The organism is Limnobacter sp. G6BE5S (genome assembly GCF_058448965.1).
Genome location: NZ_JBZFLM010000007.1, coordinates 1 through 56,525 on the forward strand (window position 1 = coordinate 1; position 56,525 = coordinate 56,525).

Below are 56,525 nucleotides of genomic sequence, written 5' to 3' on the forward strand. Positions count from 1 at the left end.
ATTTGGGCTTGCATGCGCTCGGCAATGGCCAGGCCTGCTGCGTCGTCTTTGGCGCTGTTTACACGAAGGCCTGAGGACAGGCGGGCAATCGCGTTATTCAAACCCATGCCTGAACCAGACAGGTTCTTTTGGGCGGTCAGTGAGGCTACGTTGGTGTTGATTCCTAGCATGATATTTCTCCAAGCAATTTGTTGATTTCAAGTTGGCTGCGTCATCTTGTGCGCCGCCTTATGACCTGTTATCGATGCCTGGAAATGAAACTTTAGGCTTTCCCGTGCAAATAAAAAATATTGTTTTGGTGCCCTTAAGTTCGCTGCTCAGTTGTCGTAATGAGACATTTTTTGCTGCAAAACAATCGTCCTTTTCCCTCAAGTTTTTTGCAAAGGTGTCCGTTAACCTCTACAAGCACTTAACAATCGGGGGGCCCACCACAAGGGGCAGCACGAAGTGGGGGCCAATCGAATGGGGGGATCCCCCCAAACTGTGATTCTTCCTTTGAGCCTATTGAGCGACATTGTGATCATGTAAGGCAGTTCCCTACATCTCGAATTCCAGCTCGGTGACTCAATGTTTGGAAGTTGGATGATTCAGGTAATCGGGCTAGAAGCCGAAGATACGTATGAGGGAATTGTCGCTGCGATCAATAAAGCAGCACAAATTGAGGATGCAGTACAACAGAGATTGAATTGGAGGATGTTCAAAATGAAAAGTACACGTCTGTTAGATGAAATTCGCGAAACCAACCTGTCTTATTTGTTGCTGGCTCAGCAACTGATTCGCGAAGACCGCGCCGAAGCAACCTTCCGTTTGGGCATTTCCGACGAAGTGGCGGAATTGATCGACCAGTTGACCACCGCTCAGGTGTTGCGCATTGCCTCAAGCAATATGTTGATGTGTCGCTTCCGTTTTGATGACGAAGTGGTGTGGAACTTGTTGACCAGTCACACCAAAGACCGCAGCGTTTCTGGCATGCATGCAGCAATCATCATGTCCGGCAAAGCGGTCAACGCAACGGCCTAATCAATAACAAAGCACGTATTCAGGATGTAACAACAAAAACTCAGGCATCCACAATTGACATCAGACAGGGGTCAAAAAAATCATGGCTAAAGTTAAATCAATCATCGACGAAGCAGCACAAATCCAATTGGCCACCGAGCTGATTCGCCTTGATGCGCGTTTGCAAGTTCTCGAATCTGAAACGCAGTTGTCCCGCGAACGCTTGCTGAAGCTTTACAAAGAACTCAAGCACAAGTCGCCCCCCAAAGGCATGCTGCCATTTTCAACCGACTGGTTCATGACCTGGCAGCCCAACATTCATTCCTCGCTGTTCGTCAATATCTATCAAACGCTCATCAAGAGCACGGATATTGAAGACATCGAAGCAATCATCAAAGCCTACAGAATGTACCTGGAGCAAATTACTCAATTGGGTTTGCCCGAAGTACTTTCGCTGACACGTGCGTGGCGCCTGATCAAATTTTTCGATGCAGGTATGTTGACCACTACCGAGTGCAAAGACTGCGAAGGCCGTTTTGTAGTACACACTTATGAGCTCGTGAATGACTATGTGTGCGGCCTGTGCCACATGCCTTCACGTGCTGGAAAAACCCGCCAGTCAGCAGCCGACCGTTTCTTCAACGAAGAAGCCAGTATCGAAGCCTGAGTTTGCAAAGCCCAAGGGAGAAGGGCTTTTTCGTTTACCCCCGCTGCACCAAAAGGTCCGGTTGCATCCTCCCACCCTCTGTCTCTTCCGGGTCTGCAGTGGGGGTTTCTAATTCTTCGAATGACCAGCCAATGTTGCTGGTCATTTTTGTTTAACCCCCCTCCAAAATGGCTATCACCAAGGATTGTGAAATCTTGACCATGCCTTGAAATCGCCCCTAAAAGCCACTTTATTCGGACAAAAGATTTTACAAATTCTGCCGACAATACCTATACAGAAAAACCATTCATCGACAGAGAACTTCAGCCAATGTTAGTAGCAATCGGATTCGTGATCGTGATTTTCTCCGTGTTAGGCGGCTTTGCCTTCATGGGGGGGCACTTGGTAACCCTGTGGCAGCCAGTTGAAATTCTGATTATCGGTGGCGGTGCCATTGGCGCGATGATTGTCAGCAACACCCCCAGCATTCTGAAGGCAACTGGCAAGGCCATTGGCGGCGCATTCAAACCCAGTGCAATCACCAAGGCTTTTTACATGTCCTTGATGGCGTTGATGTATGAAATCCTGACCAAGGTACGCAAAGAAGGCCTGATGTCGATTGAAGGCGATGTGGAAGAACCCGAACAAAGCCCCTTGTTTCAGAAATACCCCGAGGTGCTGGCCGATCACCACATTGTTGAATTCCTGACTGATTACCTTCGCCTGATGGTGAGTGGCAACCTGAACCCCATGGAAATTGAAAACCTGATGGATGGCGAGCTTGAAACTCACCACCAGGAAGCGCACACCCCTCAATCTGCCGTACAGCAAATGGCCGACGGTTTGCCTGCATTCGGTATCGTGGCGGCGGTCATGGGTGTTGTGCACGTCATGGGCTCAGTGGGGCAGGTGAGCAATGCTGAATTGGGTGTAATGATTGCGGCGGCGCTGGTGGGTACCTTCCTGGGTATTTTGTTGGCGTACGGTTTTGTGGGCCCGCTGGCCAGCATTATCAATCACAAAATTGCTGAATCATCCAAGCCCTTCGAATGCGTGAAAACCACCTTGCTGGCAAGTTTGAATGGTTACTCGCCTGCGCTGGCTGTTGAGTTTGGCCGGAAGGTTCTTTATTCCACCGAGCGCCCAACTTTCATTGAACTGGAAGAGCACGTGAAGAGCACCAAGGGCAAATAAGCATCATGGCGAAGTCTGACGAAGAACGTCCAATCATTGTAGTCAAGAAGATCAAGAAGGGAGGCCATGGTCACCATGGCGGCGCCTGGAAGATTGCGTATGCCGACTTCGTCACCGCGATGATGGCCTTTTTCCTGCTGATGTGGCTGCTGGGTTCTACCTCGGAAGGTGACTTGAAAGGCATCTCTGATTACTTCAAATCACCCTTGAAGGTGGCACTGGTTGGGGGTCCCGGCTCAGGCACTGCCACAAGTGTAATAGATGCGGGTGGTACCGATTTGTCGCGCTCTGTTGGGCAAATTAAAAGTGGAAGTGCCGACAAAGCAACGAATCCGTCCACCTCTACGGCGTCGAGCGAAGCCTTTGAAAAGGCAGAGGCCAAGCGCTTGCTGGAATTAAAGGGGGAAATAGAGGGCCTAATCGACGCATCGGATTTGATGAAACAGTTTAAAAATCAAATCATGCTCGACATTACACCTGAAGGTTTGAGAATTCAGATTGTGGATGAGCGAAACCGCCCCATGTTTGATTCGGGCAGTGCAGTGTTGAAAGATTACATGAAAGACATTTTGAGAAGTTTGACCAAGTTGTTGAACCAGGTGCCCAACAAGCTGACCTTGTCAGGCCACACCGACGCAACGCCTTATGCCCTTGGCAACAAGGGTTACAGCAATTGGGAGCTTTCTGCAGACCGGGCCAACGCCAGTCGTCGCGAAATGACGATGGCAGGTATGCCGGACAACAAAATGTTGCGTGTGGTGGGTTTGGCCTCCTCAGTGTCGCTGAATGAGAAAGACCCCTACGCGGCAGTGAACAGAAGAATTGCGATTGTTGTCATGAACAAACGCGCAGAAGAAGCCGTGCGAGCGTTGGCCAATCTGGACGAGGGGCAAGACCCTGGTCTGATCGAGCTACCGCCCGTACCCAAAGTTGAAGGTTTACCGTTTCCAAAGAACGGAACCAGTACGAATTGAAAGAAACAGACTATTTGTCAGGAGCAATATGATGCAAAACGATTATCGCTTGATGAACATGATTGACGAGAAGGCAAGACTGGCAGGCTCCAACAAAATGGAGTTGTTGCTGTTCTCCCTGGGCTCTACCGAGGTGTTCGGTATCAACGTGTTCAAGGTGCGCGAAGTGTGCGAAACCTTGCCGATCACGCGAACCCCCAACATGCCCGCTGGCGTGGAAGGCATCATTTCACTGCGCGGCAGTATCTTGCCTGTGATTGACCTGGCGCAATGTTTGCGCATGGACAATGGTTCAACCCGAACCAAGCTGATCATCACTGAGTTTTCATCCCACACCCAAGCCTTTTTGGTGCAAGACGTGGACCGGATTGTGCGGGTGGATTGGGAGCAGGTGAAGTCTCCTCAAAGCATTGGTCAATCGCAAAGCGCCATGATCACCGCACTGACCGAATTGCCCGATGGCAAGCTGGTGTCGATTCTGGACGTTGAGCAAATTCTGGGCGAAGTGATCGGCGAAGGCGATGTGCCCAACATGGACAGCATGCGCCCGGATCATCCTTACCCCGTGTTCTTTGCCGATGACTCGAACATGGCACGCAAGAAAATTACTGAAGTGCTCGAAAAGCTCCACCTGCCTTACCAAAGCGCCATCAATGGTCGCGAGGCCTGGGAAAAGCTGCGCAATATTGCCAGCCGTGCCGAGCAAGAAAACAAAGACATTCGCGATGTGGTTTCTCTCATCCTCGTGGATGCCGAAATGCCTGAAATGGACGGCTATGTGTTGACACGTCACATCAAGGAAGATGTTCGCTTCAAGGGAATCCCTGTGGTGATGCACTCCTCATTGTCGTCTGTTGCAAACAAGAAGTTGGGCCAGCAAGTCGGCGTGGATGCCTATGTAGGCAAGTTCCACCCTGAAGAGCTGGCACAGATGGTTACCTCAATGCTTCACCCAGCGTAAGGAGCAAGCATGAACCCCGAAGATTTAAGAATCCTGATTGTTGACGACTTCTCGACCATGCGTCGAATTGTTCGCAACCTGCTCAAGGAAATTGGCTACAACAATGCCGATGAAGCGGAAGACGGTGCAGTGGCTTTGGCCAAACTGAAAGCCGGCAACTTCAACTTCGTTGTCAGCGATTTGAACATGCCCAATATGAACGGCTTTGAGTTGCTGCAAAACATTCGTGCCGATGCAGAACTCAAGCATTTACCGGTTTTGCTGGTGACTGCCGAAGCCAAGAAAGAGGACATTGTCACCGCCGCCCAAATGGGTGCGAATGGCTACATTGTCAAGCCGTTTACCAAGGCAACCCTTGAAGAAAAGCTGGGCAAGATCGTCGCGAAGATGTCTGTCTAATTACGAAGAATCAGAAATGGAGAGGTCGCAACGATGAGCCCAGATAATCTGAAAAGTGGTGATAACGACGATTTGGAAGCGTTGTTTGATGAGATTGCAGAACAACGTGTGTGGGATGGTGAGCCATCAGCAGAACCCCAGGCGGCCGTGAGTACTGACATCAAAGTTCAGGCCCAGGCGAGTTTCGCTGCCGCTGACGAAGAACCTCACGATGTGTTTCGCCGTGTGGGTTCGCTCACCCGCAACTTGCACGACGCGTTGCGCGAACTGGGCTACGACAAAAGCGTTGAACATGCAGTCAATGCCTTGCCTGATGCGCGCGCCCGCTTGAATTACATTGCTGACCTGACAGGCAAAGCCGCCGAGAAGGTGCTGGCCGCAGTCGAGGCTTCGCAAAAACTGAATGACGATGTGTCTGCCCGCGCCGCCGAGCTCGACAAGCAATGGGATCGCCTCTACAACAACGAGATGAGTCTGGAAGAGTTCAAGTCGCATGCCCGCGAAAACCGCGAATTCATCAAAGAGATTAGCCAGTGCAGCGGGCAACTGGGTGGTCACCTGACCGACATCATGATGGCGCAAGACTTCCATGACCTCACTGGTCAAGTGGTCAACCGAATTGGCAATATGGCGCAAGGTCTTGAAGAACAGCTGGTGCAGTTGTTGCTCGACACCACACCACCCGACCAGCGCAAGCAGGTTGAAGAAACATTCCTCAATGGTCCGGCCATCAATGCAGAAGGTCGTGCCGATGTGTGCAGCAATCAAAGTCAGGTCGATGACCTGCTGGAAAGCCTCGGCTTCTAACAACAAACAACAGCCGGGCTGACGTGGGAGAAAATAAATGAGCGCATTCAGTGATGTCGAACTGCTACAGGACTTCTTGACCGAGGCAGGCGACTTGTTGGAAGACGTGGACAGCAAACTGGTCGAACTGGAGCAAAGCCCAGAAGACGCCGACCTGTTGGCCACCGTGTTCCGCGGCTTCCACACCATCAAGGGTGGGGCCGGTTTTCTGGAAGCCACGCACTTGGTTGAGTTGTGTCACAAAACAGAAAACCTGTTCGATTTATTGCGTTCCAAAAAACTGGTGCTGGATGCTGAAATGATGGACTCCATCATGGCAGCCACTGGCGAGGTGCACCGCATGTTTGGTGAAATGCGCAACGGCCATCAGCCCGGTGCAGCACCTCAAGAATTGCTGGACGCCTTGGTTGCTGCAATTGAAGGACGCACTGTGGCAGCTGCCGCGGCCCCTGTTGTAGAAGTTGCCACGGCGGCGCCTGCGGCAAAGCCGAACAAAACACTCAATGATCTCGCGGAAATTTCCGAGGATGATCTGGATTGGGCGGGCTTGTACGAGGCGGTGGTAGGTGTACCACCACGCGAACTTGAACAGGCAGCACTGAGCAGTGACATGGCCACCGAGGCAATTGCCAGGCAGGCCGCTGCCGCAGTGCGCCCCAAAGCACCTGCACCGAAAGCCAAAGCCGCGCAGCCTGCAGCGGCCGTACAAAAAGAAAATACCATTCGCGTGGACACAGCGCGTTTTGATCAAATCCTGAACCTCAGCGGTGAAATCGGATTGACCAAAAACCGCTTGAACTGTTTGTTCCAGGCCTTCGCCTCGGGTGCCAGCAGTGATGAATTGATCAAGTCGCTTGACACGGTGGTCGGGCAACTCGACATGCTGGTTTCTGATTTGCAGTCGGCCGTGATGAAAGCGCGCATGCAGCCAGTGGGCCGCGTGTTCCAGAAGTACAGTCGCCTTGCTCGTGATGTTTCACGACAGTTGGGCAAAGACGTTGAACTGGTGATTGAAGGCGCAGAAACCGAGGTGGACAAGTCCATTCTCGAAGAGTTGAACGACCCCTTGATTCACTTGGTGCGCAATGCTGTCGACCATGGCATTGAAACCATTGCAGACCGTACCGCATACGGTAAAAACCCGAAAGGGATTGTGAATCTTTCTGCCCGTCAAACTGGTGATCACATCGTGATTGAAATTCAGGACGACGGCCGCGGCATGCGTCCTGAAATCATTCGCGAAAAAGCGGTTGAAAAAGGTTTGATCAGTGCCGAAGAAGCAGGGCAGTTGAGTGTGCAGGAAAGCCTGCAACTGATCTTCTTGCCCGGGTTCTCAACCAAAGATCAAATCTCGGATATTTCAGGCCGTGGTGTTGGCATGGATGTGGTGAAAACCAATATTCAACGCCTCAATGGTCGCATTGAAATTCAATCCGAACCCGGACAGGGCTCTACCATCACCATTTTGCTGCCACTGACTTTGGCAATTTTGCCCGTGTTGATGTTGAAGCTTGAAGAGCAAATCTATTCACTGCCTTTGTCTTGTGTCCGGGAAATTATTCCGATCGAAGAAGACAAAGTGCAATACGTGGGCGGCAAGCCCACCATGGTGGTTCGCGGAGAAGTCATTCCATTGCTCGATCTGGCCACCTTGATTGGTCGCGAAAGTGCGCCCACGCCAAAAGTGGGTGTGTTGACCATCAGTGGAAACAAGTCTTGCATTCTCGCGGTTGATTCCCTGGTGGGGCAGGACGAAGTCATGATCAAACCACTGGACGGCGTCAAGCCCAAAGGTGTTGCCGGGGCGACATTGTCCGGTGAGGGTTTGCTGGTTCTGGTGCTTGAACTTCGAGAGTTGATCGAGGGCAAACTGTAACTTGAACTAGCACGGTTTTCCATGTTTCCTAACCCATATGGTTGACTCGTTTTGCTTCGATAATTAATACATCGGCGCAAGTTGCCAATGACATTTACACACACACCTCGCAGACCAAGCGGGGGGCAAGGAGTTGACCTTATGAGTTCACTGTATCGCTCGATTGAGAAAGGTTTTTTCTACACGCTCAGTCGAAAATTGTTTGGTAACGTGGCTGGCATATCCGCTGTTGTTTTAATCGGATACCTGGTGATTTACAGCTGGGCCATGGACAAACTTGCCCCAGAACAAATCAGTGATTTCCGCCTCATTCTTAGTGGAGCCCTTGGGTTTACCTTGTTGGCCTGTGCAGGTGCATTTGTGTACCTGCGCCACCTGATTGTGCGCCCTGTGCATTTGCTGAGCGAGCGCATGGACCAACTTGCAAACGGCGAAGGTGACTTGTCGGTGAATTTACCCACGGTCACCGAAGATGAACTGCGCGGTTTGGCCGAGAACTACAATGCTTTCATGGTGCGTTTGCGTGACCTGATTCACGAGATTCGCCGAATGACAGCACAAGTGTCCATGGAATCAGTGCGCGTGTCTGGCAGCTTGAAAGACGCCAGCCGCACGGCTGACAAACAAGGCAACATTACTTCCGAAATTTTTCAGGCAGCCGACATGGCCTCCAGTGCGATGGAAAACGTGGCCAACAGTGCCAGTTATTTGTCGCGTGCCACGGAGGAACATCTGGAAACAGTCAACTCCTCGTACCGCGAATTGCTGACTGTGGCCGATGAAATGAACTCAGCCTCGGGCAGTTTGAACAGCTTTGGACACACGGTTGAAAAACTGGCAGAAACCGGCAAGGGCATCGAAAACATCGTCAAGTTGATCAATGACATTTCAGATCAAACCAATTTGCTCGCCCTGAATGCTGCAATTGAAGCAGCTCGTGCTGGTGAGCAAGGTCGCGGATTTGCGGTGGTTGCGGACGAAGTGCGTGGCCTGGCCGAGCGCGTAAAGTCTGCCACAGGTGAAATTCGTGGCAATATTTCTTCCATGCTTCGACTTGTTGGCGAAACTCAGCAAGAAACCCGGGAAATCAATCAAAGCATTTTGAAAGGCCAGGAAACGGTCAGCAACTCATCGGCCAAGTTCTCTGGCATGGTGCACAGTTTTGAAGAAATGAGCACGCAGATCAACGATGTCACCCAGCAGGTGCAGTCGGTCAAGCAAATCAATATGGAAGTGTCGGGCAAGGCCTCTGAAATACGTGAAACAGCCCAGTCTGTCATCAATCAAACCAGCGAATCTGAAAAATCAAGCTCTGAACTGGCTTCAGCCACAGACCGAATCAAGGAGCTGGTGGCTCGATTCAAAATTGGCAAAGGGGCTTACGAGCAAATTATCGAGCAGGCCGTTCTGGTGCGAGAACAGTGCAAAAACATTCTGATTCAAGCGCTGGACAACGGACATGACATTTTCGATGAAGCCTACAAGCCAGTACCCAACTCGAACCCGCAAAAGTACAGTACCCGTTACGACAGGGCTGTAGAGCGTGAATTGCAGAGTGTGTACGATCAATTGGTGGCCAATGTGCCTGGCTCCGTGTTCTCTCTGTGTGTGGATAGAAAGGGTTATGCGCCAACCCACAACAGCAAATACTCGCGCCCCTTGACGGGTGACCTGAAAACCGATTTGGTTGAAAGTCGCGACAAACGCATGTTCAGCGACCCCGTTGGCTTGCGTGCTGCGCAAAACCTGTCGCCCTGGTTGCTGCAAACTTATCGTCGCGATACCGGCGAGGTTCTCAATGATTTGTCTTTGCCCATTGAAATCAATGGTCGCCACTGGGGTGGTCTGCGTTTGGGCTTCAGCCCTGAGCTGTTGATCAAAGACTAAGGATCAGTATTAAAAAACGGATAGGGGTCCGTTTCTCACCGCGCTTAGGCGCGGTTTTTTTTTGCCCAGTCGTTCAGGGGTGTTTCGCAGGTGTTCAATATCTCGATCAACCTCTCAGTGCTGTTCTCGAAGTGCGAAATACTTTTAACACCTGACTGTCGGCAGGTCACTTCAAGTTCCTCTGCCAGGCTTCGGCAGTCTTCAAAACCGATGGCAGCACTTGCGCCCTTCACATTGTGTGCCGCATCGCCCAAAGCGCTCAGGTCTTGCCTGTCGCATGCGGTTTGCAGTTTTCCAATGTAATTCGGGCATTCCTTGATGAATACCTTGATCAGCATGGCCAGAAGGTCGGTGTCGTTGTCGATGCGCTCTAGCGCCTCGCGGGGGTCGTAATGCATGTGTTTGGTCTTGAATCCAGAAGAATCCCATGTTACCCGCTCAAATCGGGGTTTTGAATTGTACGTATCCTTTTCATAATAAGAACATTCCAACACTTCAGGTGCTGCTTTGGCAGAAGAAACCGATCAGGAAAAAGACTTACCCGCGTCGGAACAGAAGATCCGTAAAGCGCGGGAAGAGGGCAACCTTCCCCGTTCCAAAGAACTGGGCGGGGGCGTTGTGCTGCTCGCGGGCGTCGGTTTGCTTTACACCATGGGTGGCGAGTTGGTCAGCCAAAGTGAAAAGTTGATGCGCCAAGGATTGGTTCTAGACCGTGCCCAGGCATTTGATACCAAACACATGGGCTTGAAATGGGTGTCCATGTTGCAGGAAAGCCTGTTTATTCTTGTTCCCCTTTTTCTCGTGGTGGTAGTGGCTGCGATTGCATCCAATGTTGCAGTGGGTGGCTTTAACTGGTCAACCAAACCGCTTGAGCCCAAGCTTTCAAAATTGAATCCCATCAAAGGCTTGAAAAACATTTTTTCAGTGAACGGGTTGGCGGAGTTGGTGAAAGCCATTCTAAAAACCGTGGTGTTGGGTGGCGTGGGTTACTTGTTGTTGATGCAGGATTTGGGTGAGTTCACCCAGCTTTCAGCCATGCCGCTTGAGCATGGCATGGCGGAGACCGCGCGAATCACCATCAAGGACGCATTGATCCTTGCGATTGCATTTTTACTCATTGTTTCAATCGACGTGCCTTACCAGTTGTGGCGTTACTACAAGGGTTTGCGCATGAACATGGAAGAACTCAAGCGCGAGTCCAAAGAGTCGGACGGTGACCCGCACCTGAAAGGCAAGATCAAGAGCATGCAGCGCGAAGCAGCACGCCGCCGAATGATGGCTTCTGTTCCGAATGCCGACGTGATCGTGACCAACCCGACGCACTATTCAGTTGCCTTGAAGTACGACAAGGATGGCAAAGGTGCGCCGCGGGTGGTGGCCAAAGGCATTGGCCCGCTGGCCTTGAAAATTCGTGAAGTGGCCAAAGAGAACAAGGTGCCCATGGTTGAGGCTCCCCCATTGGCCCGTGCTTTGTATTCCAATGTAGAACTTGAGCAGGAAATTCCGGGTGCTTTGTACACGGCGGTGGCCAAGTTGCTGGCGTATGTGTATGCGCTTGCGGAAGGCAAAGGCCACATGGTGGAAGTGCCGGGAGAAGCGGATATTCCGGAAGGCATGGATCCCGGGCCGGCGGCTTGATGATCACCGCAGAGGTTTCTTGCCAACTCGGCATGGGTTACTTGTTCCGCACTGAAAACCGCTTGATCCCTTTTTGAATTTATTCTTGCTCACCTCGCTCGGCAAAAGGGCGGGCCGAGTCTCGGTGTCGGCGTGACGCCGAACGCTGCGACTAAACTCAAACGGGGCGGTTTTCTTGAAGTGCGTCCCAAGCAATCCCACTGCCGAGTTGGCTTAAACCTACCGTGCGCGTCCACTTGCAGGTTCCGCTCTAAGTCACCGGCGCCAGAGTCTCTCCACCACCGCGCATCTCGTCGCTGGCTCAAAAGCCCAATCGGCGGCGGTGTTTCGATCGCCTCGCCTTCAAGAAAACCTGCCCGTTTGAATTCACCCGCCACGGTCGGCCAAAGGCCGACACCGAGACTCGGCCCGCCCTTTTGCCGAGCGAGGTGAGTCAGGGTGAATTTCAAAAAGGGAAATACAGGTTTTCAGGCGAGAGATTGAAACTCAAGCCGATCGGGCAGTTAACGAGCGGTCGAGAAAGTGGAACCCAATCCACAATAAGGCGGTAAATCGCCTTCAATTCCTCCGTTGAGAAAAGCTAAAGTTTTCCATAATTGAACCGTTAACAACTTGATGGGCGGAATTGTGGCCACCACCGCATTCTCACTGGACTTTATAAAGGCAAGCTTGACTGGCGACAAGGTTAAAACCCTGGGCGCGCCAATCTTCATCATCATGATCCTGGTCATGATGATTTTGCCCGTACCGCCTTTCGCCCTTGATCTGTTTTTTACTTTCAACATTGCGCTCAGCCTCATGGTGCTGGTCGCAGCGCTTTACACCACCCGTCCCCTTGATTTTGCAGCCTTCCCCACCATTCTGTTGGTGACCACATTGCTGCGCCTGAGTCTGAACGTGGCATCAACGCGCGTGGTGCTCATGCACGGCCATGAAGGCCCCGATGCTGCCGGCAAGGTGATTGAGGCTTTCGGCCACTTTCTGGTTGGCGGCAACCTGGCTGTGGGTATTGTCGTGTTTGTAATCCTGATGTTGATCAACTTCGTGGTAATCACCAAGGGTGCTGGTCGTATTGCTGAAGTGTCTGCCCGTTTTACCCTGGATGCCATGCCCGGCAAACAAATGGCGATTGATGCCGACTTGAATGCTGGTTTGATTGCAGAAGACGAGGCCCGCAAGCGCCGCGCTGAAGTCAGCCAAGAGGCAGAGTTTTTTGGTTCCATGGACGGTGCCAGCAAATTCGTTCGTGGCGACGCCATGGCCGGTATCATGATTTTGATCATCAACATCATTGGTGGTTTTGCGGTGGGTGTTGCACAACACGACATGACTTTTGCTGATGCTGGCACCAACTACGTGTTGCTGGCCATTGGTGATGGTCTGGTTGCTCAGGTTCCCGCACTCGTTATTTCAATTGCAGCCGGTTTGGTGGTTGCCCGCGTAGGGCAGGGCCAGGACATTGGCACCCAATTGGCCAGTCAACTGCTCAAGTCTCCACAGGCCGTGGGTATCACCGCTGGCATTATGGCTCTGTTGGGTATTATTCCCGGCATGCCCAGTTTTGCATTCTTGCTGCTGGCGGCCGGGTTTGGATACCTGTCGTATCATCTCGCGCAAAAAGGCGTGGTTCAAAAAGTGGTTGCAACCACCGACGACCAAGCCAAAATCAAGGCTGCTACAACGGAAGCCCAGGAAGCCACTTGGGACGACCTGGTGCCCATCGACACCATTGCACTTGAAGTGGGTTATCGCTTGATCGCCCTGGTGGACAACAAACAAGACGGCGATTTGCTCAAGCGAATCAAAGCCATTCGCAAAAAGTTTGCGCAGGAAATCGGTTTTCTGCCACCGGCCGTGCATTTGCGCGACAACCTTGAACTGCGTCCCTCGGTGTATCGTATTTTGTTGAAAGGCGTGTGCATGGGCGAGGGCGAAGTGTTCCCGAACCAACACCTGGCCATCAACCCAGGCCGTGTCACCATGCAGTTGCCCGGTCCACAAACCACCGACCCCGCATTTGGTTTGCCTGCCGTGTGGATTTCCGACGATCAGAAAGAAAAGGCCAACGCTGCCGGTTACACCGTGGTGGATGCCTCCACAGTGGTGGCCACGCACTTGTCGCATATTTTGCAAACATCGGCTGCCCAACTGTTGGGCCGCACTGAAACCCAACAGTTGCTGGACCATTGCGCAAAAACGTCTTCGAAAGTGGTGGAAGACCTCACACCGAAATTGCTGGATGTTGCAGTGATTCAGAAAGTGCTTCAAAACCTGCTGGACGAAAGCGTACACATTCGCGACTTGCGCACTATTTTTGAAACCCTGCTTGAAAACGGCGTTCGCACCAAAAACCCGCTGGAACTCACCGCAGCTGTGCGCGTTTCGCTGGGTCGCGCAATTGTTCAAGCCCTTGCGGGCACCACCGACGATTTGAACGTATTGGTGATGGAACCCAAGCTGGAACAGATGATTACACATGCCCATTCAGCCGCCGGGCAAGACCAAGTGGGCATTGACCCCAACCTGGCTGAAAACCTGGCTCGCCAAACCGCCGACGCAGCCGGGCGCCAAGAGCAGTTGGGCCAAAGCCCTGTGTTGCTGGTGCCTGATGCCCTGCGCTTGTCCATGGCCCGATTGTTAAAGCGTGCAGCCCCCAATCTGCGGGTGTTGTCGCACAGTGAAATTCCTGAAAACCGTACTATCCGCGTTGCGCAAGTCGTAGGAGCGAAAGCATGAAGCTGAAAAAATTCACAGCCCCCACCACAAGAGAGGCCTTGCAAAAGCTGCGCGCTGAACTGGGTGAAGACGCCATCATTCTGTCCACCAAGCAAACAGCTGCGGGAACGGAAGTGCTGGCAGCTTCTTCGGAAGACCTCGACACCGTGACCGAGAAGCCTGCGGCGTCCTCAGCACCTGTGTCCTGGACCAAGACTGAGCGCACTCAATTTGCCGCGCAAGAAGCCACGCGTCAGCCCACACCTGCAGAGAAAATTGCGCAGCAAGTGGCAGCGCAGCGCGATGTGTTGATTAACCGTGCGCCTGCTGTTACCCATCAAATTCCAGGTGCCATGCCTGCACCGGACATGATTTCCGATGTGGCCAAACGCCGCTCGCAAGCCGCCAGCGATGCCATGGTCAACGAGCAAAATGCAGTGCTGGAAGAAATCAAGCAAATGCGCCAGTTGCTGAAAGATCAAATGACCATGATCACCTGGCGCGATGCCCTGGAGAAGAACCCCCAGCGTGGCGAATTGTGGAACCAGTTAACCCAATCGGGATTCTCTCCCCTGTTTGCACGCACCGTGGTTGAAAAACTGCCTGCAGACCTGACTGATAGCCAGGTGCAAGACTGGGTGATGAATGTCATCAAGAAAAACCTGAACGTGGTGCCTGCCGACAAAGACATTGTTGAAACTGGCGGTACTTTCGCCTTGGTTGGCCCCACCGGCGTGGGCAAAACCACCACCACAGCCAAGCTGGCTGCACGTTGCGTGGTGAAGTACGGCGCCGATTCGCTGGGCTTGATTACCACCGACAGCTACCGGATTGGTGCCCAGGATCAACTGCGCATTTACGGCAAAATTCTGGGTGTTCAGGTTTACACCGCACAAACCCATTCAGACCTTGCCCAGCTGCGCAACACCATGCAACGCAAGCGCCTTATTTTGATCGACACCGTGGGCATGGGTCAGCGTGACTCACGCGTGGCAGAACAAACAAAAATTCTGACCGACAGCCATGTAAAACGCGTTTTGCTACTCAATGCCACCAGCCAACCAGAGACCCTGGATGACGTTGTTCGTCATTACAAGAGCACTGGTCTGAATGGCGCAATTTTGTCCAAACTCGACGAAGCCATCAAAATCGGTGGTGTGCTGGATGTGGTCATGCGTCACAAACTGGCCTTGCATTACATTGCCACCGGCCAGCGCGTACCTGAAGACTTGTTCCCCGCTGATCCTCGCGTGTTGGTGCACCGCGCCATGCGTGCGCGCAGCAGCCAGGCGTTTCAAGCCTCGAGCGAAGAATTGAAATGGAAAATGGCCCAAGTCTCTACGACTGGAATTTAAAGTTTCATGGTCAACTAGAACACATGGATCAAGCTAAAACACTTCGACACCTGTTGGGCCGCAAAGCCGCCACCATTCATCCGATTCTCGGCGACATGGCCAGTGATTATGCGGCCTGCCTGGCCCGATTCGTATTGGAGCAGCAGGCAAGGCAAGAACGTGCCGCGGTGTTGTTTGATGGCTCGGTTGCGGGGCTGCCCCAGTTGCTGCCACCCCATGGTCGGCCCGATCTGATCGAATTTTTCAATGGCAAGCTGAATCTGGAAGACCAGGTCATCGAGCTTGCGCAATCCCAATACCTGGTGGTGGCCCGAATTGGCCTGGAAGCCCTGACCAAAAAACCGGCCCAAGCTGTGGCTTTGCTGGGCAAGCTTCACCGCATGCCCGTGAGCTGCGATCGCTTTTATGCCACTTTGCCCTACGAGGCCGTTGAACTGGCCAAGGCGTTTTCCCCGCAAGACGACTGGTATTGGGTCGTACAACCCACTGCAAGATCGGTTACGCGTGCTTTTCAGGCCATTCGTTCTTCCAAAGGGGTAGACGAAAATATTCACCATCGTGTTATTGTTGCGGGTGTAAGAAGCACAGATGAAGCCGATCACGTGTTTGCAAATTTGCTGGAAAGCACTTCGAGCTTTCTGGTCAATCCGCTGCAGTACGCGGGGCATTTGCCAGCTTTGCCCTCGGGCAAGGCCTTGAACCAGGTCGGTCGGGAGATGATTGCGGCAGGTCGCCGAATTGCAAGAGCCATTTGCTCTTTCGACGAACACGCACTGGCGTAATAACAAGACAGGAAGCACAGACTCCATGTACACAGCCCAGGGCACTTTAGACAAATCAAAGCAGGTGGACCAGTACATTCCGTTGGTTCGCAGGTTGGCCCATCACCTCATCGCCAAATTGCCGGCGTCTGTGCAAATCGACGACCTGATTCAGGCCGGTCTGATTGGCCTGATGGACGCCATTACGCGTTTTGAGGAAGGTCAGGGCGCTCAGTTTGAAACCTATGCCAGCCAGCGAATTCGTGGCTCCATGCTCGATGAATTGCGCGCGGCCGACTGGATGCCCCGTGGCGTGCGCCAGGCGCAACGAAAAATTGAAACTGCAACCCTGAAAGCCGAGCAAAAGCTTGGGCGTTCGGCCAATGAGAAAGAGATCGCCGAGGTCATGGGCGTTAGCCTGGATGAATACCAGGACATGCTGTTTGACTCGCGTGGCGCTTCTCTGGTGTTCTACGACGACTACGCAGATGATGGCGACGGCGAAGGTTACCTTGACCGACAAATTGGTGGTGATGAAGAAGCCAACCCGCTTGAAATGCTGGGTGATCAACGTTTTCGTGAAAATCTGATTCAAGCCATTGAAGACCTGCCGGAACGTGAAAAAATGCTCATGGGACTGTATTATGAGCAAGAGTTAAACTTCCGTGAAATCGCCGCTGTGCTCGGAGTCACTGAATCCCGTGTGTGCCAATTGCACACACAGGCGGTCAGTCGCCTCAAAGCCAAGCTTCGCGAACACTAAGCACACATGGCAGATCCCAAAGCCCAGGGAAAACCGAGAACATTCGAGCAGTCTCGCACCAGGGTCAACCGCTCCCTGATTTTAGTCATCCTCACTGGCGTTGGTCCTTTGACCCTGGCTGCTTTTTACATGGCGGCCACCACCTCTGATCCCGGCAACTGGAAGTTAACCATTCTGCTCACCCTGGCACTGGGTGTACTGGGTGCCTGGTTCATGGGCAACAAGCTCATGTCCGGCTTGCTGGAAATTATCCAGTCTTCCGTTCAATCTGAAAGCCAGTTGCGTCGCCTCATGGAATTGTCAGGTGACTGGTATTGGCATCAAAACTCCGCCCACACCATTGTGCGAATCATTTATCGGGGCAGGGATCAAAACAGCAACTCCCGCAGTGGCTTCAAGCTGCCATTCGACGGCCTGGCCCGTTGGGATGTCGAAGGTTTGAAGTGCATCGATCCACGCTACAACTGGGACACATTCAAAGAACTGCTTGACAGCCACCAACCCTTTGATCGGGTGTGTTTTGAATACTGGCCCCAAGATGCAGAGCGTATTATTTTCGAATCCACCGGTCGTCCCTTGTACAACGCCAAAGGCGATTTTATGGGCTACATGGGGGTGTCTTCCGATCGAACGCAGAAACGCCTGAATGAACAATTGCTCTCCTTGCAGCGTTCCCTGTTGCAAGGTGTGTTGCTTTCTGCGCCCATTCCTGAACTGGCGGCTTCATACGCACGGGGCCTGAAAAACTGCCTCACCGTGCACGCCGAAGTGGTGCTGGGCTTTCGGGACAAATCGGAGCACAACTACTGGCGAGTTCGTGGTACACACCCAGACCTGCGTATGCCGCTGGAAAAGGGGCAAGCATTTTGGGACAATGCGGAACAGTTGTGCGAGCCCCTGGAAGGTCACGATCAACACGGCTTGGTGTGGATCGCCAAAATGAAACCCGAGCATTATTTCGAGGACAATTGGGTCAGTGAACTGGGAGTTACTTCGGTGTGGTTTGCCTTGCGCAAAGCAGTCGAGCCCAATCAGCCAGAGTACTGGATCATGGTGGCCCAGAAAGGTGTCGAGAACACCGGCCATGATGATGTGTTGCGTGTGCTCACCGCCATTCGACTGTTGGGTCTGTGTGTTGAGCGCCGTGTCTTTGAAGATGATTTGCAGGGCCTGAACGGTACGCTTGAGCAACGAATCAACGACCGAACCGCTGAACTTACCCGCAGCAATTCCGAGCTGGAGGCGTTCACTTACACCGTGTCGCATGACCTGCGCGCGCCATTGCGTGCCATTGACGGTTTCTCCAGCATCTTGAAAGAAGACTTCGCAGAAGGCTTGCCCGAAGATGCCCGTGGATTGCTTGATCGAATCAGCAACAATGCGCGCCAAATGGGTGGTTTGATCGATGGCCTGCTCGACTTTTCTCGCTTGTTGCGAACCGATGTTGCGCGTGTGCGGGTTGATCAACATCAACTGCTCGATCAAATTCTGGATCAACTCGACGCCAAACGTAAAAATGTGGTCGAAGTGTGCGAACTGCCAGTGGTCTACGCCGACCCGGTGTTGCTAAAACAGGTGTGGATGAACTTGATCGACAACGCCTTGAAGTTCAGCAGCAAGGCAGAACAGCCCAAAGTGACCGTTGAATGCGAGAAACTGGGGCGTTTTTACAGCTTCAGTGTCCGGGACAATGGTGCGGGCTTCGACATGAAATACGCAGACAAGCTGTTCAATGTGTTTGAGCGTTTGCACCACAGAAAAGATTTTGATGGCACCGGAGTGGGCCTGGCCATTGTGAAACGAATTATTGAACGTCATGGTGGTGAAATCAGCGCCAGGGGTGAGTTGGGGCAGGGTGCCTGCTTTACATTCACACTGCCTGAACAAGCCGACCTGAACGACTAGAAGGATTTTTGCCATGGCTGATGTAGTACTGGTTGATGACAATTCCAATGACGCCGATCTCGCCCTGCGGGTGGTGCGTAAAACATCATCAAGCTCCACCACGGTGCTGCTCGAAGATGGCGAGAGAGCCATCGAATATTTCAAGCAGTTGATGGAGGATCATCCCAAAGACAGCGCTGCCTTGAATTTGCCAAAACTGGTGTTGCTGGATTTGAAGCTGCCCAAGCTGGACGGTTTGGAAGTATTGAAATTCCTGCGCTCTCACGATGTCTTTAAAACCATGCCAATCGTGGTGCTTTCTTCCTCGCGAGAAATCAGCGATGTGAAGCGGTCTTATGAATTGGGAGTGAACAGCTTTGCAGTCAAACCAGTGCAATTTGATCAGTACCTGACCCGAATTTCTGCACTGGTGTCTTATTGGCTAACGATTAACGAATTACCGCGCGGGGCATAGCGCCACCCGTTAAGGCTGACTGGCTCATACCGCCCTTGGGGCCATATGTGTCGCTGGCTGTTGGCATTTGTTCGGCCACAGCGGCGGCTGTCAAAATTGAAATTCTTTCCTGCAAGCCTGCCAACTGTTCTGTAACCAGCTCACCGTTTGTGTTGTTCAAACGTTGTGCATGGCTCAGCGTAGTGCGAAGGGTGGAGTAAGTGCCCAATAGGCGGGGTTCGTGTGCTGCAAGCACATCGGTCCACAAGGCAATGCCATCCATATTGGGTTGAAAGCCTTCCGCCTTGGCCATTTGTACATTGGCTAAATAACGTTTTTCCAGCTCCAGCATCATGGCTTCTTTGCGAAGGGCCAGGCTGTTCAGTTCACTGGTTTGCAGTTTTACCAGGCACGCCTGCTCTTCAAGCAAGATATCAACCAGCGCCATGGCCATGTCACATTCATAGGCCAGGTTTCGGTACAAGTTTTTTGCTGCGTCAGCGTGCGACATAATGTTCTATCCTCAGTTTGAGCTCCGAGGCACCTGGACAAAAATTACTTTTGACCAAGCAACTCGCGAGCACTTTCAATCACCTTGGCTGCAACAGCCTCGGCGTTGACCTTAAATTCACCATTGCTGATGGCCTCTTTGATCTCGGCCACTTTTTCAGCATTGAACGGAGCACCAGCGGCACTTAGTTCACTGGATTGCCCGGACAGCTTTGCTACCGCGCCTTCCGAACTGGCTTTTTCAGTGGAACCAACCGATGCTGACTTGCTGCCACCTTGTGGCTTGGTCAGTTTGTCAATCGGGTTGCTTCCCGGGTTTATTCTATTAATACTCATGATGTCCTCCGCGTTGGGCAGAGCCTAAGTGGGTTTCGTATGTTTTCTTAACGGCTCGATTCCACCTAACTTTAACGAATTCTCGAAAGAATTCCTACTTTTTGAGGATCACCCTTACAAACTAACCTCGACCAAAAGCGCATCACGCGCCACACCGTGAAGTATTTTGCCCTGCGCGGTTTTGATTTTTACCACCTCGCCCAGCTCGGCTTCGCCCATGGCCACGGCAGTACCGCCTATGGCAAAGCCCGGGCCTTTCATCATCACTTTGACCGTGTCGCCGTTTTTCACCAAGGCCTGACCACGCAAATGGTCGTACTTGAGCAAGGTGCCGGGCCACAATTGTCGCGCAGCAGTTTTGTTGTTTAAATGTGCAAGGTCACTGACCCAGCCATGGCTAAGCTGACTTAAATCCATGGTTCTGAACTCAACATCATTTATGCCAAGTACTTGACCAGACTGCACTGTGCCTTTAACCACCAGCACGGGTGCCCACACTTTCACATCCACACCCAAAAAAAACGGTGCTGTGTCTGAACCTACACATTGCACGCGCACATAGGTGCGTCCCCACATTTTGTTGCCTGCCGAATTGGCAAACAGTGCAGCAGGGCATTGCAGGCTGCCAATGCGTTCATCGGCTTTCACAAACTTCACATCGACACTTGCGCCGGGTGGCAGCAATGCGGGGTCCACCAATTCACTTAAGCGGGTCTCTGTCACCCAGCGCGAGCTGTCCGCCTGCGCCAAGCCGGTCTGCAGTAGCGCAAGGGCCAGCAGTGCTTGAAATGTGGTTTTAAAAAAAGTGTGAAATTTCATTCAAGTTCTGGGCGTTGCTGCCGTAAAAGTCACTGTAAGAAATAATTTCTGCCTCGATGACAACATCCTAGGCGGGAGCTTGCTGCACCCTAAGCAGAAAAAGAGCACCCTTTCCCCCCTTTATCTTCACTTTGATTTGACAGCATCAATTCAATAATCCATTCATCCGTCCGTGTATGAAGGATTCAACGATGTTGGACAAACTTACTGATGCAATGCAGTTCTCTGCCGAGGCCCTGAAACTCAGAGCGCGTCGGCAAGAGGTATTGACGTCTAACATTTCCAACGTAGACACCCCCAATTACAAAGCAGTCGATTTCGACTTTAAAAGCGCGCTGAAGGCAGCCACTGGCGACAAGGGTTCCATGGGTGCACCAGCGAATCCAGGTTTGGGCAATGGCGCTGGCGCATTGGCTGTGACCCACCAGGGCCACATTACTGGCAAAGGCAACGCGGGCATGACCACTTCCGAGATGTTGCAGTTTCGCCGTGGCAACAATGCCGCCATTGACGGCAACTCGGTCGACATTGACCGCGAGCGTGCTGCATTTGCAGAAAACACCGTGAAGTACGAAGCCGCCCTGCGCACCATCAATGGAAGAATTTCTTCCTTGAAGCAGGCCATGGGCTCGGGCAACCAATAAGGCTTAAGGAAACAACATGTCGCTATTTAATTCTTTCAAGTTAGCCGGTGGTGCCATGCAGGCACAGACCACGCGCCTGAACACGGTGGCCAGTAATCTGGCCAACGTAGACACAGCGGCTTCCAGTCCGGAAACGGCCTATCAGGCCCGCAAGGTTGTATTTGAAGCCGTGCTTCAAAAGGCAGCGCCGGGCAAGGCAGCCCTGGCCGACAACGTACAGGTCAAAGACATCGTTGAGGACAAAACCGAAGCGAAGAAGATGTTTGATCCCAAACACCCGATGGCAGATCAGGATGGCTACGTGTACATGCCGAATGTGAATGCAGTGGAAGAAATGGTGGACATGCTGGCTGCTTCCCGCAGCTACCAGACCAATGCTGAAGTCATGAACACCGCCAAACAGTTGATGTTGAAAACCTTGAACATGGGCAACCAGTAAGGAGCAATGAAAAATGACGATTGATGTAACTTCCGCACTGGGTAACAACAGCGGCGCCACAGCAGCCAAAAAGAGAGTCGATGAGAACAGCCCTGAAGCGATTCAGGAACGTTTCATGTCCTTGTTGGTGGCCCAGTTGAAAAACCAGGACCCACTGGCCCCGATGGACAACGCGCAGGTCACCAGCCAAATGGCGCAATTGAACACGGTCACCGGCATCAACAAACTGAACACCACCATGGAAGGTGTGTCCGCTTCGCTGAATGCAAATCAAACCATCCAGGCCACCAGCATGCTGGGCCGCGCGGTGCTCACCGAGGGCAGCGACCTGACCTTGGTCGATGGCAACGCCGTGGGCTCCATGGAGTTGAATCAAAGCGTCGACATTCTGCGTGTGAATGTGCTGGATGCAGGTGCCAATGTGGTTCGCACCATTGACCTGGGCCCACAGTCCAAAGGCACGCACCAGTTTGAGTGGGACGGCAAAAGCAACGATGGAAGCACCCTGCCAGTCGGAAATTACAAGTTCGAGATTGAAGCAAAAGCAGCAGGCAAAGACGCCAGCGTGACACCTCTGACCCTGTCTGTGGTTCAGGGCGTGCGCAATGCCGGCGCGGAAGGCACCAAACTTTTAACCAGCAATGGCGGCGAAGTCAGCTTCGCAGACATCAAGCAGGTTTTCTAATTTAAAGATTTTTCAAGGAGTCAAGCATGGCTTTTTCAGCAGGTGGTAGTTTCCAGCAGGGTTTGAGTGGTCTGAACGCAGCACAGCGCGGTTTGGAAGTCATTGCAAACAACGTATCCAACGCCAGCGTGGTGGGTTTTAAAGGATCCGAGGCAGAGTTCTCTGATGTATTCGCCCGTGCGTTCAACGGCGCGCGTTCCACCAATGGCATTGGTCTGGGTACCAGCCTTGCTGCGGTTACGCAAAACTTCAAACAGGGCAACATTAACGTCACCGGCAATCCTTTGGATCTGGCCATCAGCGGTACTGGTTTTTTCAAGGTACAGGCTGGCAATGGCGACAACATTTACACTCGCAACGGCCAATTCACGCTGAACAATGCGGGCCTGATTGTGAACTCCCGCGGCGACAAGTTGCAGGGTTTCCCGGTTGATGCCGCCACTGGCCGTCCATCCGATGTGGCTCAGGACATTCTGGTTCCACGCGGCAGCATTCCTCCCGCTGCAACACGTTCAGGTCGTCTTGAATTAAACCTGGATGCACGTGCTCCAGCCATCGATCCTGCTTTGGTGTTTGACCCTGCAAACCTGAATACCTTCAACAACTCAACATCGATGACGGTGTATGACGAGTTGGGCGGTGCACACATCATGGCCGTGTACATGCGCAAGGAAGCGTCGAACGATTGGTCAGTATTTGCCACAGTCGATGGCACTCAAGTGGACGTAGGTACCGCCCCCGTGGCAGTAACTGCTGCGCCAGCGCAATCCACTTCAGCCAACCTGCAATATGGCGTCGATGGTTTGCTGACTACACCCAACACCGGCAACCTGACTGTGGACATGTCGCGTTTCGTGACCGCGAGCGGCGTGCCGTTTTCTTCCACTGGCACTGCACCCAACCAGTTCACTTTCAATATGAGCAACACCACGCAGTACGGCAGCTCATTTGTGGTGCAAAACCTGGGTCAAGACGGTTTTGAGTCTTCTCCATTTGCGGGCTTTGATGTGGGCGCCAACGGCATGCTGACCATCAGCTATGCAAACGGCCAGTTGGTAAACCATGCGCAGATCGGTTTGTATCGGTTCCCGAATCCGGAAGGTTTGCAGCCAGTGGGTTCAAACGGCTGGTTGGCCACCAACTCGTCTGGTCCCGAACTGGTGTCGCTGAGTGAAGACACTGCCTTCGGCATTATTCAGTCGGGCGCTTTGGAAGAGTCGAACATTGATTTGACAGCTGAACTGGTTGCGATGATTTCCGCACAGCGGGTTTATCAGGCCAACTCACAGACCATCAAAACACAAGACTCGATTTTCCAGACCATTACCAACCTTCGTTAATGTGAACTGAAGCGGGATTGCACACATGGACAAACTGATTTTCCTGGCCGCCCAAGCAGCCAAAGGCACAATGTCTCGCCAAGAGAACATTGCCAACAACCTGGCCAACGTGAACACGCCCGGGTTTCGGCAACAACTCATGGCGTTTCAAAGTGCGCCGGTCACCGGCGAGGGCAGTGGTTCCCGAAGCTTTGCGGTGGAAACCAGCATTGGCTTCGATACCACGCCAGGACAAATCCAGTCCACGGGTCGGGAAATGGATGTGGCCATTCAAGGCGAGGGCTGGTTTGCAGTCAACGACGCCAAAGGCAACGAGGCCTACACCCGCAACGGTTCCTTTCAACTGGATGGCCAAGGCAACCTGGTGACCCAGGAAGGTTATTCAGTGATCGGCAGCAATGGCCCGATCAATGTGCCGCCAGATCATCGCTTGTCGTTTGAAGGCGATGGTTCGGTGTCTGCGATTCCGCTGGGCGGCGACACCAATGTGGTTCAACTGGGCCGCCTGAAACTGGTGAATATCCCCGAAGGTGAAATCAACCGGGGCGACGACGGCCTGTTCCGCGCCGCCAACGGTGACCCCGCGGAAGCCGATTTGAATGTGCGTGTTGCAGGCGGCTTCATTGAAAGCAGCAACGTGAATGCAGTGGACATGATGGTGCAAATGATCACCGCAGCCCGCCAGTATGAAACCCAAATGAAAATGATCAGCACGGCCAAAGAAAACGGCCAGGCCGCCAACAGCCTGTTTGGCATGAACTAAGGAGAAACCCACCATGATGCGTTCTTTGTGGATTGCAAAAACAGGTCTGGATGCCCAGCAAACCCAGCTTGATGTTATTTCCAACAACCTGGCCAACACAGCCACCAACGGCTTTAAACGCTCGCGCGCTGTGTTCGAAGATTTGTTGTATCAAACACTGCGCCAGCCCGGTGCACAAACCACCGAGCAAACTCAAGTGCCTTCTGGCCTGCAAATTGGTACTGGTGTAAAGCCGGTTTCAACGGTGCGTAATTTTGCGCAGGGTAACTTGCAGCAAACCGGCAACACGCTTGATGTCGCCATCAATGGCCAAGGTTTCTTTCAAGTGCAAATGCCCGATGGCACCACCAGCTACACCCGCGACGGCAGCATTCAGATTGACGCCAACGGCACCCTGGTCACATCCAACGGCTATCCTGTTCTTGGGCCAGTCACCATTCCCCAAGGCGTGCAGGAAATTTCCATTTCTCAGGATGGTGTGGTGTCTGCCGTGGTGCAGGGCCAGGTACAACCTCAAGAACTAGGTCAAATTCAGTTGGCCAGTTTTGTGAACCCGGCCGGTTTGTTCAGCATGGGCCAAAACCTGTATTCAGAAACAGCCGCTTCTGGCGCGCCCACACAAGCTGTGGCGGGTACCAACGGCGTGGGTTTCATCTCCCAGGGTTTCGTGGAAACATCGAACGTGAATGTGGTGGAAGAACTGGTGGGTTTGATTCAGGCTCAGCGCGCTTACGAAATCAATTCCAAGGCAATCTCCACATCTGACCAGATGTTACAGCGCTTATCTCAGCTTTGATTTTTAAAACCTCAGTCACACTGAACGTGTTCTGATGGAGTGTATGGCATGAAAAGTTTGGTTCTAATCGGTTTAACGGCAGTGTTCTCGATAACTTTAGGGGCTTGTTCAACTTTCGCACCGAAAGTTGACATGCCCGAGAAAACAACCGTGCCGCAACTGGTGCAGCAGCCGGACCAACTGGCCATGGCTGCCCCCACGGGTAGCCTGTACAGCCCGGCCACCTATCGCCCCTTGTTTGAAGACCAGCGCGCCCGGTTTTTGGGTGACACACTGACCATTCAAATTATTGAACAGATCAACGCCGCGCAAACCAACTCCATGAGCGCTTCCCGCAGCGACTCTGCCAGCATTGATATTCCCTTGATTCAAGGCTTCTTTGGTAGCCGTGACTTGCGTGCAATCAACGGCAGTGCCAGCAGCGACAAAGACTTTTCTGGCGAAGGCTCCAGCCGCGCCGCCAATACACTGACTGGTTCCATCACAGTGACCGTGGCCAGCGTGCTGCCCAACGGCAACTTGCAAGTGGTAGGCGAAAAACAGATTGGTACCAATCGTGAAGTGGAATACCTGAAATTCAGCGGCGTTGTGAATCCCATTACCATTTTGCCCGGCAATGTGGTGCCCAGCACCAAGGTCGCCGACGCACGCATTGAATACCGCGGGAAAGGTGCCTTGGACTCTGCCACAGCCATGGGCTGGTTGAGCCGCTTTTTCCTGACCGTGTTGCCTTTCTGAACTGGACCTCACCATGAAACGCATTTCCTTGCCGGAATTGAAAGACCGAATTATCAAAGGCGTTGTGCTTGCCTTGACCGCCGCTGCGGTCATGGCGTTTGGCACACAAGCTGACGCACAAACCCGAATTCGCGACCTGGTCACCGTGTCTGGCGTGCGCTCCAACCCGGTGTATGGCTACGGCATTGTGATCGGCCTGGATGGCACCGGCGACCAAACCACACAAACACCATTTACCAGCCAAAGCATTGTCTCCATGCTGCAGCAGTCTGGCATCACCTTGCCACCGGGTGCCAATTTGCAATTGAAGAACGTCGCTTCGGTCATGGTCACCGCCAATCTGCCTGCTTTTGCGCAACCCGGCCAGGCCATCGATGTCACTGTGTCCTCCATCGGCAATGCCAAAAGTCTGCGTGGCGGCATGTTGTTGATGACCCCATTGAAAGGTGCAGACGGTCAGGTATACGCACTGGCCCAAGGCCAATTGATTGTGGGTGGTGCAGGTGCTTCTGCAGGTGGTTCCAAAACAGTGATCAACCACTTGTCAGTAGGCCGTATTCCGGCTGGTGCCTTGGTTGAACGTGAAGTGGCTTCGCCCTTCCTGCTGGGAGAAACCCTGCAGCTGGAATTGACGACAACCGATTTTTCCAACGCCATTCGCGTGGCCGAGGCAATTAACAACAACATGGGCCCGAACGTGGCCCAAGCGCTCGACGGCCGCACCATCAAGGTTCGTGCACCCTCCAATCCCAACGACCGCGTGGCGTTTTTGTCGCGTGTTCAGGAACTGAGCATCAACAAAGCCATGGGCAGTGCCAAGGTCATTGTGAATGCACGCACGGGTTCGGTGGTCATGAATCAGGCCGTGATGCTGGAAAGCTGCGCCGTGGCACATGGCAACCTCACCGTCAAAATTACTTCTACCCCGGTTATCTCGCAACCCGCGCCATTTGGTCAGGGCGAAACGGTGGTTACTGAGGTGGCCGATATTCAAATTTCCGAAGCCGGTGGCGAGTTGATTGAGATCAAGGGGGCCGCCCAGTTGTCCGATGTGGTCAAAGCCTTGAATGCCTTGGGCGCTACGCCCAGCGACCTGATCTCGATTTTGCAGGCCATGCAAACCGCTGGCAGCCTGAAAGCTGAACTTGAGGTGATCTAAATGACGCCATTGTCGAACAAGCAGGTTGATACCCAGCAAATGCTGTCGATGGATTCCCGTAGCCTGGAAGGCTTGAAACGCGGTGCGCGCTCCGAACGGGGCAGCGAGGAGTTCAATGCAGCAGTTGACAAGGTGGCCGTGCAGTTCGAATCCATTTTTCTGCAGATGGCCTTGAAAAGCATGCGCGATGCCACACCCGAGGGCGGTTTGTTCACCGATTCCAGCACCAAAACCTATCAGGGCATGTACGACCAGGAACTGGTTCAGAAACTGTCGGGCAAGGGTTTGGGCCTTGCTGGCGAAATTGCACGGCAGTTAAAAGCCGGTGCAGGCGTGGGTGGCGAGCAAACCATTTTCCCGCCAGGGCAGATCAAGAAAGACTTCCCCTCAACTTTCCCGAAAACTGACCGTTAAGTCGTTCAAGACACCAAAGGATCCTGAATCATGTCTAACTCGGTTTACGGAATTGCGCTCAGCGGCCTGAATGCGGCCCGGGCAGGGCTATCCACCACCTCGCACAACATTGCGAACAGCAACACCGTTGGTTTTAATCGCCAGCAGGTGATTCAACAGTCGCGCCCCTCCACGGGCAGCGACATTGGCTATATTGGCCAGGGCGTTGACATTGCCTCCGTGCAGCGGGTGTATTCCGATTTCATCAATGCACAGGAACAGAAAGCCACATCCGATGCGGCTTTTTACAATGCCAAGGCGCAGCAAATTGCCCGTGTCGACGCCATGATCGCCGACGATGCGTCGGGCTTGTCCAGTGCCCTGAGTATTTTCTTTGGTGCCGCGCAAACCCTATCGACCAATCCGGCCGATCTGGCCGCGCGTCAGAACTACTTGTCCTCGGCTGGAACCCTGACTTCGCGATTCAACGGTTTGAATACGGTGATGGACGAATTGCGCAGTGCCACCAACCTGAAAGTTCGTGACACTGTGGAGCAGCTGAACAACGCCACCTCGCAAATTGCGGCGTTGAACAATCAAATCGTGACCGCCTTGAACCAAACCTCCAATGGTGGCCCACCCAATGATTTGATGGATCGCCGGGACCAATTGATCTTGCGGCTGTCCGAGCAGGTACAAGTGACGCGCGTGGATGTGGCCGACGGCTCAACCAATCTGTTTCTGGCCAATGGCCAGTCTTTGGTTGTAGGTACGACCCAATTCAAGGTTCAAACACAGGTTGATCCTCAAGACCCACAAAATTTGCTGGTTGGAATGACAACCAAAGTCAACGGTCAGGATCGACTTCTTGCCTTTGATTCCAAAAGTTTAGGCAACGGTGCGTTGTCAGGTTTCCTGAGCTTTCGTGAAAATGAACTGACCGAATACCAGAACACAATCAGCTTGCTGGCCGCGCGGATTGGTCAAGCAGTCAATGACGTCCAAACCACCGGTGTAGACCTGGACAACAACCCAGGCAGCGCCCTGTTCAGTTTCGGCAACAGCGGTAATTTTGTAACTGACATTTCCCGCGTTGTGCCCAATATCAACAACAGCACAGCCAACCCCACGCAAATCACCATGCGTGGTCTTGATTTGTCCAAGCTTGGGCCCGCCGAATACGAAGTTCAAATTGTGGGCAGCCAGCCCCGTTATCGCGAGATGGGCTCAAATGGTCCGTTTGTTCCTGCCGCATTGGTGACTGACCCAGGCGGTGATTACTATGAAATTCGCGACCCCGCAGGTGCACCATTGCTCAGCTTCCAGTTGAGCAATGCCACGCCGCAAGAAGGCGATCGTTTTGTGCTGATGCCTGTGCGTGAAGCAGCCTTGAACATGCGCACTGCGCTCAATCGGCCTTCTGAAGTGGCAGCGTCTTCCGCCGTCAACCCAAGCATCGGTAACAACGAAAATATTTTGAAGGTCGCTGCGTTGCAGACTGCACGCACCCTGTCTCAGTCCAATAACTCAGCGGGCGTTTCCATTTCGGACGGGTTCAACCAATTGGTCAGCCGCGTGGGCAATAAAACCCGTGAATTCAATCTGGCTGCGGAGTCACGCGAGACCGTGTTGAACCAGGTGGCCGATTCACGCGATGCCTTACAGGGCGTCAACATGGATGAAGAAGCGGCCAACCTGATCAAGTTTCAACAGGCTTACCAGGCTTCCGGGCGAGTTATTTCACTGTCCAAAGAATTGTTTGATCAAATCCTCAGCATGTTCTGATCGGGTTTCAAGGAAAAATTATGGCAATCGGCAGAATCAGCACCAACCAGTACTTCAAGCTCAGCACTGAACGCATGAGCAAGCAACAAACTGAACTGGTGAAATTACAGGGGCAACTGGCAACAGGGCAGCGGGTGCTGAAACCCTCGGATGACCCTTTGGCCATGTCAGTGGCTTTGGGTGCCAAAGCGGGTGTGAAAACCATCGACAGCTATCAAAGCAACATCACCTACGTGAACAACCAGTTGGGTCAAATGGATGTGGCCTTGCAATCAGCTTCCGACATCATGGTGTCCATCAAGGAAGCATTTTTGCAGGCAGGAAATGCAACATTAAGCCGTGCCGATCGGGAAATTATTGCGCAAGACATTGAAGGCCGCATGGAAGAGTTGCGCGGTATTGCCAACCGCACAGACGCCAACGGTTACTACATGTTTTCAGGTACGTTTCAGGACCGTGAGCCTTTCCAGGCACCGACTGGCGGCGTAACCGGCACGTTTTTGGAAACCACCACGGCAGCTGCTGGTGAAGCAGTGATTGGCCGAGAAATTCAAGTCGCCAGCGGCCGTTTTGTAAACCTGAGCATTACAGGCCAGGACGCCTTTGTAGACCCGAATACGAATGAAGATGCCTTTGCGATTCTTCGCGATGCGGTGGCTTTGTTGCGCAATCCTTCTTACCCCAATGGTCAGGAGGGTGCCACGCCTCAAGATACTTACTTGAAAGCGTTCAATGACAAGGGTGCGCAGCTCGACGACATTTTTGACCAGGTACAAATTTCCCGCACCAAAGTGGGTGTTCGCCTGCGTGAGGTTGAAACCCTGCAACAGATTAACCAGGCTGCCCAGTTGGAGCTTGAACGCGTTGCTGGTGAGGCGGTGGGGCTTGATTATGCCAAGGCCATCAGTGAGCTGTCTCAGGGCCAATTGCAGCTTCAGGCTGCGCAGCAAAGCTTTGCGAGTACCTCGCAGCTGACCTTGTTCAACTTTATTGGTTGAACTTGAAAGGTCGCAGCTGCGGTTTCTTGCTGGTTTCTTGCCACCTCGGCGTGGGTGACCTTTGATCTGAACTTGAAGGGTCACCGCTGCCCGAAAACTTGGCATATCGGCTTGTCCGCTTGAGCCTGCACTAAGCCAAGCCCTCCAAAAGTAACGGTCGGGTCTTGGCTTTCGCGCAAAGGCGCGATCGCTTGTCTCGGCACGCCAAGCCGGCAAGTTTTCTGACTGGTCATCGTGCGACCACTTGCAAGTTCAGCTCAGTGTCACCGGCGCCAGCGTCTCTCCACCACCGCGCAGCTCACCGTAGGGTTCACAGCCCAATCGGCGGCGGTGTTTCGATCGCCTCGCCTTCGAGAAAACCTGCCCTTGCGTGCCGAGCAGGGCCGGTGTCGCCCGGCATGGGCGACAGAGAACGAGCCCGACCCGCTTTTTAGGAGGGTCGTTCTCAGGCATCGTAAGGCTCAGCAAGGGAGTTACAGGTTTTCAGGCGAGAGATCGGAACCCAAGCCGATCGGGCTGTGAACAAGCGGTCGAGCGAACAACAACCCAAGCCGATCGGGCTAAACAAACCAGCGGCCGAGCAAGCTTAAATCAGTCCGTTCTCCAACGCATAGCGCGTCAGTTCACCATTGGTTTTCATGCGCATTTTCTCAAGAATCCGTGCCCGATAAACGCTCACGGTCTTGGGGCTAAGCGACAGCTCATCCGCAATTTCACTCAGCTTCTTGCCTGCAGCAATCATCCGAATGGTCTGGAACTCACGATCGCTGAGGGTCGCATGCAAAGGTTTGTCTGAATCTTCAGTCAAGTGGCTGGCCAGCGATTCAGCCAGTTCAGGGGTAATGTACTTGCGGCCAGCGGCAATCACCTGAATGGCATCCACCAGTTTTTCTGGTGCTGTGTTTTTGGTCAGGTATCCCGATGCGCCCGCTTTCAGGCAGCGCACGGCGTACTGGTCCTCCGGGTGCATCGACAACATCAGGATTTTCAGGGCGGGGTATTTGTCTTTCAGAATTTTTACAATGTCCACGCCATTTTTCCCCGGCATGGAAATATCCAGAATGGCCAGGTCAACGGCATGCCCGTTCATGGCCTTCATGATTTCTGAATACTCACCCGCTTGCGCCACCACCTGCACAAATCCTGTGTCATCCAGCAATTGCTTCAGGCTTCCCCGAAGCAATGCATGGTCATCTGCCAGCAGCACCTTAATCATTTCCCGCCTCACCTGTCTGAATGCTTCTTGGTATGGAAACCATGACCGTTGTCCCGGCCCCCAGGGACCCACTGACATCGACCCAACCCTCGAAGGCTGCAACCCGTTCTTGCATGCCACGCAAGCCGAACGATGTTTCTTTTAATTTATCAGTATTCTCGATTCCGCGACCATTGTCACGGATCTCCAGTGTTAATTCACTTTCTGTAACAAACAATTCCACGTCAACCTTTGTGGCCTGCGCGTGTTTCACGATATTGGTGAGTGCTTCCTGCAAAATCCTGAACAGGGCTGTGCTTTGCTCGCTGTCCAGGTCCAGTTCATCCACGTTGCACTGAAACAGGCCTTCGATCTGCGTGCGCTTCTGGAAATCGTTCATTTGCCACTCAAGGGCAGGGATCAGGCCATAGTCCAGAATACCTGGTCGCAAATCCTTGGCAATCCGCTGGCTGCTAGCCAGCAAGTGCTCAATCAACTCCAGCATGTCGGCGAGCTTTTCCTGCGCAGCGGGGTCACCAGGTGAATTCTTGTTAAGCCATGCCACATCGGCTTTCAATTTGGTCAGGGATCCGCCCATGTCATCGTGAATTTCACGGGCAATTGCACCACGCTCCTGCTCGCGTCGTTTCTCGAATTCGGTGGTGACGAGTCGCAATTCACTTTGTGCGTTCAGCAGGCGTTCTTCAGCCTGTTTTCGATCCGAAATATCGAGCAACACGCCATCCCAAACGAACACGTTTCCGCGTTGTTTGGCCACTGCATTCATGTAAACCCAGCGTGATTCCCGTTTGCCGTAATTCTTGATCCGACCTTCCCAACTCACGGCCACACCGGGTTTCGGAGGGTCCATCAATTGCTCAAAGAGGGCCGCTGCATCGGTGGGTTCAAACTGTTCGAAAAAGTAATGCGGGTTCTCAAGAAACAGGCGGGGAGGCACGCCAAACAAGCGAACCACACCCTCGCTGACAAAAGGAACCGTGGGGCGGGGCATCGAAGGCCCCGACTGCATTTGAAAAATAATGCCAGGAATATTCTCTGCAATGGCAGCAAACCGCCGTTCGGATTCACGCTGGGCCATTTCAGCTGCAGCAAGGCTGCGCCGTTCATTCGCAGCCCTTAGCGAACGCTCAATGGCGGGCACCAAGCGGGCCATTTTGTCTTTCATCAGGTAATCGTCGGCACCGGCACGCATGGCCTCCACAGCCACGTGTTCACCGATACTGCCCGAAACAATAATGAAAGGAATTTCCAGTCCTGAGTCGCGCACCACGCGTAAGGCTTCCTCGGAACCAAAGCCTGGCAAATTGTGGTCAGAAATCACCACCTGCCATTCCTCGTGTTCCAGGCACTTTCTCAGGTCTTCTATGCGGTCTACTCGCGTTGCTGTGTACTTCAAGCCGCCCTGTTTCAGGCGGTAGCACATCAGCTCGAAATCCGAATCATTGTCTTCCACCACCAGAACTTTCAGTCCACCATCTGAAAAGTTGCTGATGTCCAACAATGAAGGGGGTAGTCCTTTCGATTCACTCATTGTCTGTTCGCTTGTTGTTGGTTTTTATTGTTGTGTGCAGGATCAAAGCGAGAGATAACGCCCTTTCGAGGTTTTAATCCTTGCATTATTTTATTCATCTTATCGGAACATATCAGGGTATAGAACTCATTCACGTCGGGGCACCTCCCAAATTGTGTTAACCCCGCGACAAAGGCCCTGATGAACCGACCACCCGTAAAGTTTGAATTCTCCAAGTCCACACACACCAGCGACATGGTTGCAGGTGCCAGGCAAGCCGCAGTTGCTGTGAACCGCAGTTTGTTGAGCGACGACAATGCCGATCGTGAGTTTGAATTCAACGACAAGGATTTTGCCCGTGTACGCGCACTCATTCTGAAGATTGCGGGCATTTCATTGGCACCCAGCAAACAAAGCATGGTGTACAGCCGCCTGGCCCGACGCTTGCGTGCTTGCAATCACAACCGATTCTCCACGTATCTGGATGCGCTTGAATCCAATTCAGGCAATCCGGAATGGGAGCACTTCACCAATTCGCTGACAACCAACCTGACCTCGTTTTATCGCGAGGCTCATCACTTCGAGATTCTGAAAAAGCAATTGCAATCGCTCTCGCGCAATGCCCGAATCGAGCTGTGGTGCAGTGCCGCGTCCACCGGTGAGGAGCCCTACACCATGGCGATCACGGCCATGGAAGCTTTCAACAGCATGAATCCGCCTGTGCGAATCCTCGCCACAGACATCGACACCAAAGTGCTTGAGCATGCCAAAAAGGGTGTTTACCGCATGGATCAGGTCGACAAAGTTCCGGATGAAATTCTGCGAAAGTATTTTTTGAAAGGCAAGGGCGAAAGCGAAGGGCTGATTCGTGTGCGCCCTGAAGTGCAAGCATTGTTGACATTTCGCAAGCTGAACCTGATGGACAATGTGTGGTCCCTGAGGCCCGGCTTTGACGCCATTTTCTGTCGAAATGTCATGATCTATTTTGAGAAAGATGTGCAATTGCAAATCCTCAAGCGATTCGCTCCCCTGATGAATCAGAACGGCCTGTTGTATGCAGGGCACTCTGAAAACTTCGCCATGGCGCGCGACTATTTCACCTTGCGTGGTAAAACCGTGTACACCGTGAATGCCGACAAAGCAGTCAAAACCAGCACCGGCGGAGAAGGTCAGGCACGTCAGGTTACAGCATGAGCACAGGGCTGTTAATTTCACCCCCGGTAACAACTGCACCGCCCCTGGTGAAAAAAATCATCATGCCTGGTGATTATTTCGTGTCATGGGCACCCGCTGAAATCGCTACCCTGTTGGGGTCCTGCGTGTCAGCTTGCGTGTGGGACAGTCATCGAAAAATTGGCGGTCTGAATCATTTCATGTTGCCCGACTCGCCATCCGAAGCGCGCACACTAGCCGACAAAACCAAATCGCTGCGTTACGGTTTGTATGCCATGGAATGCCTGATCAACGACCTGTTGACCATGGGTGCAAAGCGGGAGCATCTCAGTGCCAAAGTATTTGGTGGTGCCAATATTACTGGCGCCTTGAACACCCAACATGTGGGTCGCAGAAATGCAGAATTCGTGATCGATTTTTTACAGAAAGACAAAATCAAAGTGGTGGCATCCGATTTGGGTGGGCCCCATAGCCGCCGTATTCGTTTCAATACCCAAACCAGCGCAGTGCGTGTAGAGCGAGTGGCCAGCGCCAACTCAGCGGCACTGCAGCAGGAAAAACGATACAGCGAAAAGATTAACAAAGACCCCGTCAATGGCGACATTGTGTTTTTCTAAGGGCTCATGTGATGAATAAAATCAAAGTGTTGGTGGTAGATGATTCGGCCTTGATCCGAAACCTGATGAGCAAAATCATCAATTCACAGCGCGACATGGAAACCGTGGCCACAGCCCCCGATCCATTTATTGCCCGAGACCAAATCAAGAAATTCAATCCCGATGTGATTACACTTGACATTGAAATGCCCAAAATGGACGGCATTGAATTTTTGGAAAAAATCATGCGCTTGCGGCCCACGCCCGTGTTGATGGTGTCTACTTTGACTGAGCGCGGAACCGACGTAACCTTTCGCGCCCTTGAACTTGGAGCTGTTGATTTCGTGACCAAACCCAAACTGGACATTAGCCAAGGCATGATCGATTATGCCAACGAAATTACCGACAAAATTCGCGCTGCCTATGCGGCCCGTTTTCGCCTGAATCGATTGCCTTCGAAGCCCGCTGCGCAGGCACCGACGGCTCAGGCTGATCCAGTCACTGGCATGGTGGTTCCAGCCGAGGCGGCCAAGCCTGTGCCCACCAACAACGCCTTGGGTAACCGCTTTGCAGCCACTGAAAAACTTGTGTTGATTGGTTCGTCCACAGGTGGCACCGAGGCCATTCGGGTCATTCTTGAACAATTGCCCAAAGACAGCCCCGCGATCTTGATTACCCAACACATGCCAGCCGGTTTTACCAAAAGTTTTGCGGACCGCTTGAACCAGGTGTGCAATATCACCGTGAAGGAAGCAGTGCATGGTGAACGCGTTTTGCCCGGCCATGCCTACATTGCACCGGGTGACAAACACCTGTTGTTGGGTCGCAGTGGTGCCAACTACATTTGCCAGTTGTCCGATTCTGAGCCAGTCAATCGTCACCGGCCATCGGTTGAAGTGCTGTTCAAGTCAGGGCAGGAAGTGTCGCCCCGCAACATTGTGGGCATCATGCTCACCGGCATGGGCAAAGACGGCGCACAGGCCATGGCCGACATGAAAAAAGCCGGTTCCTACAATATTTGCCAGGATGAGGCCAGCTCAGTGGTGTTTGGCATGCCACGGGAAGCGATCGCTTTGGGTGCAGCCGATGAAGTGGTTCCCCTGAACCAGATCGCCAGGCGCCTGCTCGACTACCTCTCTAAAATCGGAGGGCGTTCAGCTGTTCGAATTTGACCTGGTGGACAGCCAGTTTTTCAGGCTGTCCATGTCCATGGGGCGAGAAAACCAATAGCCTTGCAGCCTGTCGCAACCCATCTGAATCAGGCTTTCCCGCTGCTCTGCAGTTTCAATGCCTTCCGCATGCACAATCAGGCCCAATGCATGTGCAAGATCAATCACAGCCTTCACAATCATGTGGCTGTTTTTGTCCTCCAGCAGATCCATGACAAAACTTTTGTCGATCTTCAACACATCCACAGGCAGTTGCCGCAAGTAATTCAGCGACGCGTAACCCGTACCAAAATCATCCATCGCAATTTGCGAACCCTGTGCTTTCAGTTGGTTCAAAGCATCGACCGTGCGGGCCATGTCATCAATGGCCGCTGACTCTGTGACCTCGAACTCAATCCACTTGGGGTCCAGGCCTGCATTGCGAACGGTTTGTTGCGCTTTGGCTGGAAATTCCGGGTTAAGAAGCTGACCGGCCGAGCAATTCACCGCGCACCACAGGATGTGGCCTTGCTGATGTAACTCAAGAACCTTCTTGCTGCTCGACTCAATCACCCAATCGCCTAGCGCATCAATCAGGCCTGAGTCCTCGGCTACTCCAATAAACTCGCTCGGCATGATCCGACCCAGTTCCGGGTGGGTCCACCTCACCAGGGCTTCAAGTCCGCAAATGCGGCCGGTTTTAAGGTCTTCAATCGGCTGAAAGTCGAGCACCAGCTCATTGCTCTCAATGCCTTTGGCCAAACCCAGTTCAATGGTTTTGCGTCGCTTGGCCAAGTCATGAATTTCGGCATCAAGAACATTCAACAGTTCAAGTCCGCGAGACTCAATCACATGCGCCACCGATAGCGCATGGGTGACCAACTCGGCTGCATGCTGACCATGCACACCGGGGCGAGCCAGCCCCAAACGCATGTTCGGGCGAACAGCAATGTTGTCGACCGTGAACACACGGTTCAGGTTGGCTTCAAACTCGCACAGTGTGTCGGCGATCAAGGTGTTGTCTGCACTCCAGTCGAGCTTATTGGTTAGCACCACCAACACATTGTCAGACCATCTGCACAGAATGTCCTGCTTAAAGGTGTCCCGAACTCGCTCCACGATTTTTTCAAGCATATTGCGCCGAATTCGCGGGTCTACTTCCGGGCGGCGTGCCTGGTTTCTGGACACATTCACGCTTAGCATGCACAGGTCATTGTCATCGCCTGAATGGGCACTCAAACCCGACAAAGTTTTCACCAAACCTTGGCGGTTCAAAAAGCCCGTGGCGGCATCAAAATAAACAGCACGCCTGTGGGCTTGCTCAAGCAATAGTTTTTCCCGGCGAAGCCTGTGCGTGTGAATTTCCCTGCGAACCGCAGGAATCAGTCGTTCGGGTTTGGATTTCTCGACATAATCGCGCACACCTTCGTGCATGGCTTGCACGCCCAGTGCGTCGTTCGCCAAACCCGAGAGCAGAATCATGGGGGTTTCAGGCCGCAGACTTTGAACTATTTCAATGGCCTTCTCGTGCGTCAGCTGGGGCATGGAATAGTCACAAATCACCAGGTCGGGCTCGATGTCGTTCAGCGTTGTTTTCAGCGTTTCCTCGCTATGCGCATGACGAACAATCGCTGTTTGCCAGGTTTTCACGAGTTGACGCTTGATCAATAGAAAATCATCGTCGCTGTCGTCGACAACAATGATTCTGGGCGCTTCCTGTTCTGTTGTCATTGAAGGTTTTATGATGGTGTTATTGGCAAAGAAACAGCCGCTTTCCTGTATCCTGCACACTTCTGCAGAGGCTGTCTAGTCGGGCAATTCACGAGAAAAGACATGAGCAAGGCTTTCACCAAAGAAAACGATTCAGAATTTGAGGACGATGGCCCCGACGCAGGCCCCGCACTTCCCCAAGGCTTGAAAAATTACATCACGCCAAAAGGCTATCGCCGTTTGCGCGATGAGCTGACTCATCTTGTGAAAATTGAACGACCCGAGGTGGTTTCGGTGGTGTCTTGGGCGGCCTCCAATGGCGATCGTTCTGAAAATGGCGATTATCTGTACGGTAAAAAACGTTTGCGTGAAATCGATCGCCGAATTCGTTTTCTCACCAAGCGCACTGAAATTGCCGAGGTGGTAGACCCCGCCACGCAGCAAGAACTCGAGAGTATTTTCTTCGGTGCCACGGTCACCTACATCAACTCAAAAGGTGATGAACTCACTGTGAAAATTGTGGGCGTTGATGAAGTGGATACTGCCAAAGGACACATCAGCTGGATTTCGCCTGTGGCGCGTGCGCTGTTAAAAGCGAAAGAGGGTGATGTGGTGTACCTGATGACGCCGGGTGGGCGGGATGAGCTTGAGATTGTCGAAGTGCAGTATGTGATCGACTGATTCTTGATCTGATTTTGAGGGATCGCCGCAGTGGTTTCCTGCTGGTTTCTTGCCACCTCGGCGTGGGTTGCCTGTTTCGCACTGAAAACCGCTGAATCCCTTTTTGAAATTCCCCCTGACTCACCTCGCTCGGCAAAAGGGCGGGCCGAGTCTCGGTGCCGGCCAATGGCCGACCGTTGCGGTTGAATTCAAACGGGGCGGTTTTCTTGAAGTGCGCCCCAAGCAATCCCACTGCCGAGTTGGCTTAAACCGGCGCCAGCGTCTCTTCAACACCGCGCAGCTCACCGCTGTTCAACGCCCAATCGGCGGCGGTGTTTCGATCGCCTCGCCTTCAAGAAAACCTGCCCTTGCGTGCCGAGCAGGGCCGGTGTCGCCCGGCATGGGCGACAGAGAACGAGCCCGACCCGCTTTTTAGGAGGGTCGTTCTCAGGCATCGAAAGGCTCAGCAAGGGAAATACAGGTTTTCAGGCGAGAGATCGGAACCCAAGCCGATCGGGCAGTTAACCAGCGTTCGAGCGAACGACAAGACAACCCAAGCCGATCGGGCTATTCAAACCAGAAGGTCAGTGTGTCGCAGTGTCCGCAACCGGCAAGCGCACCTTGGCAAAAGCACGGCCTTTCACGCGGGTTACTCGTTCTACGTATTCAAGCCTGCGCAGCGCCATCAAGATGCGCGCCAAGTGCACACGGTCAGTCACCTGAATGGTGAAGTGCAACAGCTTGCGGTAGGCCGTTTCATCGCTCATGGTCAGGTTGGTAATGTTGGCACCCGCATCAGACAAGGTGGCTGCAATGGTGGCCAAAGCGCCTTTCTCGTTCACAGCCTGCAAGTCAACATTGACGTCGAATGGGCGTGTAATTTCCGGTGACCACTGCACATCAGTCCAGCGCTCGGGTTCTTTGCGAATCTGTTTGCGGGCTGTTTCGCATTCATCAGTGTGAATGATCAGGCCCGAGCCTTTTCGCACATATCCAATAATGTGGTCCCCAGGAATCGGCAAACAACAGGGTGCGCGTTGAACCGACATGCCTTCTCCACCGTGAATCATAATCGGCACTCGCGGCTCACCGGTATTGGCAACTTGCGCATCCACCCGCGCATCTGCACGGCCCATGGCAATCAGCACTCGGCGGGCAACAACAGGGGCCACACGGCGACCTGCGCCAACATCAGCCAGAAGTTCATCGCGGGTGCTGACCTGTGAATCTTTTTGCAAACGGTCCCACACTTCATTGCTCAAATGTTCCAGCTTGATTTGGTCCGCTTCCAAAGCCTGTTCCAGCAGTCGGCTTCCCAGGCGAACAGTTTCTTCAAGATTCATCGACTTCAAATAGTGACGAATCTCGGATCGGGCCTTGCCTGAACGCACAAAGCCCAGCCAAACCGGGTTGGGGCGGCTGTGTGGGGCTGTAATAATTTCAACCACATCGCCGCTTTTCAAAATGGTGCGCAGCGGTTCGATCACCTGATTAACCCGTGCGGCCACGCAATGGTTGCCCACATCGGTGTGCACTGCATACGCGAAATCGACCACAGTGGCTCCCCGGGGCAGACTCATGATCTTGCCGTTGGGGGTGAACACGTACACCGCATCGGGGAACAGGTCCACCTTAATGTGTTCGAGAAACTCAGCTGAATCGCCGGTTTGGTTTTGAATGTCGAGCAGGCTTTGCAGCAGGCGGTGGGTTTGGGTTTGAATGGTGTTTAGCGCCTCGCCTTCGCCTTTGTACAGCCAGTGCGAAGCCACGCCTTTTTCAGCCACCTGGTGCATTTCTTCGGTGCGAATCTGGAATTCAACCGGTGTGCCATAAGGGCCCAGCAAGGTGGTGTGCAAACTTTGGTAGCCGTTCAGCTTCGGGATCGCAATGTAGTCTTTGAACTTGCCCGGCACGGGCTTGAATAGCTGGTGCAACATGCCCATGGCCATGTAACAGCCGGGCATGTCTTTCACCACCACCCGGAAACCGTACACATCGAGCACCTGCGAAAAGCTCAGGCGCTTTTCAATCATTTTGCGGTAAATGCCGTACAGCGCTTTTTCTCGACCAAACACTTGGCACTCAATGCTGGCGTCGTCCAGGCATTTTTCTACCGCTTCCAGAATTTTGCTGACCACCTCGCGGCGGTTACCACGCGCTGCCAGCACCGCTTTTTTCAGCACCTCATAGCGCATGGGGTAGGCATGCTGAAAGCTAAGTTCTTGCAGTTCGCGGAAGATTTCATTCAAGCCCAGTCGGTGGGCAATGGGGGCGTAAATTTCGAGGGTTTCTAAGGCAATGCGGCGTTTCTTGGCGGGACTCATAATGTCGAGCGTTCGCATATTGTGCAAACGGTCGGCCAACTTCACCAAAATAACGCGCAGGTCGCGGGCCATGGCCAGCAACATTTTGCGGAAGTTCTCGGCCTGGGCTTCTTCCCGGGAAGAAAACTCCATTTTGTCGAGCTTGGAAAGCCCATCCACCAAATCGGCCACTGATCCGCCGAAGCGCTCGATCAAATCTTCCTTGGTGGTGCCAGAATCCTCCATCACATCGTGAAGCAGGGCGGCTTGAATGGCTTGGCTGTCTAGGCGCCAACTGGCGCAAAGTTCAGCCACAGCAATGGGGTGGGTTACGTAAGGCTCACCTGTGGCGCGGAATTGCCCCAGGTGTGCAACGTCAGAAAACTTGTAAGCCTCGCGAACACGCCGAATCTCTGCCTCGGGTAAATATGTCGAGGCAAGTCCTATTAGCTGTGCGATAGAGACCACGTCGGGTCGGTTTGGCTCAGGTTGAAGTTCTCTGGCTTGCATTGCCCCCCGCATTTTGTACCACTCTTACAACTTTAACTACGATCTTCTATTGTGCAGTCTTACTTCTGGTCCGGCAAGACGATATTGACTTCCAACATCTCCATATTGCCTTGTTTTTGAAGGTTAAACTTCACATCTTCTTGATCAATTTTGACGTATTTGGCGATCACCTGCATCAATTCGTCCCGCATTTGGGGCAAAAAGTCGGGGCCGTCCTGATCTACACGTTCGCGCGCGATAATCAAAGACAGTCGTTCTTTTGCAACATTGGCAGACTTTTTCTTCTCGCCAAACAGCATGCTCAGTAATGACATCACCTTAACCTCCAAACAAGCGTTTCAGCAGGCTGGGCTTTTCGTAGTCCACAAACTGCAGCGGTTTGGTTTCGCCCAGAAAGCGAGAAATACAGTCTTGGTAGGCCAAAGCTGCATCGTTTTCCTCGGCGTGAATTACAGGCATACCCTGGTTGGAAGCCTGCAACACGGTTTCACTTTCAGGAATAACACCCAGTAGTGGCACACGCAACAGGTCAGCCACGTCCGAATAGCTTAGCATTTCGCCATCAGCTGCACGCTTGGCGGAATACCGGGTAATGAGCAGGTGCTCCTTCACGGGTTCGCCGCCTTCCTTGGCGCGCTTGCTTTTCGCTTGCAAAATGCCAATGATGCGGTCGGAATCGCGAACCGACGACACTTCCGGGTTGGTCACAACAATCGCTTCGTCGGCGAATGTCAATGCCATCACTGCGCCGCGTTCAATGCCGGCGGGGCTGTCACACACAATGTACTCAAAGCCCATTTCGATCAGGTCTTTGATTACTTTTTCCACGCCTTCTTCGGTCAAAGCGTCTTTGTCCCGGGTTTGGGAGGCGGGCAAAATCGACAACATTGGGCAATGTTTGTCTTTAATCAGGGTTTGCTGCAAATTGGCTTCGCCGTTGATCACATTGACCAGGTCGTAAACCACGCGGCGTTCACAACCCATGATCAGGTCAAGGTTGCGCAAGCCCACGTCAAAGTCGATCACTACCGTTTTAAAACCACGCAAGGCAAGGCCTGCGGCAAAACTTGCGCTGGTAGTTGTTTTACCAACGCCACCCTTACCGGATGTAACAACAATGACTCGACTCACAAATGGTCTCCTAGCGGATGTTGATGGCTTTGAGTCGCAATACTGCCGGCTCGGTGCCATGGTCAAGATGAATTAATGTAGGTTTGGATCGGTTTTCTTCAGGAAAACCGCCCTCGAATGTTAAGTAGTAACCCGCCACGGCCACCAGTTCCGCTTCGAAGCTGGTGGAAATGATGCGGGCTTGGGTGTCTCCTGCTGCACCGGCCAGTGCGCGTCCCCGCAACACTCCGTAAACGTGCACATTGCCATCTGCGATGACTTCAGCGCCAGCAGACACCTGTCCCATGACAATCAGATCGGCGCCTTGGGCATAAATTTTTTGGCCACTGCGCACGGGTTGATCGATCACCATGGTGCGGCGGGCCTTGTCGAAACTGGGCACAGCCGAGTGGGTGGCTTGCTCGGAATCGGCTTTTTGTACGGTGCTTGCTTTGGCAGGTGCTTCCGGTTCGGGCGCGGCCACAGCAGTTGGGGCCCCAGCAGGCGCTGGCTCGGCAAGATCCGCTTGCCCAACTTCGAACCGAAGGCCCAGTTCTTCGGCTTGAGCCTCAAGGGTTTCGTTTTGGCCTCGCACCTCAACCAGCAGCACGCCGGCGGCCTTGAGCATGTCAGCGTAGGCTTTTAATTCAATGCCATGTTCAGTCAGTTCGGTGTCATTCCAGGCGGAAAAGTCGAGCACAGCCGGTTCGGCAGAGTACACGCCGGGGGTGGGGCCAAGTCGTTTTTTCAGGGCATCGAGGCTTTCTTGCAGTGGCGCAGGGCGCAAGGCAATGGTCACAGCCTTGATTTTGGCGAATTTGATGTCCAGCGGTGCTGAAGAAGGTTTGTTCAAGGTAATCGAAGTCCGGGGATGCTGAGCTATCGGGCAGCTGAGTTTTCAGTCAATTTTACGAACAAAGCCCGAGCCGTGTGCCGGTCTCGGGCTTTTTTGAATGCAACCTTGCCCGGATTAAATGGGCACGCGTTTCAACATTTCGATACCGATTTCACCAGCAGCGATTTCACGCAGGGCGGTTACTGTTGGCTTGTCTTTGTCGGACTTTACTTTGGGTGTGTGGCCTTGGGCCAGCATGCGGGCGCGGTAAGTGGCGCACAGGGCCATGTCGAAACGGTTAGGGATCTTTTTCAAGCAATCTTCAACGGTGATGCGGGCCATCTGGTGTCCTTACAGTCCAATACTTTTGAGTTGCGCCCCGTGGCGCGCCATTTGCTGATTGAAACGGCAACGGGATGCGAAGACGATCGATTTCAGCTCCAACAGAGCCTGTGTGAAATCATCGTTAAGGATAACATAATCAAAGCGCCTCGCCTGCTCGATCTCGAGTTGTGCGGCACCCATTCGCTTCAAAATCACCTCTTCCGTGTCTGTGCCCCGTCCGCGAAGCCGTTTTTCGAGTTCCTCGATGCTGGGGGGAAGAATAAAGATGGACACCACATTCTCTACCTTGCGCACCACTTGTTCGGCACCTTGCCAGTCAATTTCAAGCAGCACATCGCGGTCAATGGCCATTTGCCCTTCAACCCAGGCGCGCGATGTACCGTAATAGTTGCCATGTACGTGCGCCCATTCCAGAAAGCCGTCCTGGTCGCGAACCGCTTCAAATTCATGTTGGGAAATGAAATGGTAGTCTTTGCCGTCCACCTCGCCAGGGCGTGCCTTGCGGGTTGTGTTGGATATGGACAGGCCTATGCCCTGAACTTCAGCCAGTAGCGCCTTTACCAGCGACGATTTGCCCGCCCCAGAGGGGGCGCTGACAATAAACAGGCTTCCAGAATACTGTGGCGTGTGCTGGGGTTGGGCCAAGGCAGTCATGTGGTCTTCACAGATTGATCAACAAGCCGTGATTCTATTGGATTTCCCGTGCACTCGCCATGTTGACCGTTTATTCAGCGGGCTTGGCATGCTCGGTCAAAACAAACCAGGGCTTGGTGGATGTCTCGTCCCCGAACCCTGAGCCTTTGCTGACTTTGTAGCTTGAAATGGGCGCAGCAATCAACTCACGTTCATTGGGCAGCAATGCACTTGAAACCGATACGTCTTTGGCCAACTCGGATTGAACGATGCAACTGACTGTGCCAAACACGCTGGGAATCAGGGGGCCGGCAGAGTCATTTCGCTTGCTCATGCTCAGAAAATAGTCGGGTGTAAAAGGTTTGCCGGTTTTCTCTGCCTCTAGCATGGCCTGAAACATGGGGGATACAGGTTTCAGATTGTGTTGCGCTTCAGAGGACTGCACAGGCAATGCATTCAGAAAACTGACCAGCACAAGGCTACGGTCCAGCAGGTCCGAGTGCGATTGAGGCTCACCCTTGAATTCACCCCGCAAGAACTGGTTTATTTGACTTGAGTAGCCATCGGTTGCGATGTAATCCCGAAGCACGCACCGTTCTGCGGTGCTGACCGGGTGCGCCATTGGGCCTTCTTTGGGTACATTGGGCAAGATTGACGGGGCTGAAAGTACCTCGATTCGCTCTTGTGCCGACAAGGTGTTTTCAAATTTGTAGTGATCACCCACCTTTATTCTGGGAATTTCACCCTGGCTGGAATTGCCAATTTCCAAACGACCGCTTTTGATGAGGTCCATGTCTGCCAGTTTTTCCTGGCCTACCCTGAACTGCGCCAAATCGCTGCGTTGCATGCGCAGTGTGGGGTGAAATAACAAAGTCTGTGCACTGCCTGCTTGCCCTTTGGTCACCAAAAGCAGGCCCGCGATTCGCGGGTCTTTGGCGGCTTGGGGTAACACGTGTTTCAGGATTTGGTTAAGCAGTGAAATGGGTGTGGTCATTGGGCACGGTCTCGAACAGGGGTAAGTTCGATTGGGTGCCCAAGTATTCAGATTGGTTCAGTTCAGTACCAAATTCAGTGTTTATTCAATGTTCTGAACTTGCTCGCGGAACTGTTCCACGAGCACTTTCAGGTCAATGCTGGCTTGGGTTTGAGCGATGGCGTGGGCTTTGCTGCCCAGTGTATTGGCTTCACGGTTCAATTCCTGGGTTACAAAGTCCAGTCGTTTGCCAATGACCCCACCTTTTTTCAGAATGCGGCGCACCTCGGTGAAGTGGGTTTGAAGCCGTTCTACTTCCTCTTTCACATCAATGCGCACACTGTGCAGCGCCACTTCGTGTTTGATGCGTTCTTCAAGGTCTTCCACGGTTAAGTGGCCGGCTTTGTCATTGATGATTTTGTCGAAGGCCTCGGTCATGCGTTCCCGAATTTTGCCCTCGTAGTGGGCCAAAAACTGGGGCAGCATGGGTAGCAGGCTGTTCACAATGGTTTCCATGCCGTCTACTTTTTCCAGCAATACAGTGGCAAGGCCAGCGCCTTCGCGCTCGCGGCTTTGTTTCATTGCATCAATGGCTTGGTCGCACAAGGCTGAAATGGTCTCTTGCAGTTCTTCACCACTCAGGCTGTTGTCTTCAACCACACCGGGCCAGTTCAACACCTCGGTAATGCGAAAGCCGTTCGCCTTGGGCAAGGCACTTTGAATGCTGGCTTCAAGGGCGGCCAGTTGTTTAACCTGTTCCAGGTCCACTTTTGGAATCCGTTTTTCGCCCTCTGCACGTCCCCAGGAAATGCGGCACTCCACTTTGCCCCGGCTCAAGGTATTCATCAGCTTTTCGCGAATCAGTGGTTCAACCGTGCGCAGGTCGTCGGCCATGCGAAAGTTCAGGTCCAGAAAACGGGAATTCACGCTGCGCAATTCCATGCTCAAGGTGCCAGCACGGGTGGTGCTTTGCGCGTTGGCAAAGCCTGTCATGCTGTGTACTGCGGCGGTGTTTTTGCTGTCCTTGCTCATTTGCGGCCTGTGCGTGTGTGTCGGTGGTGCATGGATTGTAAACTCTGGACTGGTGCTTGTTTTCTGTGGGGGTGTTTTTGTCGGGTCGAATCATTGCCCATTTGGACATGGACGCCTTCTACGCCAATGCTGAACTGGTGCGCAACCCAGCCTTGCGGGGTTTGCCTGTGGCTGTGGGTGGTCGCCGTGGCATGCAGCCACTGCCAGGTCAGCAATTTCCAACCCTTGCGCAGTACGAGGGGCGCGGGGTGTTGACCACCGCCAATTATGAAGCACGCGCATTGGGTTTGCACTCGGCCATGCCCACCATGAAAGCCGCCAAGCTGGCGCCCCATGCCATTTTATTGCCAGCCGATTTTGATTGGTACAAAACACTCTCGCGCCAATTCAAGGCCGCTGTGCGTGAATTGACTCCAAACGTCGAAGACCGGGGAATTGATGAGATTTACATTGATTTAACCGAGGAAACTTCGGGTGATTTTGACGTGGCCATTGATCTGGCCCGGCAATTGAAGGCGGCCGTGACCAATGCCACTGGCGGCATGACCTGTTCGGTTGGGCTGTCTGAAAACAAGCTGACGTCCAAAATATGCTCTGACCTTCAAAAACCGAATGGACTTAGCGTGGTCCGCCCCGATCAGTTTCAAGAAATGATCTGGCCCTTGCCCGTTGGCAAAATTAACGGGGTGGGGCCCAAGGCACAGGAAAAGTTGAAGGCGATGGGGGTGAACAGCATTGCCGAGCTGGCTGCCCAACCCCTTGACTTGCTTCGGGAGCGTTTTGGTGAAAGCTATGGCCTGTGGATGCATGAAAGCGCCAATGGCATTGATCTCAGGCCAGTGACGCTGTATTCCGAGCCGAAAAGCATTAGCCGTGAAACCACGTTTGAGAATGACATGCATGTGCGCAGGCATCGGGACCAACTCACGCAGGTATTGACTCACCTGGCCGACAAACTGGCGCAAGACTTGGCCCGCAAGCAGCGCCTTGCAAAAACCATCGGTGTGAAAGTGCGCTTTGCAGATTTCAAATCGTTAACCCGCGATGTAACCACGGGCTTTACGACGAGTACAGCGGACGAAATTCTGCAAGCCGCGCGAGCCTGCCTGAAAAAAATTCCTTTTGAACAGAAAGGGGCACATTCAACCATTCGATTGCTCGGTATCAAGGCCAGTCACCTGATTACACCCGCCGATGCAGCGCTTGAGCAGGCTGCACAGGAAAACCGCCGCAGCAAAGGGCAGGCCCAGTTATTTCTCGACCTTGAAGATGCGCCATAATGCGGGCACGACAATTGGTTATGCACTGGAGAATTTGAATGACTACCACCACAGCCCGCCCCGATGGACGAAGCCCCCACGCCCTGCGAAAAATCAGCCTTGAGCGCAATTACACCAAGCATGCTGAGGGTTCGGTCATGGTGCGTTTTGGCGATACGCATGTGTTGTGTACCTGCAGTATTGAAGACAAGGTGCCTGGCTTTTTGAAGGGTCAAAACCAGGGTTGGTTGACCGCCGAGTACGGCATGTTGCCCCGTTCAACCCATTCCCGCATGGACCGTGAAGCGGCCCGTGGCAAACAAAGTGGCCGCACCCAGGAAATTCAGCGTTTGATTGGCCGCGCCCTGCGTGCTGCGGTTGATTTGAACAAACTGGGCGAACGCACCTTGAAAATTGATTGCGATGTGATTCAGGCCGATGGCGGCACACGCACCGCATCCATTACCGGTGCCATGGTGGCCGTGGCCGATGCAATCGGCAAATTGATGGCCAGTGGTGCCTTGGCCGAAAGCCCGATCAAACAATTTGTTGCTGCGGTTTCAGTGGGCGTGGTCAATGGCCAGGTGGCACTCGATTTGAATTACGACGAAGACTCCACCTGCGAAACAGACCTGAATGTGGTGATGACCGAGAAGGGCGGTTTTGTGGAAGTGCAGGGCACAGCCGAAGGTGAGGCTTTCAGCCGGGACGAATTGAATGGCATGCTCGATTCCGCAGCGGCAGGTATCGCTGAATTGGTTCGCTTGCAGAAAGCAGCACTTGCCGCTTGACCCGCAGGAAGGAAAAACGCCATGGCATTGAACAATGAATGGGTGCTGGCCAGCGGCAACAAAGGCAAGCTGCGTGAATTTCAGGACCTGTTTGCCCCTTGGGGCGTGAACTGGGTTGCCCAAGGTGAACTGGGCGTTCCCGATGCGGACGAGCCCTTTCACACCTTTGTTGAAAATGCATTAACCAAGGCACGGCATGCCAGCCGCCTGACCGGGCGCCCCGCGCTGGCCGACGATTCTGGCTTGTGCGTGCCTGCCATTGCTGGCGCACCAGGTGTGTTGTCGGCCCGCTATGCCACTTTGTTTCGGCAGGAAAAAAGCGACGCCAACAACAATGCTTGCCTGGTTGAACAGCTTAAAGGTGTTGAAGACCGGCGCGCTTATTTTGTGTGCGCCATGGTTTGGGTGGCCCATGCCGACGACCCCACACCCACCATTGCCCAAAAAATGTGGTGGGGCGAAGTGATCGACGTGCCGCAGGGTGAACATGGATTTGGTTACGACCCGCATTTCTGGCTTCCTGAACACCAATGCACTGCCGCGCAAATGCCCAAAGAATTGAAAAACAGATTCAGCCACCGTGCGCAGGCCACACAGGCCTTGCTTGTTGAGTTGCAACAGCGCCTGGGTTTAAAGAAGGTGGGTGCCTAAGTGGAACAGGGCAAGGGCGACGACAAGCCAACTTTCATGGCAACCTCGGCCAGTAATCTTGTTGGCCGCGTGTTCATGCCCAGCGAACTTCGTTTCGCCGCCATGCCACCACTGGCGCTTTATATTCACCTGCCTTGGTGTGTGCGCAAATGTCCTTATTGCGATTTCAACAGCCACCTGGCCCCGGAAAGCAAGCTGCGCGAAGTGGGCATACCCATTCACGCTGACATGCAGCCTGCCGCGGGTGAACAAGGGTTTGCAGAATCCTTGCCACTCGACTTGCAACGCCGCTACCTCAATGCGCTGGTGGCGGATCTTGATCAGCAGTTGCCCAAAATTTGGGGTCGAAAGCTGTATTCCATTTTTATTGGGGGCGGCACGCCTTCCTTGTTTGCACCCGAGTTGATTGATGAGTTGCTGGGTGCGGTGCGTGCGCGCCTGGGCATGCCGCAAAGCGGCGAAATTACGATGGAAGCCAACCCGGGTACCTTCGAGCAAGCCCGGTTCGAGGGGTTCCGCAAAGCAGGCGTGAACCGGCTTTCAATCGGTGTGCAAAGTTTCTCTGATTCTCACTTGAAGGCCTTGGGCCGGGTGCACAACAGCGGACAGGCGGTGGCTGCCGTAAGCAGTGCTGTGGCCTTGTTCGATGAAGTGAATATTGATTTGATGTACGCCTTGCCCCACCAGAATGTGGAGCAGGCGCTGGCCGATGTAGAGCAGGCCGTGGCGCTGAACAGTTCCCACTTGAGCCTGTACCAGCTCACCATGGAACCCAACACCCTGTTTGCTGCCAAACCGCCACCGTTGCCCGACGATGACACTTTGATCGACATTGAAGAGGCGGTTCACCGCGCAGCAAAGGCGGCAGGCTTTGAGCAGTACGAAATTTCAGCCTTTGCCAAACCTGGGCATTGTTGCCAGCACAACCTGAACTATTGGGGGTTTGGCGATTACCTGGGCATTGGTGCCGGGGCCCACGCGAAAATCAGCTACCCCAACCGAATTGAACGTGAAACCCGCCACCGCAACCCGATGGCTTACATGGAAGAAATGGAGGGCGCAGCGCAGCCCCTTGAAGTACGCACCTTGGCTGTGAAAGAACTGCCCTTTGAATTCATGCTGAACGCCTTGCGTTTAAGCGATGGTGTGCCGGAAAGCTGGTTTGTAGAGCGCTGTGGCAGGCCATTAAATGATTTGCAGAAACCATTGAAAATGGCGTTGGACAAGGGTTTGATTGAAACCCAACCCGGCGTATTCAAACCCACCGAATTGGGCTTTCGTTTCCTGAATGATCTACAGGAAATGTTTTTGACTGGCTAGCTTAGTTCAAATGGCGCGTTTCAGGCCGTTCGATAATGCTGGGCACACTCTTGAAATGCAGGCCCCAATCGGCTTGCCCACATGTTTTGATCAACAAATCGGCAAAGCCATGTTGCAACTGCTCGGCCATGCGCATTTCAAACCCCTTGCCACTGCCGGCCACCAGCTTCAACACCAGGTCGGTGTTGTGCGCCTCGCCGCTGGGGCGAAGTTCAATTTGAGTGATCAGCAGCGGGTCGGAACCCAGAGGGGTTGTGGTGTTTTTGTCCTGAAATGGGCTTTTGAAGTCGGCTGAATACAGCGACACCTCCCGGCTCATTTCCAGCAGTGCTTTGCGGCCCGCATCATTGAGCGGCCTGTCGCTGGCCAACAGCTTTTGCATCATCTCGTCCAGGCTGGGTATCAGCATGCGCACCATGCGCCGTGTCAGCCACACCCGAACCTCCTGATTTTCAGACGAGTTGATCCGCATCAATATACGGTCGTGTTCAGGCGCATAGGCTACTTGGAGTTGTTTGATTTGCATGGCAGCGTACTTGAAAAATAGTGCAAGTCATTTGTGTTGGCGTTATCTTGAAATCACCACGCTCGCCCACACATACGGTTCATGGGTATTGTGACTCAAAATTGTTAAGAAGGGTTTGCACACATGCGTTTAGATCGACTCACCACCAAGTTTCAGGAAGCTTTGGCCGACGCCCAAAGCCTGGCCGTGGGAAAAGACAACCCCACTGTTGAACCTGCACACGTGTTGTTGGCCATGCTCAAGCAGGGCGAAGGATCGGTGCGCGGGGTGATCAGCAAGGCAGGTGGCAATCCGCAGGTGCTGATCAAGGGCGTTGAAGCCGAGGTGAACAACCTGCCCCAAGTGGCCAACAATGCCGGGCAAATCCAGATTGGCAGCAAGCTGCAAGCCGCCCTGAATTTGACTGACAAAGAAGCGCAGAAGCGTGGCGACCAGTTTATTGCCAGCGAGTTGTTTTTGTTGGCTTGTTTGCAAGACAGCACAGGCTTGGCCAGGGTGATGAAGGAAGCGGGTTTGAATGCCCAGTCGCTGAACACAGCCATTGAACAGGTGCGTGGCGGTGTTGCCGTAGATAGCGCTGATGGCGAAAGCCAGCGCGAGGCTTTGAAAAAATACACCATTGATTTAACCGAGCGTGCCCGCAAGGGCAAGCTTGACCCCGTGATTGGTCGTGACGATGAAATTCGCCGCGCCATTCAAATTTTGCAACGCCGCACGAAAAACAACCCGGTGCTGATTGGCGAGCCAGGGGTTGGTAAAACCGCCATTGTGGAAGGCTTGGCCCAGCGCATTGTGAATGGCGAAGTACCCGATACCTTGAAAAACAAGCGCGTGTTGGTGCTGGACATGGCGCTGTTGTTGGCTGGTGCAAAATACCGGGGCGAATTTGAAGAACGCTTGAAAGCCGTGTTGAAAGACGTGGCTGCCGATGAAGGCCAAACCATTGTGTTTATTGATGAAATTCACACCATGGTGGGTGCAGGCAAAGCCGAAGGCGCAATTGACGCTGGCAATATGTTAAAGCCCGCACTGGCCCGCGGTGAGTTGCACTGTATTGGCGCCACCACGCTGGATGAATACCGAAAATACCTTGAAAAGGATGCCGCACTTGAACGCCGTTTCCAAAAGGTGTTGGTGGGCGAGCCCAGTGTTGAAAGCACCATTGCCATTCTTCGTGGCTTGCAGGAACGTTATGAGTTGCACCACGGCGTGGACATTACCGACCCTGCTATTGTGGCCGCAGCCGAGCTTTCTCACCGCTACATCACAGATCGTTTCTTGCCCGACAAGGCCATTGATTTAATCGATGAGGCAGCTGCTCGAATCAAGATGGAAATTGATTCCAAGCCCGAGGAAATGGACAAGCTTGATCGCCGCATTATTCAATTAAAAATTGAACGCGAGGCTGTGAAGCGCGAGCAAGACGAGGCGTCCAAGAAGCGCTTGGCTTTGATCGAAGAGGAAATTGTTCGCCTTGAGCGCGAATACGCCGATCTGGATGAAATCTGGAAAAGTGAAAAAGCAGCAGTGCAGGGCAGCGCAGCCATCAAAGAGGAAATTGATCACATTCGCGCAGAAATTGAACAGTGGAAGCGCAAGGGCGACTGGCAAAAGGTGTCTGAACTTCAGTACGGCAAATTGCCTGATCTGGAGAAAAAACTAAACGATGTGAAAGACAACGAGGGTGGCGAGAAGAAACCCAACAGGTTGTTGCGCACGCAAGTTGGCACCGAGGAAATTGCTGAAGTGGTGAGCCGAGCCACGGGCATTCCGGTCAGCAAAATGTTGCAGGGTGAACGCGACAAGTTGCTGCAAATGGAAGCGGCCTTGCACATGCGTGTGGTGGGGCAAGACGAAGCGGTTACCTTGGTATCGGATGCCATTCGCCGCTCGCGTGCCGGGCTTTCCGACCCCAACAAGCCTTTGGGTTCATTCCTGTTTTTAGGCCCCACGGGTGTGGGTAAAACCGAATTGTGCAAAGCCTTGGCGGGCTTCCTGTTCGACTCAGAAGACCACCTTGTTCGCATTGACATGAGTGAGTTCATGGAAAAGCACACGGTGAGCCGCTTGGTGGGGGCGCCTCCAGGGTACGTGGGTTACGACGAAGGCGGTTATCTGACCGAGGCTGTGCGCCGCAAACCTTACAGCGTCATTCTGCTGGACGAGGTGGAAAAGGCCCACCCCGATGTATTTAACGTGCTGTTGCAGGTGCTCGACGATGGTCGTTTGACCGATGGGCAAGGCCGCACTGTGGACTTTAAAAATACGGTAATCGTGATGACATCCAACCTGGGTTCGCATGAAATTCAACGTTTGGCCGGGCAAGACGGCGAGTTGATCAAAGCCGCGGTGATGGAAGAAGTGAAGCAACATTTCCGCCCGGAATTCATTAACCGGGTTGATGAATTGGTGGTGTTTCATGCCCTGGACAATGCGCACATTGCCAACATTGCACGCATTCAGTTGCATCGTTTGCAACAGCGTTTGGCAAGCCGCGACATGCGCCTGGAGGTAAGCGAAGCAGCATTGGCCGAAGTAGTGAAGGCTGGCTTTGATCCACTGTATGGTGCAAGGCCTTTGAAGCGGGCCATTCAGCAGATCATCGAGAACCCTGTTTCGAAGATGATTCTGGAAGGCCGGTTCGGTCCAAATGATGTGGTGCCCGTGGATTTCAAGGACGGTGCATTTACGTTTGAACGTGTGGTGCACTGAAGTAATCGTCGGGAATCTGCCTGCTGAAGTTATCCGAAAAACTCGGCAGGCTTGATTCAATCGAGTGGCGGGCCAGGTTAAGTGCCTGGCCTGCAACCAGCCTTGGCAGGCCAGAGTACGGCACCAAGTCGTGCTCGGGTTTGTCGAGTTGATTTCCTGCTTCGTCCCGAAAGTAGCTGCTGGTTCTGTACAGGCTCTCGTACTCGTCTTCTTTTAGTCGGGCTGCGTAGCACTCAATTTTTTCCAGCGGGTGTGGCTGGCCAGTTTCTTTTAAATATTTCACCTTGGCTTGTCGAACGGCCTCAAGGCGTCCAACGCCGTCGAGCGTGATCAATCGATCGGCGCTTGCGCAACCAATTTTCAAAGCGCCTGTTGAGCCTGCCAGAAAGTTCATGGCATCCAGATGAATTGTTTTGTCTGTTGGGTTGGTTTTCATCCAAGCCAGAATGCGGCTTGCCCGTTGCGCTGTTTTTTCAATCGCTTCCCCATCAATGCTGTGCTGTGACCGAATTGCTGCAATTGGAACGTGTACCAGGGTGTAATCCGTGTTGCTTATTTTTCCGGTAATCCAGGCAGAGGTGTTGTGACGCTTTACCCGGGCCGGGCATGCAATGGCTGTCAGCAATCTTGGCAAGGCTTTGAAGTTGCCAAATTTTGACAGCATGGCGAGCATTCCTCCGCTGTCGACTTCTTGCAGTGTTTGGGCGGATTGATGTTGCTGTAATTGACTGGCAATGGCTTTTGCTGAAATCGAAATTGCCTTGCCCGTGAGCTGACTTTGAGTGTTTACCGGGGAGGAGGAATTTGAATTGACGTTGGGCGTATTGGATATCACTTGGCATTTACCTGGCAGCTTCAATAACTGTCGGTGTCATTCAGGGCCGAGAAAGTTCTGCCCTGAATGATAGCCTTGGGTCGAAGCCTTAGTGTGCAGCCGCGTACATCGCCTCGCCAGCCTCAACCGGGTTGCCGGTCTTGTTGAATGTTTCCAGCCACACGCCGTAGTTGTGCACAGTGGGGTCTTGCCAGGGGTGAAATCCTGGCTTGAAATAGTTCAGCAACTTGGGCAGCAAACTGCTGTACAGGCCCTTGGGACCAAGCAGCCACACCAGGCCCTTGGCGTACATTTTGAACCGGGTCCAGCCTTTGAATCCATCGGTTCCCAAAATGATCCAGGTGAACACCAAGGTGTGCAGCGTGAAATTGAACATGGCGTGAGCCATTGCCAGGCTGCGTTTGAAGTAGCCTACCTTGGCAACTTTTTGCATCACGTCAAATGCCACTGCTTTGTGTTCCATTTCCTCAACAGCATGCCATGCCAGCATGGCGCGCACGCGGGGGTCTGCACCGGCCATCACTTCTTTGCGGGCAAAGAACATTTCAGCCATCATCGCTGTGAAATGTTCAAGCGCCGCTGTCATGGCCAGGTTGTATTCAGGGGAAAGCACCTGTAGGCGGCGATTCATGATTTTGGTGATCACGTGCAGCATTTTGTCCACCGGCACGCCTTGTTCTTTCAGGCGTTTGTTGTAGTCGGTGTGCACCTTGCCATGCTGGCCTTCCTGAAAAGAAAAATCCTTGACCGCTTTCAGCAATTCGGGATCGGTGATTTTGTCTTTGAAGTTTCGCACGCTAGAGATGAAGTAACGTTCTCCGTCCGGAAAACTCATTTGTACGCCATCAATCACGCGGGTTTTGAATGCGTCTCCGTCCATCCAGTATCTGGGGATGTCGTTGTCGGTAATCCCAAAGTCCAGATCTTTGCGAACTACGATGTCTTCTTTGAACGATGTGGTTGTCATTGCCGCCTCCTGCTGCTTCGTTTGAATAAAGATTACAGAATCACCACGGCACACGATATGATTTGAAATGACAAATAAGGAAGAATTCACGACAATCTGAATTATTTAACGTACTGGAGACAGGGTGGAAACCATCAATTTTCAAATGCTTGCAAGCCTTGCCAACGCAGCGCGGCGCTGCGACATTGATTTGAACAGTGTCATGCAAGAGCTGAAACTTGAAATCGACATGAGTGGCGATCCACGGCGGCGAATGTCGTTGCAGTGCTTTCACTCCTTGTTTGGGGCAGTGGATGCACGCAAACCAAGTCACCACTTTCCCTTGGTGTTTGGCGATTCATTCAATTTTGATGGTTTGCCTGAATTGGCAACTTTTGTAACCAGCGCCTCGACCCCCCAAGAGGCCATGCGCGTGCTGGATTGGTCGCCCAAGTTGCTGCATCCCAATTTGCATTTCAAAACCCTGAATCTGGGTGATGAGGCAGCGCTGGAAGTCAAAGTATCCGACCCGACTGGGGTTAACGAAGACCTGCCCGGTTTTGTAGAGGCTGCCATGTCGGCCGTGTTGAAGTTCATTCACCTTCTCAGCCCTGGATCACACTTGATCAAGCGAATTGAATTTCGCCATGCACCTTTGACCCAAGAATCCGCCTATCAAGAGGTGCTTAAAACCACAGTCCTGTTTCAGCAGGCCAACAATCGCCTTGTGGTGCATTCCTCTGCACTCGATTTGCCTTTGCCTGGCGGAATACCTTCGGCACACCACAAAGCGCAAGCCGTAATTTTGGACCGATTGTTGCCTGATGTGCAGGAGCAAACGCTGGAAATACAAATCAAGCGACTGTTGAAGTCTCGCTTGAGTATGCTGAGCGAGCCAATACAGGTGATAGGCGAGGAGCTACACATTCACCCACGAACCTTGCAGCGCAGGCTTAAAAGCGAGGGCAAGTCTTATGCTGAAATTCTAGGGGCTGTGCGTCATGAACTGGCCT

The 56,525-nt window shown here is 53.1% G+C and carries 56 protein-coding genes (1 of these 56 running past the window's edge); 37 read left to right on the forward strand and 19 right to left on the reverse strand.

Translation table 11 applies throughout. The features are described 5' to 3' along the window. Positions 1 to 170: flagellin N-terminal helical domain-containing protein (locus tag ACVL1J_RS12985; protein ID WP_491665440.1), on the reverse strand; the 170-nt coding region annotated here is incomplete at its 3' end. 532 nt (positions 171 to 702) lie between these two features. On the opposite strand from ACVL1J_RS12985, the gene flhD reads away from it, so the two are divergent. From flhD to ACVL1J_RS13030, 9 genes are all read left to right on the forward strand, one after another. Then, positions 703 to 1,020, forward strand: coding sequence for a flagellar transcriptional regulator FlhD (flhD, locus tag ACVL1J_RS12990; protein ID WP_159571734.1), 318 nt, complete (start codon positions 703 to 705; stop codon positions 1,018 to 1,020). A gap of 82 nt (positions 1,021 to 1,102) precedes the next feature. Continuing rightward, a complete protein-coding gene (gene flhC / locus ACVL1J_RS12995) occupies positions 1,103 to 1,666 on the forward strand; it encodes a flagellar transcriptional regulator FlhC (RefSeq protein WP_159571731.1) in 564 nt (187 codons plus the stop codon). Between the two features lie 309 nt (positions 1,667 to 1,975). Beyond that, positions 1,976 to 2,839: a flagellar motor stator protein MotA gene (gene motA / locus ACVL1J_RS13000; RefSeq protein WP_341238258.1), complete on the forward strand. Its 864-nt coding sequence runs from the start codon at positions 1,976 to 1,978 to the stop codon at positions 2,837 to 2,839. A gap of 5 nt (positions 2,840 to 2,844) precedes the next feature. Then, positions 2,845 to 3,813, forward strand: coding sequence for a flagellar motor protein MotB (motB, locus tag ACVL1J_RS13005; RefSeq protein ID WP_491665366.1), 969 nt, complete (start codon positions 2,845 to 2,847; stop codon positions 3,811 to 3,813). Between the two features lie 31 nt (positions 3,814 to 3,844). Then, positions 3,845 to 4,774: a chemotaxis protein gene (locus tag ACVL1J_RS13010; protein ID WP_246066395.1), complete on the forward strand. Its 930-nt coding sequence runs from the start codon at positions 3,845 to 3,847 to the stop codon at positions 4,772 to 4,774. Between the two features lie 9 nt (positions 4,775 to 4,783). Then, positions 4,784 to 5,173, forward strand: coding sequence for a chemotaxis response regulator CheY (gene cheY / locus ACVL1J_RS13015; RefSeq protein ID WP_105028596.1), 390 nt, complete (start codon positions 4,784 to 4,786; stop codon positions 5,171 to 5,173). A gap of 33 nt (positions 5,174 to 5,206) precedes the next feature. After that, positions 5,207 to 5,980, forward strand: a complete 774-nt coding sequence (locus tag ACVL1J_RS13020; protein ID WP_159571722.1) for a protein phosphatase CheZ — start codon at positions 5,207 to 5,209, stop codon at positions 5,978 to 5,980. A gap of 37 nt (positions 5,981 to 6,017) precedes the next feature. After that, positions 6,018 to 7,856 carry a chemotaxis protein CheA gene (locus tag ACVL1J_RS13025; RefSeq protein ID WP_341238168.1) on the forward strand — a complete coding sequence of 613 codons (1,839 nt, stop codon included), beginning with the start codon at positions 6,018 to 6,020 and terminating at the stop codon, positions 7,854 to 7,856. Between the two features lie 141 nt (positions 7,857 to 7,997). Further along, positions 7,998 to 9,743, forward strand: a complete 1,746-nt coding sequence (locus ACVL1J_RS13030) for a methyl-accepting chemotaxis protein (RefSeq protein ID WP_341238167.1) — start codon at positions 7,998 to 8,000, stop codon at positions 9,741 to 9,743. Between the two features lie 44 nt (positions 9,744 to 9,787). Here ACVL1J_RS13030 and ACVL1J_RS13035 read toward each other — a convergent pair whose 3' ends face one another. After that, positions 9,788 to 10,141 (reverse strand): Hpt domain-containing protein, encoded by a 354-nt coding sequence (locus ACVL1J_RS13035; RefSeq protein WP_341238166.1) that lies wholly within the window; start codon positions 10,139 to 10,141, stop codon positions 9,788 to 9,790. Positions 10,142 to 10,250: 109 nt separating this feature from the next. Here ACVL1J_RS13035 and flhB point away from each other — a divergent pair, with 109 nt between their 5' ends. The 7 genes from flhB (at position 10,251) to ACVL1J_RS13070 (ending at position 19,334) form a co-directional block, all read left to right on the forward strand. Further along, a complete protein-coding gene (gene flhB / locus ACVL1J_RS13040) occupies positions 10,251 to 11,381 on the forward strand; it encodes a flagellar biosynthesis protein FlhB (protein WP_159571710.1) in 1,131 nt (376 codons plus the stop codon). 615 nt (positions 11,382 to 11,996) lie between these two features. After that, positions 11,997 to 14,117: a flagellar biosynthesis protein FlhA gene (gene flhA / locus ACVL1J_RS13045; protein WP_491665367.1), complete on the forward strand. Its 2,121-nt coding sequence runs from the start codon at positions 11,997 to 11,999 to the stop codon at positions 14,115 to 14,117. After that, positions 14,114 to 15,451, forward strand: coding sequence for a flagellar biosynthesis GTPase FlhF (flhF, locus tag ACVL1J_RS13050; protein WP_159571704.1), 1,338 nt, complete (start codon positions 14,114 to 14,116; stop codon positions 15,449 to 15,451). Before flhA ends, flhF begins: the two co-directional genes overlap by 4 nt. Positions 15,452 to 15,474: 23 nt before the next feature. Beyond that, entirely contained in the window at positions 15,475 to 16,233 is a 759-nt protein-coding gene (locus ACVL1J_RS13055; RefSeq protein WP_491665368.1) for a hypothetical protein, read from the forward strand. Between the two features lie 25 nt (positions 16,234 to 16,258). After that, positions 16,259 to 16,975 (forward strand): RNA polymerase sigma factor FliA, encoded by a 717-nt coding sequence (locus ACVL1J_RS13060; protein WP_159571698.1) that lies wholly within the window; start codon positions 16,259 to 16,261, stop codon positions 16,973 to 16,975. 6 nt (positions 16,976 to 16,981) lie between these two features. Continuing rightward, positions 16,982 to 18,880 (forward strand): sensor histidine kinase, encoded by a 1,899-nt coding sequence (locus tag ACVL1J_RS13065; RefSeq protein ID WP_491665369.1) that lies wholly within the window; start codon positions 16,982 to 16,984, stop codon positions 18,878 to 18,880. A 13-nt stretch (positions 18,881 to 18,893) separates the two neighbouring features. Beyond that, positions 18,894 to 19,334 carry a response regulator gene (locus ACVL1J_RS13070; RefSeq protein ID WP_008251752.1) on the forward strand — a complete coding sequence of 147 codons (441 nt, stop codon included), beginning with the start codon at positions 18,894 to 18,896 and terminating at the stop codon, positions 19,332 to 19,334. Here the strand turns inward: ACVL1J_RS13070 and flgN are convergent. The 3 genes from flgN to flgA all read right to left on the reverse strand — a co-directional run bounded on the left by flgN (position 19,309) and on the right by flgA (position 20,978). Further along, a complete protein-coding gene (flgN, locus tag ACVL1J_RS13075; protein ID WP_491665370.1) occupies positions 19,309 to 19,824 on the reverse strand; it encodes a flagellar export chaperone FlgN in 516 nt (171 codons plus the stop codon). The two genes, ACVL1J_RS13070 and flgN, sit on opposite strands and share 26 nt — an antisense overlap. 44 nt (positions 19,825 to 19,868) lie before the next feature. Next, entirely contained in the window at positions 19,869 to 20,159 is a 291-nt protein-coding gene (gene flgM / locus ACVL1J_RS13080) for a flagellar biosynthesis anti-sigma factor FlgM (protein ID WP_159571689.1), read from the reverse strand. A 114-nt stretch (positions 20,160 to 20,273) separates the two neighbouring features. Then, positions 20,274 to 20,978 carry a flagellar basal body P-ring formation chaperone FlgA gene (flgA, locus tag ACVL1J_RS13085; protein WP_341237701.1) on the reverse strand — a complete coding sequence of 235 codons (705 nt, stop codon included), beginning with the start codon at positions 20,976 to 20,978 and terminating at the stop codon, positions 20,274 to 20,276. A 191-nt stretch (positions 20,979 to 21,169) separates the two neighbouring features. On the opposite strand from flgA, the gene flgB reads away from it, so the two are divergent. From flgB to flgL, 11 genes are all read left to right on the forward strand, one after another. Continuing rightward, positions 21,170 to 21,622 (forward strand): flagellar basal body rod protein FlgB, encoded by a 453-nt coding sequence (gene flgB / locus ACVL1J_RS13090; RefSeq protein ID WP_159571683.1) that lies wholly within the window; start codon positions 21,170 to 21,172, stop codon positions 21,620 to 21,622. A gap of 16 nt (positions 21,623 to 21,638) precedes the next feature. Then, a complete protein-coding gene (gene flgC, locus ACVL1J_RS13095) occupies positions 21,639 to 22,061 on the forward strand; it encodes a flagellar basal body rod protein FlgC (protein ID WP_159571680.1) in 423 nt (140 codons plus the stop codon). Between the two features lie 13 nt (positions 22,062 to 22,074). Further along, positions 22,075 to 22,746 (forward strand): flagellar hook assembly protein FlgD, encoded by a 672-nt coding sequence (locus ACVL1J_RS13100; RefSeq protein ID WP_341237700.1) that lies wholly within the window; start codon positions 22,075 to 22,077, stop codon positions 22,744 to 22,746. A 26-nt stretch (positions 22,747 to 22,772) separates the two neighbouring features. Next, positions 22,773 to 24,086 (forward strand): flagellar hook protein FlgE, encoded by a 1,314-nt coding sequence (gene flgE / locus ACVL1J_RS13105; RefSeq protein WP_341237699.1) that lies wholly within the window; start codon positions 22,773 to 22,775, stop codon positions 24,084 to 24,086. 25 nt (positions 24,087 to 24,111) lie between these two features. Then, complete coding sequence (gene flgF / locus ACVL1J_RS13110; protein WP_138519302.1) at positions 24,112 to 24,849, forward strand: flagellar basal-body rod protein FlgF; 738 nt, start codon at positions 24,112 to 24,114, stop codon at positions 24,847 to 24,849. A 13-nt stretch (positions 24,850 to 24,862) separates the two neighbouring features. Continuing rightward, entirely contained in the window at positions 24,863 to 25,645 is a 783-nt protein-coding gene (gene flgG, locus ACVL1J_RS13115) for a flagellar basal-body rod protein FlgG (protein WP_138519303.1), read from the forward strand. Positions 25,646 to 25,777: 132 nt separating this feature from the next. Next, the gene (locus tag ACVL1J_RS13120) at positions 25,778 to 26,383 is read left to right on the forward strand and encodes a flagellar basal body L-ring protein FlgH (protein ID WP_159571890.1); all 606 of its coding nucleotides are present in this window, start codon (positions 25,778 to 25,780) and stop codon (positions 26,381 to 26,383) included. A 13-nt stretch (positions 26,384 to 26,396) separates the two neighbouring features. Further along, complete coding sequence (locus ACVL1J_RS13125) at positions 26,397 to 27,542, forward strand: flagellar basal body P-ring protein FlgI (RefSeq protein ID WP_491665371.1); 1,146 nt, start codon at positions 26,397 to 26,399, stop codon at positions 27,540 to 27,542. Continuing rightward, positions 27,543 to 27,956, forward strand: a complete 414-nt coding sequence (locus tag ACVL1J_RS13130; RefSeq protein ID WP_491665372.1) for a rod-binding protein — start codon at positions 27,543 to 27,545, stop codon at positions 27,954 to 27,956. A gap of 30 nt (positions 27,957 to 27,986) precedes the next feature. Continuing rightward, positions 27,987 to 29,720 (forward strand): flagellar hook-associated protein FlgK, encoded by a 1,734-nt coding sequence (gene flgK, locus ACVL1J_RS13135; protein ID WP_159571670.1) that lies wholly within the window; start codon positions 27,987 to 27,989, stop codon positions 29,718 to 29,720. A 20-nt stretch (positions 29,721 to 29,740) separates the two neighbouring features. After that, positions 29,741 to 30,718 (forward strand): flagellar hook-associated protein FlgL, encoded by a 978-nt coding sequence (gene flgL / locus ACVL1J_RS13140; RefSeq protein WP_159571668.1) that lies wholly within the window; start codon positions 29,741 to 29,743, stop codon positions 30,716 to 30,718. A 586-nt stretch (positions 30,719 to 31,304) separates the two neighbouring features. Here flgL and ACVL1J_RS13145 read toward each other — a convergent pair. Beyond that, the gene (locus ACVL1J_RS13145; protein ID WP_159571666.1) at positions 31,305 to 31,934 is read right to left on the reverse strand and encodes a response regulator; all 630 of its coding nucleotides are present in this window, start codon (positions 31,932 to 31,934) and stop codon (positions 31,305 to 31,307) included. Then, the gene (locus tag ACVL1J_RS13150; RefSeq protein ID WP_341237698.1) at positions 31,927 to 33,465 is read right to left on the reverse strand and encodes a hybrid sensor histidine kinase/response regulator; all 1,539 of its coding nucleotides are present in this window, start codon (positions 33,463 to 33,465) and stop codon (positions 31,927 to 31,929) included. The genes ACVL1J_RS13145 and ACVL1J_RS13150 overlap by 8 nt, the downstream gene beginning before the upstream one ends. Positions 33,466 to 33,645: 180 nt before the next feature. On the opposite strand from ACVL1J_RS13150, the gene ACVL1J_RS13155 reads away from it, so the two are divergent. From ACVL1J_RS13155 to ACVL1J_RS13165, 3 genes are read left to right on the forward strand one after another with little or no spacing between them, the layout of a single operon-like run. After that, positions 33,646 to 34,638 (forward strand): CheR family methyltransferase, encoded by a 993-nt coding sequence (locus tag ACVL1J_RS13155; RefSeq protein WP_341237697.1) that lies wholly within the window; start codon positions 33,646 to 33,648, stop codon positions 34,636 to 34,638. After that, positions 34,635 to 35,234 carry a chemoreceptor glutamine deamidase CheD gene (locus ACVL1J_RS13160; RefSeq protein ID WP_341237696.1) on the forward strand — a complete coding sequence of 200 codons (600 nt, stop codon included), beginning with the start codon at positions 34,635 to 34,637 and terminating at the stop codon, positions 35,232 to 35,234. Before ACVL1J_RS13155 ends, ACVL1J_RS13160 begins: the two co-directional genes overlap by 4 nt. An 11-nt stretch (positions 35,235 to 35,245) precedes the next feature. Further along, positions 35,246 to 36,385, forward strand: a complete 1,140-nt coding sequence (locus ACVL1J_RS13165) for a protein-glutamate methylesterase/protein-glutamine glutaminase (protein ID WP_341237695.1) — start codon at positions 35,246 to 35,248, stop codon at positions 36,383 to 36,385. Here ACVL1J_RS13165 and ACVL1J_RS13170 read toward each other — a convergent pair. Continuing rightward, on the reverse strand, positions 36,368 to 38,092 hold the full coding sequence (locus ACVL1J_RS13170; protein WP_341237694.1) for an EAL domain-containing protein: 1,725 nt from the start codon (positions 38,090 to 38,092) through the stop codon (positions 36,368 to 36,370). The genes ACVL1J_RS13165 and ACVL1J_RS13170 overlap by 18 nt on opposite strands. Positions 38,093 to 38,194: 102 nt before the next feature. On the opposite strand from ACVL1J_RS13170, the gene greB reads away from it, so the two are divergent. Next, entirely contained in the window at positions 38,195 to 38,752 is a 558-nt protein-coding gene (gene greB, locus ACVL1J_RS13175; protein WP_341237693.1) for a transcription elongation factor GreB, read from the forward strand. Between the two features lie 563 nt (positions 38,753 to 39,315). Here greB and ACVL1J_RS13180 read toward each other — a convergent pair. The 8 genes from ACVL1J_RS13180 to ACVL1J_RS13215 all read right to left on the reverse strand — a co-directional run bounded on the left by ACVL1J_RS13180 (position 39,316) and on the right by ACVL1J_RS13215 (position 46,472). Continuing rightward, the gene (locus ACVL1J_RS13180) at positions 39,316 to 41,544 is read right to left on the reverse strand and encodes a RelA/SpoT family protein (protein ID WP_159571649.1); all 2,229 of its coding nucleotides are present in this window, start codon (positions 41,542 to 41,544) and stop codon (positions 39,316 to 39,318) included. Between the two features lie 59 nt (positions 41,545 to 41,603). Continuing rightward, positions 41,604 to 41,858: a cell division topological specificity factor MinE gene (minE, locus tag ACVL1J_RS13185; protein WP_159571646.1), complete on the reverse strand. Its 255-nt coding sequence runs from the start codon at positions 41,856 to 41,858 to the stop codon at positions 41,604 to 41,606. 4 nt (positions 41,859 to 41,862) lie between these two features. After that, positions 41,863 to 42,675, reverse strand: a complete 813-nt coding sequence (gene minD / locus ACVL1J_RS13190) for a septum site-determining protein MinD (protein ID WP_159571643.1) — start codon at positions 42,673 to 42,675, stop codon at positions 41,863 to 41,865. A 10-nt stretch (positions 42,676 to 42,685) separates the two neighbouring features. Continuing rightward, complete coding sequence (minC, locus tag ACVL1J_RS13195; protein ID WP_341237412.1) at positions 42,686 to 43,507, reverse strand: septum site-determining protein MinC; 822 nt, start codon at positions 43,505 to 43,507, stop codon at positions 42,686 to 42,688. Positions 43,508 to 43,624: 117 nt separating this feature from the next. Further along, on the reverse strand, positions 43,625 to 43,831 hold the full coding sequence (gene rpoZ, locus ACVL1J_RS13200) for a DNA-directed RNA polymerase subunit omega (protein ID WP_008251793.1): 207 nt from the start codon (positions 43,829 to 43,831) through the stop codon (positions 43,625 to 43,627). Between the two features lie 9 nt (positions 43,832 to 43,840). Next, complete coding sequence (gene gmk / locus ACVL1J_RS13205; RefSeq protein ID WP_159571638.1) at positions 43,841 to 44,488, reverse strand: guanylate kinase; 648 nt, start codon at positions 44,486 to 44,488, stop codon at positions 43,841 to 43,843. 70 nt (positions 44,489 to 44,558) lie between these two features. Beyond that, positions 44,559 to 45,461 (reverse strand): hypothetical protein, encoded by a 903-nt coding sequence (locus tag ACVL1J_RS13210; RefSeq protein WP_341237411.1) that lies wholly within the window; start codon positions 45,459 to 45,461, stop codon positions 44,559 to 44,561. Between the two features lie 81 nt (positions 45,462 to 45,542). Beyond that, positions 45,543 to 46,472 (reverse strand): YicC/YloC family endoribonuclease, encoded by a 930-nt coding sequence (locus ACVL1J_RS13215; protein WP_159571632.1) that lies wholly within the window; start codon positions 46,470 to 46,472, stop codon positions 45,543 to 45,545. 71 nt (positions 46,473 to 46,543) lie between these two features. Here ACVL1J_RS13215 and dinB point away from each other — a divergent pair, with 71 nt between their 5' ends. From dinB to hemW, 4 genes are read left to right on the forward strand one after another with little or no spacing between them, the layout of a single operon-like run. After that, on the forward strand, positions 46,544 to 47,752 hold the full coding sequence (dinB, locus tag ACVL1J_RS13220; protein WP_341237415.1) for a DNA polymerase IV: 1,209 nt from the start codon (positions 46,544 to 46,546) through the stop codon (positions 47,750 to 47,752). A 38-nt stretch (positions 47,753 to 47,790) separates the two neighbouring features. After that, the gene (gene rph, locus ACVL1J_RS13225) at positions 47,791 to 48,522 is read left to right on the forward strand and encodes a ribonuclease PH (RefSeq protein WP_341237410.1); all 732 of its coding nucleotides are present in this window, start codon (positions 47,791 to 47,793) and stop codon (positions 48,520 to 48,522) included. Between the two features lie 21 nt (positions 48,523 to 48,543). After that, positions 48,544 to 49,173: an RdgB/HAM1 family non-canonical purine NTP pyrophosphatase gene (rdgB, locus tag ACVL1J_RS13230; RefSeq protein ID WP_341237409.1), complete on the forward strand. Its 630-nt coding sequence runs from the start codon at positions 48,544 to 48,546 to the stop codon at positions 49,171 to 49,173. 36 nt (positions 49,174 to 49,209) lie between these two features. Next, the gene (gene hemW / locus ACVL1J_RS13235; RefSeq protein ID WP_491665441.1) at positions 49,210 to 50,493 is read left to right on the forward strand and encodes a radical SAM family heme chaperone HemW; all 1,284 of its coding nucleotides are present in this window, start codon (positions 49,210 to 49,212) and stop codon (positions 50,491 to 50,493) included. A gap of 1 nt (position 50,494) precedes the next feature. Here the strand turns inward: hemW and ACVL1J_RS13240 are convergent, their stop codons facing one another. Next, positions 50,495 to 51,019: a hypothetical protein gene (locus tag ACVL1J_RS13240; RefSeq protein WP_159571617.1), complete on the reverse strand. Its 525-nt coding sequence runs from the start codon at positions 51,017 to 51,019 to the stop codon at positions 50,495 to 50,497. 123 nt (positions 51,020 to 51,142) lie between these two features. Between ACVL1J_RS13240 and clpB the strand changes: the two genes are divergently transcribed. Further along, positions 51,143 to 53,731: an ATP-dependent chaperone ClpB gene (clpB, locus tag ACVL1J_RS13245; RefSeq protein ID WP_341237407.1), complete on the forward strand. Its 2,589-nt coding sequence runs from the start codon at positions 51,143 to 51,145 to the stop codon at positions 53,729 to 53,731. Here the strand turns inward: clpB and ACVL1J_RS13250 are convergent. Together ACVL1J_RS13250 and ACVL1J_RS13255 are read right to left on the reverse strand one after the other, a co-directional pair. Beyond that, entirely contained in the window at positions 53,706 to 54,395 is a 690-nt protein-coding gene (locus ACVL1J_RS13250; RefSeq protein WP_341237406.1) for a hypothetical protein, read from the reverse strand. The two genes, clpB and ACVL1J_RS13250, sit on opposite strands and share 26 nt — an antisense overlap. A gap of 259 nt (positions 54,396 to 54,654) precedes the next feature. Beyond that, positions 54,655 to 55,533, reverse strand: coding sequence for a metal-dependent hydrolase (locus tag ACVL1J_RS13255; RefSeq protein WP_159571608.1), 879 nt, complete (start codon positions 55,531 to 55,533; stop codon positions 54,655 to 54,657). A gap of 124 nt (positions 55,534 to 55,657) precedes the next feature. On the opposite strand from ACVL1J_RS13255, the gene ACVL1J_RS13260 reads away from it, so the two are divergent. After that, positions 55,658 to 56,525: the 5' portion of an AraC family transcriptional regulator gene (locus ACVL1J_RS13260; RefSeq protein ID WP_341237405.1), read on the forward strand. 137 nt of this gene lie beyond the right edge of the window; the window shows 868 of its 1,005 coding nt (coding positions 1–868); the start codon lies at positions 55,658 to 55,660; the stop codon falls past the right edge of the window.

Coding starts and splice junctions, on each gene's coding strand:
- flhD (WP_159571734.1), top strand. CDS start 703: ATGAAAAGTACACGTCTGTTAGATGAAATTCGCGAAACCAACCTGTCT.
- ACVL1J_RS13120 (WP_159571890.1), top strand. CDS start 25,778: ATGCCCGAGAAAACAACCGTGCCGCAACTGGTGCAGCAGCCGGACCAA.
- flgC (WP_159571680.1), top strand. CDS start 21,639: ATGTCGCTATTTAATTCTTTCAAGTTAGCCGGTGGTGCCATGCAGGCA.
- flgA (WP_341237701.1), bottom strand. CDS start 20,978: ATGAAATTTCACACTTTTTTTAAAACCACATTTCAAGCACTGCTGGCC.
- ACVL1J_RS13210 (WP_341237411.1), bottom strand. CDS start 45,461: ATGACCACACCCATTTCACTGCTTAACCAAATCCTGAAACACGTGTTA.
- hemW (WP_491665441.1), top strand. CDS start 49,210: ATGGCAACCTCGGCCAGTAATCTTGTTGGCCGCGTGTTCATGCCCAGC.
- ACVL1J_RS13035 (WP_341238166.1), bottom strand. CDS start 10,141: ATGCATTACGACCCCCGCGAGGCGCTAGAGCGCATCGACAACGACACC.
- ACVL1J_RS13150 (WP_341237698.1), bottom strand. CDS start 33,465: ATGAGTGAATCGAAAGGACTACCCCCTTCATTGTTGGACATCAGCAAC.
- gmk (WP_159571638.1), bottom strand. CDS start 44,488: ATGACTGCCTTGGCCCAACCCCAGCACACGCCACAGTATTCTGGAAGC.
- rpoZ (WP_008251793.1), bottom strand. CDS start 43,831: ATGGCCCGCATCACCGTTGAAGATTGCTTGAAAAAGATCCCTAACCGT.
- ACVL1J_RS13250 (WP_341237406.1), bottom strand. CDS start 54,395: ATGCTGTCAAAATTTGGCAACTTCAAAGCCTTGCCAAGATTGCTGACA.
- ACVL1J_RS13100 (WP_341237700.1), top strand. CDS start 22,075: ATGACGATTGATGTAACTTCCGCACTGGGTAACAACAGCGGCGCCACA.
- ACVL1J_RS13055 (WP_491665368.1), top strand. CDS start 15,475: ATGGATCAAGCTAAAACACTTCGACACCTGTTGGGCCGCAAAGCCGCC.
- clpB (WP_341237407.1), top strand. CDS start 51,143: ATGCGTTTAGATCGACTCACCACCAAGTTTCAGGAAGCTTTGGCCGAC.
- minE (WP_159571646.1), bottom strand. CDS start 41,858: ATGTCATTACTGAGCATGCTGTTTGGCGAGAAGAAAAAGTCTGCCAAT.
- ACVL1J_RS13170 (WP_341237694.1), bottom strand. CDS start 38,092: ATGACAACAGAACAGGAAGCGCCCAGAATCATTGTTGTCGACGACAGC.
- flgM (WP_159571689.1), bottom strand. CDS start 20,159: ATGAGTATTAATAGAATAAACCCGGGAAGCAACCCGATTGACAAACTG.
- ACVL1J_RS13070 (WP_008251752.1), top strand. CDS start 18,894: ATGGCTGATGTAGTACTGGTTGATGACAATTCCAATGACGCCGATCTC.
- ACVL1J_RS13180 (WP_159571649.1), bottom strand. CDS start 41,544: ATGCAAGCCAGAGAACTTCAACCTGAGCCAAACCGACCCGACGTGGTC.
- greB (WP_341237693.1), top strand. CDS start 38,195: ATGAGCAAGGCTTTCACCAAAGAAAACGATTCAGAATTTGAGGACGAT.
- flgF (WP_138519302.1), top strand. CDS start 24,112: ATGGACAAACTGATTTTCCTGGCCGCCCAAGCAGCCAAAGGCACAATG.
- ACVL1J_RS13025 (WP_341238168.1), top strand. CDS start 6,018: ATGAGCGCATTCAGTGATGTCGAACTGCTACAGGACTTCTTGACCGAG.
- ACVL1J_RS13155 (WP_341237697.1), top strand. CDS start 33,646: ATGAACCGACCACCCGTAAAGTTTGAATTCTCCAAGTCCACACACACC.
- ACVL1J_RS13255 (WP_159571608.1), bottom strand. CDS start 55,533: ATGACAACCACATCGTTCAAAGAAGACATCGTAGTTCGCAAAGATCTG.
- ACVL1J_RS13145 (WP_159571666.1), bottom strand. CDS start 31,934: ATGATTAAGGTGCTGCTGGCAGATGACCATGCATTGCTTCGGGGAAGC.
- cheY (WP_105028596.1), top strand. CDS start 4,784: ATGAACCCCGAAGATTTAAGAATCCTGATTGTTGACGACTTCTCGACC.
- motA (WP_341238258.1), top strand. CDS start 1,976: ATGTTAGTAGCAATCGGATTCGTGATCGTGATTTTCTCCGTGTTAGGC.
- flgK (WP_159571670.1), top strand. CDS start 27,987: ATGTCTAACTCGGTTTACGGAATTGCGCTCAGCGGCCTGAATGCGGCC.
- ACVL1J_RS13160 (WP_341237696.1), top strand. CDS start 34,635: ATGAGCACAGGGCTGTTAATTTCACCCCCGGTAACAACTGCACCGCCC.
- rph (WP_341237410.1), top strand. CDS start 47,791: ATGACTACCACCACAGCCCGCCCCGATGGACGAAGCCCCCACGCCCTG.
- ACVL1J_RS13010 (WP_246066395.1), top strand. CDS start 3,845: ATGCAAAACGATTATCGCTTGATGAACATGATTGACGAGAAGGCAAGA.
- flhF (WP_159571704.1), top strand. CDS start 14,114: ATGAAGCTGAAAAAATTCACAGCCCCCACCACAAGAGAGGCCTTGCAA.
- ACVL1J_RS13125 (WP_491665371.1), top strand. CDS start 26,397: ATGAAACGCATTTCCTTGCCGGAATTGAAAGACCGAATTATCAAAGGC.
- ACVL1J_RS13130 (WP_491665372.1), top strand. CDS start 27,543: ATGACGCCATTGTCGAACAAGCAGGTTGATACCCAGCAAATGCTGTCG.
- flgN (WP_491665370.1), bottom strand. CDS start 19,824: ATGTCGCACGCTGACGCAGCAAAAAACTTGTACCGAAACCTGGCCTAT.
- ACVL1J_RS13065 (WP_491665369.1), top strand. CDS start 16,982: ATGGCAGATCCCAAAGCCCAGGGAAAACCGAGAACATTCGAGCAGTCT.
- ACVL1J_RS13060 (WP_159571698.1), top strand. CDS start 16,259: ATGTACACAGCCCAGGGCACTTTAGACAAATCAAAGCAGGTGGACCAG.
- flhA (WP_491665367.1), top strand. CDS start 11,997: ATGGGCGGAATTGTGGCCACCACCGCATTCTCACTGGACTTTATAAAG.
- ACVL1J_RS13215 (WP_159571632.1), bottom strand. CDS start 46,472: ATGAGCAAGGACAGCAAAAACACCGCCGCAGTACACAGCATGACAGGC.
- rdgB (WP_341237409.1), top strand. CDS start 48,544: ATGGCATTGAACAATGAATGGGTGCTGGCCAGCGGCAACAAAGGCAAG.
- ACVL1J_RS13030 (WP_341238167.1), top strand. CDS start 7,998: ATGAGTTCACTGTATCGCTCGATTGAGAAAGGTTTTTTCTACACGCTC.
- ACVL1J_RS13020 (WP_159571722.1), top strand. CDS start 5,207: ATGAGCCCAGATAATCTGAAAAGTGGTGATAACGACGATTTGGAAGCG.
- flgE (WP_341237699.1), top strand. CDS start 22,773: ATGGCTTTTTCAGCAGGTGGTAGTTTCCAGCAGGGTTTGAGTGGTCTG.
- ACVL1J_RS13165 (WP_341237695.1), top strand. CDS start 35,246: ATGAATAAAATCAAAGTGTTGGTGGTAGATGATTCGGCCTTGATCCGA.
- flgL (WP_159571668.1), top strand. CDS start 29,741: ATGGCAATCGGCAGAATCAGCACCAACCAGTACTTCAAGCTCAGCACT.
- flgB (WP_159571683.1), top strand. CDS start 21,170: ATGTTGGACAAACTTACTGATGCAATGCAGTTCTCTGCCGAGGCCCTG.
- ACVL1J_RS13240 (WP_159571617.1), bottom strand. CDS start 51,019: ATGCAAATCAAACAACTCCAAGTAGCCTATGCGCCTGAACACGACCGT.
- motB (WP_491665366.1), top strand. CDS start 2,845: ATGGCGAAGTCTGACGAAGAACGTCCAATCATTGTAGTCAAGAAGATC.
- flgG (WP_138519303.1), top strand. CDS start 24,863: ATGATGCGTTCTTTGTGGATTGCAAAAACAGGTCTGGATGCCCAGCAA.
- flhC (WP_159571731.1), top strand. CDS start 1,103: ATGGCTAAAGTTAAATCAATCATCGACGAAGCAGCACAAATCCAATTG.